This is a genomic window from Streptomyces sp. STAM6 (assembly GCF_054963715.1).
The window spans coordinates 1-57671 of record NZ_JBUEFZ010000026.1 but is presented as its reverse complement, the minus strand read 5'-3'; the positions used below and the strand labels follow the sequence as shown (position 1 = coordinate 57671).

Sequence of the window (57671 nt, the reverse complement as noted above, 5' to 3'; positions counted from 1 at the left end):
CAGGGGCGGATCAGCGCCAAGAAGGCCGAACGGGACCGCCAGGAGGCCATCAAGCCCCTGTCCGTCCACCGTGCCGAGGAACTGGCGCGCATGCGTGCCACGTTCTTCGATCCGGAAGCGCCCTACCACGCGCTGCGCCGCGCCTTCGTCCACAAGCAGCGCCCCCTGTGCACGCCGCCCCATGCGGCGGCCGCGGTACCCCCGGTCCGGACGCACGCCGAGGCCCCCTCGGATCCCGGCGTCACCCCGATGGCCGTCCATCAGGTCTCACCGGAGCCGTCCCACTGCTACGAAGAGTAGTGAAGGCGACATTTCGCCTGCCCCATCGCCGCTCGCCAGGAGGCACCTCCATGGATGCAGCAACGCCGACAGCCGACGACCGTGTGGACACATCCGGTGCCACCGACGGGGAGTCGCCCACGATCCACATCCTCTGGATCAACGCGGGACTGAGTTGCGACGGCGACTCGGTGGCCCTCACCGCGGCGATGCAGCCGAGCATCGAGCAGATCGCGCTCGGCGTGCTGCCCGGCCTGCCCAAGATCGCCGTGCACTGGCCGCTGATCGACTTCGAGTGCGGGCCCGTGGGCGGGTCCGACACGTTCATCGAGTGGTTCTTCAAGGGTGAACGGGGCGAGATCGACCCGTTCGTGCTGGTGATCGAGGGCTCGGTGCCCAACGAGTCGATCAAGCAGGAGGGGTACTGGTGCGGATTCGGCGACAACCCGGAGACCGGCCAGCCCATCACCACCAGTGAGTGGATCGACCGGCTGGCGCCGAAGGCGCTCGCCGTGGTGGCCATCGGAACGTGCGCCACCTACGGCGGCATCCACGCGATGGCCGGCAACCCCACCGGCGCGATGGGCGTCCCCGACTACCTCGGCTGGGACTGGAAGTCGAAGGCCGGCATTCCCATCGTGTGCGTACCGGGCTGCCCCATCCAGCCCGACAACTTCGCGGAGACCCTGACCTACCTGCTCTACCAGGCGGCCGGCTCCGCGCCCATGATCCCCCTGGACGACAAGCTGCGGCCGGCCTGGCTGTTCGGCGCCACGGTGCACGAGGGGTGCGACCGGGCCGGCTACTACGAGCAGGGCCAGTTCGCCTACACGTACGACTCGCCCAAGTGCCTGGTGAAGATCGGCTGCTGGGGCCCCGTCGTCAAGTGCAACGTACCGAAACGCGGCTGGATGAACGGCATCGGAGGCTGCCCCAACGTCGGCGGCATCTGCATCGCCTGCACCATGCCCGGTTTCCCCGACAAGTTCATGCCGTTCATGGACGAACCGCCGGGCGCCAAGGTGTCCAGCACCACCAGCAGGACCTACGGAGCCGTCGTCCGCAGACTGCGCACGATCACCGCCCGCACGGTGGACAAGGAGCCCAAGTGGCGCCACACCGGCGAGAAGATCACCACCGGCTACCGGCCCCCGTGGTGAACGGCCCCGCTCCCGACACCCGCACCCATTCCCGCTCGAAGACCTGAAGAAGGGCACGGCGACACAGATGGCACCGACGACCAAGGCGGCCGGAGACGGCAGCGGTCTCGTGGAAATGGCCTGGGACCCGATCACCCGGATCGTGGGAAGCCTCGGCATCCACACGAAGATCGACTTCAAGCAGAAGCGGGTCGCGGAGTGCTACAGCACATCCTCCGTCTTCCGTGGCTACAGCGTCTTCATGAAGGGCAAGGACCCCCGGGACGCACACTTCATCACCAGCCGCATCTGCGGCATCTGCGGCGACAACCACGCCACCTGCTCGGTGTACACGCAGAACATGGCGTACGGCGTGAAGCCGCCGCACCTCGGCGAGTGGATCATCAACCTCGGCGAGTCCGCCGAGTACATGTTCGACCACAACATCTTCCAGGAGAACCTCGTCGGGGTCGACTACTGCGAGAAGATGGTCCGCGAGACCAACCCCGGCGTCCTCGAACTCGCCGAGCGGACCGAGGCACCGCACGCCGCCGACCACGGCTACCGCACCATCGCCGACATCATGCGCTCGCTGAACCCCCTGGAAGGCGAGTTCTACCGGGAAGCGCTCCAGGTCAGCCGCTACACCCGGGAGATGTTCTGCCTGATGGAGGGCCGCCATGTGCACCCCTCCACGCTCTACCCGGGCGGTGTCGGCACCATCGCCTCCGTACAGCTCTTCACGGACTACATGAGCCGCCTCATGCGCTACGTGGAGTTCATGAAGCGCGTCGTGCCACTGCACGACGACCTGTTCGACTTCTTCTACGAGGCCCTGCCCGGCTACGAGGAGGTCGGCCGGCGGCGGGTGCTGCTCGGCTGCTGGGGCGCGCTCAACGACCCCGAGTACTGCGACTTCACCTACGCCAACATGACGGACTGGGGACGCAAGATGTTCGTCACCCCCGGTGTCGTCGTGGACGGCAAGCTCGTCACCAACGACCTCACCGAGATCAACCTCGGCATCCGCATCCTGCTGGGCAGCTCGTACTACGAGGACTGGGAGGGCCAGGAGCAGTTCGTCACCCACGACCCGCTCGGCAACCCCGTCGACCCCCGCCACCCGTGGAACCAGCACACCATCCCGGCGCCCCAGAAACGGAACTTCGACGACAAGTACAGCTGGGTGATGTCCCCGCGCTGGTACGACGGCAAGGACTACCTCCCGCTGGACACCGGCGGCGGCCCCATCGCACGCCTGTGGTCCACCGCCCTGTCCGGGCTCGTCGACATCGGCTACGTCAAGGCCACCGGCCACAGCGTCGTCATCAACCTCCCGCGCACCATGACCAAGCCCGAGACCACCTTCGAGTGGAAGATCCCGCAGTGGAGCAACGCACTGGAGCGCAACCGGGCGCGCACCTACTTCCAGGCGTACGCGGCAGCCGTCGCCCTGCACTGCGCGGAGATGGGCCTCGCCGAAGTGCGTGCCGGACGCACCCAGACCTGGGAGAAGTTCGAGGTGCCGGACGAGTCCATCGGCGTCGGCTTCACCGAGGCCGTCCGCGGCGTCCTCTCGCACCACATGGTGATCCGCGACGGCAAGATCGCCAACTACCACCCGTACCCGCCGACGCCCTGGAACGCCAGCACCCGGGACACCTACGGCACCCCCGGCCCCTACGAGGACGCGGTCCAGAACACCCCGATCTTCGAGGAGAACCCGCCCGAGAACTTCAAGGGCATCGACATCATGCGCGCCGTCCGCAGCTTCGACCCCTGCCTGCCGTGCGGCGTCCACATGTACGTCGGAAAGGGGAAGACCGTGCAGACGATGCACGTGCCCACCGGCCTGAGCGGGCTCGCCGGATGACCGCCCCGGCACCCGCACCGGACCGCACCGAGGTGCGCCCGGCCGACGCGGAGGCGGCGGGACGGCGCGTGGAGGAGATCCTCGACCGTCTCGCCGCCTCCGGCGACCCGCGGGCCGCAGAGGCGGCCGAGGAACTGGTGAGGGTCCTCATGGACTTCTACGGCGCCGGCCTCGCCCGGATCGTCACGCTCCTCGACGGGTCCGGCGGTCTGCCGGCGGCGCTGCTCGGGGACGAACTCGTCGCGAGCCTGCTGGTCCTGCACGACCTCCACCCCGAGGACGGCACCGCCCGGATCGCCCGGGCCCTCGCGGCCCTCCCCGGGGAGCCCCCCGAGGTCCTGGCGTTCGACCCGGCGACCGGCGCCCTGCGCCTGCGCCCCGCCGCGGGCGACGGCGGGGGAGCGGGCTGCGGCTGCGGCGGCGCCACCGCCCCGGACCGGCAGACGGCCGAGGGCCTCCTCGCCTGTTTCGCCCCGGAGGTCACCTCCGTGGAATGGGAGCGCACGGAGAGCCCCCGGGAACCGGTCCTGCTCCAGATCGGCACCACGCCGACGACCGGCAGGGACAGGGCAGGCGCCCCCGGGCCGGACGCGGGCGTGCCCGGCACGTCCGCGTGCCGGGGCGCGACGGCAAGCGGTGGGCCTGCGCCGGGCGCGACCGTGCACGGCCCGCCTGCGACCGGTGCGCCCATGACGGGCACGTCCGCGAGCGGCGCCCCTGCCCGGGGCGCGTCGGTGAACGGCGCGTCGGCCGGGGCCGCGCCTGCCGGTGGTGCGACTGCCGGCGGGGCGTCCGCCGGGGGAGCCGCCGACGGTGCCTCTGGCGGTGGCGCGCCGGCCGGGAGAGCCGCCCGGCGCGGTACGACCGCCGGTCCGAGTGCGCCCGGGAGCGGCGCCCACGCGCCGGAGAGCGCCGTCCCCGGCGGCTCCGGGTCGGCGCCGGCACCGGCGACGGCCCCGTGACCGCCTCCCCGGCGCGGCAGCGGGACGCCGCCGCGCCACCGCCCCGCTCCTCCGGGCTGCGCAGGTTCCTGGCGCCCCGGCCGCCCGAGCCCGAACGGTGCGAACTGTGCGCCGTCGCCGTCCCCGCCGACCACCGCCACCTGGTCGACACCGAACGCCGCACGCTCAGTTGCGCGTGCACGCCCTGCGCGCTGCTCTTCGAACGGCCCGGCGCGGCCGGCGGCCGCTACCGCGCCCTGCCGGAGCGCATCCTCGCCGACCCCGACCACCGCTTCGACGACGCCACCTGGGAGCGGCTCCAGATCCCGGTGTCGGTCGCCTTCTTCTTCCGCAACGCGGCCCTCGACCGTCTGGTCGCGCTCTACCCGAGTCCGGCCGGTGCGACCGAGAGCGAACTCGACCCGGCCGTCTGGCAGGACGCCGTCGCAGGCGCCACCCGCCTCGCCGCGGTGCTGCGGCCGGACACGGAAGCGCTGCTGCTGCGCCGCACGGCGGGCCGCACCACCTGTCACCTCGTGCCCGTCGACCTCTGCTACGCGCTGGTCGGCCGTATGCGGCTGCTGTGGCAGGGCTTCGACGGCGGCGCGGAGGCACGTGCCGAACTGGAGTCGTTCTTCGCCGGCCTCGACGAACGCGCCCGGCCGCCCCAGGAACAGGACCTGCCATGACCGAGCTGTCGTTCGTCTGCACCGGCGTGCGCGCCGACCCGTACGCCGCGGGGCCCACCCTGGTGTTCCGGCTGCGTATCACCGCGGCCGGCGACGCCCGTGTCCACGCCCTCGTGCTCCAGTGCCAGATCAGGATCGAGCCCGCGGGACGCGGCTACGACACCGCCGAGGCACGCGGTCTGACGGACCTGTTCGGTGAGCGCTCCCGCTGGGGCAGCACGCTCCATCCCCTCCAGTTCGCCCAGGTGCCCCTCATGGTCCCGGCCTTCACCGGCGAGACGGAGGCCGACCTGGTCGTGCCCTGCACCTACGACACGGACATCGCCGCCACCCGTTACTTCAGTGCCCTGGAGAGCGGTGAGGTGCCGCTTCTGCTGCTCTTCTCCGGCACCGCGTTCACCGGCGCGGGCGGATTCCGTGTGGAACCGGTCCCGTGGGACCGGGAAGCCGCCTTCCGTATGCCGGTGGCCACCTGGCGGGACATGCTCGACCAGCACTTCCCCGGATGCGGCTGGATCCGGCTCGACCGCGACACGATGGCGGCGCTCCTGGAGTACCGCTCCCGCCACGCCCTCGCGTCCTGGGAGGCCACGCTCACCGCCCTGCTGGCGGATTCCGCCGGCCACGAGCCCCCACGGCCGCGCCGCCTGCCGCGCACGGCAACGCCGTACGCGGCCGAAAGGACCGCGCCATGACGACGACCGCCTTCCCGCCGGCGACCGAATCACGGTTCGCCCACGCCCGGCAGGTCGCCGACGCCGTCCTCTTCGAGGGATACGTGCTCTACCCGTACCGGGCCTCCGCGGCCAAGAACCGGCTGCGCTGGCAGTTCGGGGTTCTCGTCCCGCCCGCCTGGGGCGCGGAGCACGACGAGCACGAATTCCAGCACACGGAGTGCCTGATCGAGCCCAAGGGCGACCCGTCGCTCTCCGTCGAACTGCGCTTCCTGCGGGCCCGCAGACGGACCGTGGAGCGCCTCACCGACGACGGATCGTACGAGGACGTGCCCGAACTGCGCCTGGAGGACCGCGTCCTCGTGCCGTGGGACGAGGGCGTGGCGGAACGTGTCGAAGTGGTCGCCACCGTCGGCGAGCTGACCGGCGAGGGCGTGACCGTCCCCTTCGCCCGTCCCGCCGACGACGACACCGAACCCGTCCTCGACGCCGCCGGCCACCCGGTCGGCCGTCTCCTGCGCCGTGGTGAAGCCCTGGAGGGCCGGCTACGGCTCACCGCGGTGGAACTGCCCGGCCCCTACCGGGTCCTGCGGCTCACCGCCGTGGTGGAGAACACCAGCACCTGGACCCCGGACGCGGCGGCCCCCGCCGCCCGCGACGCCGCCCTCGCGCGGTCCCTCGTCGGAGCACACCTGCTGATGCACCTGGGTGCCGGGGCCTTCCTGTCCATGACCGACCCGCCCGAATGGGCCGCGCCCGCGGTCGCCCGCTGCCGCAACCTCCACACCTGGCCCGTGCTCGCCGGCGAGCCCGGACGCACCGACCTGCTGCTCTCCGCGCCGATCATCCTGGACGACCACCCGGCCATCGCCCCGGAGAGCCCCGGAGCGCTGTACGACGCCACGGAGATCGACGAGATCCTCGCCCTGCGCACCGCCGCCCTCACCGACGAGGAGAAGCGCGAGGCGCGGGGGACCGACGAACGGGCCGCCGCCGTCATCGACCTGGCCGACTCCCTGCCCGCCGAAGTGCTCGAACGCCTGCACGGCGCGGTGCGTTCGCTCCGCGAGGTCACCGCCCCCGGGCCCGTACCCGCCGGCACCGGCGGACCGCAGCCGCCGCCCGGCGAACGGGACGTGCGGCCCCCCGACACACCCTGGTGGGACCCCGCCGCCGACGCGGGATTCGACCCCTCGACCGACCGGGTGGCGGTCGGCGAGCGGTGGATCGGCGCGGGCTCCCGCGTCACCCTGCGGCCCGGACTGCGACGCACCGACGCCCAGGACCTCTTCCTCAAAGGCCGCCGGGCCACCGTCGAAGCCGTGCTCCACGACGTCGACGGCCAGGTGCACCTGGCGGTCACCGTCGACGGCGACCCGGGTGCCGACATCCGCCGGGAACAGGGCCGCTTCCTGTACTTCCAGCCCGACGAGGTCACCCCCCTGGAGGACGCGTGAACCCCTCCGCGGCCGACCGCCCCCGCACCCTCGTCGCCGGTGTGGGCAACGTCCTGCTCGGCGACGACGGCTTCGGCGTCGAGACCGTCCGCGCCCTCGCGGCGGAAGGACCTCCCCCGCACGTCGAGGTCGCCGACATCGGAGTGCGCGGCATCCACCTGGCGTACCGGCTGCTCGACGGTTACGACACGTGCGTCCTCGTCGACGCGACCGCACGCGGTGGTACGCCCGGGACGGTGTACCTGATCGAACCCGAGGCCCAGGACGAGCCTGTCGAGCCCGAGCAGGCGCTGCTCGACGGCCACCGGATGTCGCCCGACGCGGTCCTGACCCTGCTGCGGGGCCTGAGCGAGGGCACCGGCACGGCTCCGCCCCGGCGGATCGTCGTCGTGGGCTGCGAGCCCGAGGACGTCGGCGAGGGCATCGGACTCAGCCCACGGGTCGCCGCCGCGGTGCCGCGGGCCGTGCAGCTCATCAACGACCTCCTGCGGGAGCAACAGCCCTCGGGGCCCCTGACGGACACGGTCGCAGACCGGGCCGGGACATGAGGAGAAACGCATGACGAAGCACAAGCGCGCCAAGACCAACGAGCGTGTGCAGAAGAACGTCATCGGCGGCGCGGCCGCCATGGGCATCGCCGCCCTCGTCTGGCAGACCCTGCCCGACGTCCGGCGCTACCTGCGCATCCGCCGCATGTGACGCCGGGGCGGCACGGCACGGGCACCGGCACTGCACCGAACGGGGCAACCTGGACCCGCCCCACCGGCGAGCCCTTCGCCCACCCGCCCGCCCCGGCCTCTAATGAAGGCCGAGCCGAGCGTCGGCGGGACGGAGGCCCATGCACGAGATGTCCATCGCGCTGGCCGTCGTCGACCAGGTGGAACAGGCGGCCGGCCGGGCCGGCGGCGTCCGCGCGGTCCAGCGGGTCCGGCTGCTCGTCGGTGAACTGGCGGGCGTGGTCCCCGACGCCCTGTCCTTCTGCTTCGACCTGGCCTGCGCCGGCACCCTCCTGGAGGGCGCCGAACTGGTCGTGGACCCTGTCCCCGGCCGCGCCCGCTGCGAACCGTGCGCCCATGAGTGGCCCGTCGGGATGCCGCCCGATCTGAGCTGCCCGCGCTGCGCGGGGGCGACCTCCGCACTCGTGGCGGGCCGGGAACTCCGGATCGGCGAAGTCCACTGGGAGGACGACCCCTCCCGCGCTCACGCCCGTGAACCCGTACCCGAGGAGCGCTGAACCATGTGCCGTGCCGTAGACCTGCAGCAGGCGGTGCTCGCCCGCAACGCCGGCGCCGCGCAAACCCTCCGCACGCGGCTCGCCGACCGGGGGACCACGGTCGTCAACCTGCTCTCCAGCCCCGGCAGCGGCAAGACCGCCCTCCTGGAACGCGTCCTGGTACGGGCGCGCTCGCGCGGTGTCCCGGTGGCCGCCCTGACCGCGGACCTCGCCACCGAGAACGACGCCGTGCGCCTGGGCCGTTCCGGCGCACCGGTCAAGCAGGTCCTCACCGACGGGCTGTGCCACCTCGAGGCGGACATGCTCGCGCGACACCTCGACGGCTGGCTGCCGGAAGGCACCCGGCTGCTCTTCGTCGAGAACGTCGGCAACCTGGTCTGCCCGGCCTCCTACGACCTCGGCGAGTCCCTGCGGGTGGTCCTCGCGTCGGTCACCGAGGGCGAGGACAAGCCCCTGAAGTACCCGACCGCCTTCGGCCTGGCCAACCTGGTCGTGGTGACCAAGACCGACATCGCCGAGGCCGTCGGCTTCGACGAAGCGGCCTTCCTGACCAGCATCGCGCGGGTCAACCCGGGTGTGGAGGTGCTGATGAGCTCCGCCCGCCGCGGTGACGGCGAGGAAGCCCTCCTCGACAGGGCCCTGGCCGTGGCCGACGGCGCCGCCGTCCACACCCCGGTCATGGCACGCCAGCACACCGCCGGCGACGACCACGCGCCCGGACACACCCACACCCGTGCGCACGCGCATCCACACCCGCATCCGCGCCCGGACGAGCCGGGCGCGGCGGCCTCGCACACCTCCGCCGACGGCGCCATGGCGCAGACCGGCCGGTGACCGCCGACCCGCTCCCCGGCGAGCAGCCCGGCACTGCCGTACGGCGACGCGTCACCGTACGGGGCGTGGTGCAGGGCGTCGGCTTCCGCCCCTTCCTCCACCACCTCGCGACCGGACTCAGCCTCAGCGGCCACGCGACCAACACCGGGGAGGGAGTCGTCGCCGAGGTCGAAGGCGCGCCCAAGGAGGTCGCCCTGTTCTGCGACCGGATCGCGACCCACGCCCCGCCGCTGGCCGTCGTGGAGTCCGTCGAGCACCACCAGGTCCCCACCGAGGGCGGTACGGGCTTCGCCATCCTCGCCTCCCGGTCCGGCGGGCCCGTGCGCACACTCGTGCCGCCCGACACCGCCACCTGCGCGGACTGCCTCGCCGAACTGAACGCCCCGGGTGACCGGCGCCACCGGCACGCCTTCATCACCTGCACCCACTGCGGCCCGCGCTTCACGATCGTCACCGGTCTGCCCTACGACCGGGCCCACACCACGATGGCCGACTTCGCGATGTGCCAGGACTGCGCGCGCGAGTACGCCGACCCGGCCGACCGTCGCTTCCACGCCCAGCCCGTGGCGTGCCCCGACTGCGGCCCGACGCTCCGGCTGTTCATGGCCACACCCGCCGGGACGCCCGGGGCATCCGGGACGTCCGGGGAGCCGGTGGGCGGCACCTGCGGCCCGCCCCGCCATGTCCCCACGGACGACCCGGTCGCCGAGACCAGGAGACTGCTCGCCGCGGGCGCCGTCGTCGCGGTGAAGGGCCTGGGCGGCTACCACCTGGCCTGCGACGCCACCGACCCCCGTGCCGTCGCGACCCTGCGCCGGCGCAAGGGCCGGGGGAACAAGCCCTTCGCGCTGATGGCCCGTGACCTCACCGACCTCGACCACCTCGTGCACATCTCCCCCGAGGAACGCGCGCTGCTCACCGGCGCCGTCCGGCCCATCGTGCTGCTGCGCCGCCGCACCGGTGCCACGGCACCGCCCGGCGCCCCGGCACCCTGCCACGAGGTCGCTCCCGGCAGCCCCGACCTCGGTGTGATGCTGCCGTACACGCCGCTGCACCACCTGCTCCTGGGGCTGCCCGGCGACCCGGAAGGCCCCCGGCTGCTCGTCATGACCAGCGGCAATGTCTCGGGCGAGCCCATCGTCACCGACGACACCGAGGCCGTCGACCGCCTGGGCCCCCTCGTGGACGCCTGGCTCACCCACGACCGGCGCGTCCACGTTCCGTGCGACGACTCCGTCGTACGGATCTGCGACGGTGAACCGCTCGTCATGAGGCGCGCGAGGGGCTACGCCCCGGCACCCCTCACTCTGCCGGTCCCGGTACGCCCGGCGCTCGCGGTGGGCGGCGACCTGAAGAACGCGCTCTGCCTGGGCGAGGGACACCGCGCCTGGCTGTCCGCCCACATCGGCGACATGGACGACCTCGCCACCCAGCGGGCCTTCGAACGCGCCCGGTCGCACCTGGAGTCCCTCACGGGCGTGGCCCCGGGGCTCCTCGCCGCCGACCGCCACCCCGGCTATCGCTCCGCGCGAGCGGCGGACCGCCTGGCAGCAGGGCGCCCGGTCGTGCGGGTGCAGCACCACCACGCCCATGTCGCCGCCGCGATGGCGGAGCACGGCCTCGACGGGGGCCGGCGCGTGATCGGGGTGGCCTTCGACGGCACGGGCTACGGCGAGGACGGCGCCGTGTGGGGCGGCGAGTTCCTGCTCGCCGACTACGGCGGCTTCTTCCGCTTCGCCCATCTGGCCTACGCGCCCCTGCCGGGCGGCGACGCAGCCGTCCGCCGTCCCTACCGCATGGCGCTCGCCCACCTCCGCGCCGCCGGACTGGCCTGGCCGGACGACCTGCCGTGCGTCCGGGCCTGCCCCGCCGAGGAACGGCGCGTGCTGGAAGGGCAGTTGCGACGGAACCTCAATTGCGTTCCGACGTCCAGCATGGGCCGGCTCTTCGACGCGGTCTCCTCCCTCGCCGGCGTGTGCCATCTCTCGGACTACGAGGCCCGGGCGGCCGTCGAACTGGAGGCGGCCGCCCTCTCGGCCGGTGGCGCCGCGGCCGCCGCCCCGCCGGCCGGTGGCGTCGGCCGGGGACCCGGCTACGCCTTCACCCTCGTGCCCGGGCCGCCGGGCGGTCCCGCGGTGACGGCGGACCCCGCACCGGTGCTGGCGGCGGCCACCGACGACGTCCTGTCCGGCGCGGCCCCGGGCGTGGTGGCCGCCCGCTTCCACCATGCGGTCGCGGATCTCGTACGGCGGGTCTGCTCCCTGGCGCGCGAGCGGCACGCCATGGACGTCGTGGCCCTGACGGGCGGGGTGTTCGCCAACACCCTGCTCTCCTCGGCCTGCGCGGCGGCGCTGCGGCAGGACGGCTTCACCGTCCTGCGCCACCACCGCGTGCCGCCGGGTGACGGCGGCCTCGCGCTCGGCCAGCTCATGGTGGCCGCCCGCGCGACCCGACAGTGACGCATCCCGAGTGAGGAGAGGCCCATGTGCCTGGCGGTACCCGGCAGAGTGCTCGACATCGAGGAACGGGACGGAACACGCATGGCCACCGTCGACTTCGGCGGCGTGGTCAAGGAGGTGTGCCTCGAATACGTCCCCGACCTCCGGGTCGGCGAGTACGCCATCGTCCACGTCGGATTCGCGCTCCAGCGCCTCGACGAGGAGTCGGCCCGGCGCACCCTGGAGCTGTTCGCCGAACTGGGCCTGCTCCAGGAGGAGTTCGGCGACCCGTGGCAGGCGGCGGCCGCCGAGGCGGGTGGGGCCACGGCACCCGGTGCGTCCGACACGACACAGGAGGTACCGCGGTGAAGTACATCGACGAGTTCCAGGACCCGGAGCTGGCGCGCCGGCTGCTGGACGACATCCGCGCCACCGTGACCCGGCCGTGGGCGCTGATGGAGGTGTGCGGAGGCCAGACGCACAGCATCATCCGGCACGGCGTCGACCAGCTCCTGCCGGACGAGGTCGAACTCATCCACGGCCCGGGCTGCCCGGTCTGCGTCACCCCGCTGGAGGTCATCGACAAGGCGCTCGCGATCGCGTCCCGGCCCGAGGTGATCTTCTGCTCGTTCGGCGACATGCTCCGCGTGCCCGGGACCGACCGAGACCTGTTCCAGGTCCGCGGCGAAGGCGGGGACGTACGCGTCGTCTACTCGCCGCTCGACGCCCTGCGCATCGCCCAGCAGAACCCGGACCGCGAGGTGGTGTTCTTCGGGATCGGCTTCGAGACGACCGCCCCGCCGAACGCCATGACGGTGCATCAGGCGCACCGCTCGGGCATCCGCAACTTCAGCCTGCTCGTCTCCCACGTCCGCGTCCCACCGGCGATCGAGGCCATCATGCGCTCGCCGGAGTGCCGGGTCCAGGCGTTCCTCGCGGCCGGACACGTGTGCAGTGTCATGGGCACCGGTGAGTACCCGGAGCTGGCCGAACGCCACCGCGTCCCGATCGTGGTCACCGGATTCGAACCCCTCGACATCCTCGAAGGGATCCGCCGCGCCGTCCGGCAGCTGGAGCGGGGCGAGCACACCGTCGACAACGCCTACCCGCGCGCGGTCAGGCCCGAGGGCAACCCGGCCGCCCGGGCCATGCTGGACGACGTCTTCGAGGTCACCGACCGGGCCTGGCGCGGCATCGGCGTGATCCCCGACAGCGGCTGGCGGCTGGCGGAGCGCTACCGGCAGTACGACGCCGAGCGCCGTTTCCAGGTGACCGGCATCAACACCCGTGAACCGGCCGCGTGCCGCAGCGGGGAGGTCCTGCAGGGCCTGCTGAAGCCCCACGAGTGCGAGGCGTTCGGCACCGTCTGCACCCCGCGCACGCCGCTCGGGGCCACCATGGTCTCCAGCGAGGGCGCGTGCGCCGCCTACTACCTGTACCGGCGGCTCGATCTCCCGGCCGCACCGAGGGAGGCGACCCCCGTTGTCACACACGGCTGACACCGCCGGCACCGTTCCGGCCGGCCCCGCGTCCGGCGCCGCGCCGGCACCCGGGGAGCACGCCGACATGCTGGCGTGGACCTGCCCCGCCCCCCTGCGCGACCAGGGCCGCGTCGTCATGGGCCACGGCGGCGGGGGAGCCCTCTCCGCCGAACTGGTCCGGGACGTCTTCGCCCCCGCCTACGGCGGCGAGGTGCTCGCGCAGATGGGCGATGCCGCCACCGTCACGCTGGCCGGCGTCCGGCTCGCCTTCTCCACCGATTCCTACGTCGTCCGGCCGCTCTTCTTCCCCGGCGGCAGCATCGGGGACCTCGCGGTCAACGGAACCGTGAACGATCTCGCCATGAGCGGCGCCCGGCCCGCGTACCTCTCCTGCGGGTTCATCCTGGAGGAGGGCGTCGAGACCCGGACGGTCGGCCGGGTGGCCGAGGCGCTGGGCGCCGCGGCACGTGCCGCCGGGGTCGAGATCGCGACGGGGGACACCAAGGTCGTCGAGGCCGGTCATGGCGACGGCGTCTACATCAACACCGCCGGGATCGGCATCGTCCCGGAGGGCGTCGATCTCCGGCCGCAGCGCGTCGTGCCCGGCGACGCCGTGCTCGTCAGCGGAGCCGTCGGACTGCACGGTGTCGCGATCATGAGCGTGCGGGAGGGCCTGGAGTTCGAGGTGGAGGTCGAGAGCGACTGCGCCCCGCTGAACGGCCTCGTCGGAGCCATGCTGGGCGTCACTCCCGATCTGCACGCCCTGCGCGACCCCACACGCGGTGGCCTCGCGGCCGCCCTCAACGAGATCGCGGCCGCGTCGGGCACCGGAATCGTCCTTGACGAGCGGACGATTCCGGTCCCGCCCGCGGTCGCCAACGCGTGCGCGATCCTGGGCCTGGACCCGTTGTACGTCGCCAACGAGGGCAAGCTGGTCGCCTTCGTGCCGCGCGAGCACGCCGACGCGGTCCTGGAGGCGATGCGCGCGCACCCGCTGGGCGCCGGCGCGGCCATGATCGGGGAGGTGGTGGACCGCCACCCCGGCATGGTGGTGGCGAGGACCGCGCTCGGCGGAACCCGAGTCGTCGACCTGCCGATGGGGGAACAGCTGCCGCGGATCTGCTGACGCTCAGCCCGGGCGGCGCTTGGAGGACGGATCCTGCGGATCGACACCGGAGAAGGCGGAGGCGTCCTTCGTCCCGCTGGGCCGCTGCGAGCGGCCCTTGCGGCCGGTGTCGCGCATGCCCTCCTGGGACTGCCGCCCGTACTCCTCGCCCCGCTTGCCGCTGCTCTCGGCCTCCTCGCCGGTCACGGGCGTCGTCTCCTCCGCGGAGGGTTTCCTGCCCTTTCCCGGGCGCGGCGCGTGGTCCTTCGCCCGGAAGGAGCGCGGTGCGCTCGGGTTGTCCTGCTGGCGTGTGTCGTCGACGTCGGGCGCCCAGCCATGCTGTTCGGTGCCCCGATGACGACTCGGGCCCTGGCCGTGCGACGGCTCTGACGGCTGAGGTTTCTTCGGCATGAGGGACCACCTGTCGGTCGAGGCCGGGCACGCGAAGCGCACACCGCTGTGCATAAATCATCCCATTTATGCACGATCTGTGCACATGGGTGCGTGGTGCGAGGGTGCCCGGCCGCTGCCGGGGCGGCCGTCTCGCCCTCAGGGGCGGGCGCAGTCGGGGCACAGGCCCCAGTAGGTCATCTCCACGCCCGAGACGGTGAAGCCGAAACGCTCGGAGGCTGGCAGTCCGGCCAGGGGGTCACCGACCGGATGGACGTCCCGGATAGTGCCGCAGCCCGAGCACACCAGGTGGTGGTGGGGGCGGTGGGCATTCGGGTCGTAGCGCTTGGCCCGGCCGTCGGTGGACACCTCGGTCACCTCGCCGAGCGCGACGAGCTCGCCGAGGGTGTTGTAGACCGTCGCCCGGGAGACCTCCGGCAGCCGGGCCGTCGCCCGCGCGAGCACCTCGTCCGCCGTGAGATGGACATGCTCGCCGGCGAGGACCTCGGCGACCACCCGCCGCTGGGCGGTCATGCGCCAGCCGCGCCCTCGGAGCCGTTCCAGCAGATCGCTCATGCGCACCACCCCAACCGTGACGTTCGCCGAAAGGATCAGGTCGATTTCGACATCCCATTGACTTGGACTTTGTCCATTGTAGGATCAGTTCTTGCGACAACCAAGGGACAGGACGACAGCAGGGAAGCGCACGTGACGACGGTCCCCGACCGGAACCGGCGTCCTGACTGCTCCGTGGCCCCTGGTTCCCGAGCACAGAGATCCGCCTGATCCGGAGGGATTCCCATGCCTGAGAACCACGACGCGATCGTCACTGACCCGAAGCCGGAGGGCGGAGGCGGCTGCCCGGTGACCCACCAGCGCGCCCCGCACCCGACCCAGGGCGGCGGCAACCGCCAGTGGTGGCCCGAGCGGCTCAACCTGAAGATCCTCGCCAAGAACCCGGCCGTGGCCAACCCCCTCGGCGAGGACTTCGACTACGCCGAGGCGTTCAAGAGCCTCGACCTCCCCGCCGTGAAGCGGGACATCGCGGAGGTGCTGACCACCTCGCAGGACTGGTGGCCCGCCGACTTCGGCCACTACGGCCCCTTCATCATCCGCATGGCCTGGCACAGCGCCGGCACCTACCGGATCAGCGACGGCCGCGGCGGCGCCGGCGCCGGACAGCAGCGCTTCGCACCGCTCAACAGCTGGCCGGACAACGCCAACCTCGACAAGGCGCGCCGCCTGCTGTGGCCGGTCAAGAAGAAGTACGGACAGAACCTGTCCTGGGCCGACCTCATGATCCTCGCGGGCAATGTCGCCCTGGAGACGATGGGCTTCGAGACCTTCGGCTTCGCCGGCGGCCGCGCGGACGTGTGGGAGCCCGACGAGGACGTCTACTGGGGCCCCGAGACCACCTGGCTCGACGACCGGCGCTACACCGGCGACCGCGAGCTGGAGAACCCCCTCGGCGCCGTCCAGATGGGCCTCATCTACGTCAACCCCGAAGGCCCCAACGGCAATCCGGACCCGATCGCCGCGGCCCGCGACATCCGTGAGACGTTCCGCCGGATGGCCATGAACGACGAGGAGACGGTCGCCCTGATCGCCGGCGGCCACACCTTCGGCAAGACCCACGGCGCGGGCCCCTCCGACCACGTCGGCGACGACCCCGAAGCCGCCTCCCTGGAGGAGCAGGGCCTCGGCTGGAAGAGCACCTACGGCACGGGCAAGGGCGCGGACACGATCACCTCCGGCCTGGAGGTCACCTGGACCACCACGCCGACCCGGTGGAGCAACAACTTCTTCGAGAACCTCTTCGCCTACGAGTACGAGCTCTCCCAGAGCCCGGCAGGCGCCCACCAGTGGGTCGCCAAGAACGCCGAGGCGATCATCCCCGACGCCTATGACTCGTCGAGGAAGCACCTCCCGACGATGCTCACCACCGACCTGGCGCTGCGCTTCGACCCGGTCTACGAGCAGATCTCCCGCCGCTTCCTGGAGAACCCCGACCAGTTCGCGGACGCCTTCGCCCGCGCCTGGTTCAAGCTCACCCACCGCGACATGGGCCCGGTCGCCCGCTACCTCGGCCCGGAGGTACCCTCCGAGGTGCTGCTGTGGCAGGACCCCCTGCCGGAGCGGACGTACGAGCTGATCGACGCCGCCGACATCGCCTCCCTCAAGGAGCAGATCCTCGCCACGGACCTGTCCGTGCCGCAGCTCGTGTCCGCCGCCTGGGCGTCGGCCTCGTCCTTCCGCGGCAGCGACAAGCGCGGCGGCGCCAACGGCGCGCGCGTCCGCCTCCAGCCGCAGAGCGGCTGGGAGGTCAACGACCCGGACCGGCTCGCCGGCGTCCTGCGCACCCTGGAGGGCATCCAGGAGTCCTTCAACACCGCCCAGTCCGGCGGCAAGCAGGTCTCCCTGGCCGACCTCATCGTGCTGGCCGGCGGCGCGGCTGTCGAACAGGCCGCCAGGGACGCGGGCTTCGACATCCAGGTCCCGTTCACACCGGGCCGCGTGGACGCCTCGCAGGAGCAGACGGACGTCGAGTCCTTCGCCGCCCTGGAGCCGACCGCCGACGGCTTCCGCAACTACACCGGCAAGGGCAACCGCCTCCCGGCCGAGTACCTGCTGCTCGACAAGGCCAACCTGCTCACCCTGAGCGCTCCCGAGCTGACGGTCCTCGTCGGCGGCCTCCGCGTCCTGGGCGCCAACCAGGGCCAGTCGAAGCACGGCGTCCTCACCGACAAGCCGGGCACCCTGACCAATGACTTCTTCGTCAACCTGCTCGACCTGGGCACCACATGGAAGTCCACCTCCGAGGCGCAGGACGAGTTCGAGGGCCGCGACGCCGCCACGGGTGACCTCAAGTGGACCGGCACCCGTGCCGACCTCGTCTTCGGCTCGAACTCCGAACTGCGGGCCCTGGCGGAGGTGTACGCCTCCGACGACGCGAAGGAGAAGTTCGTCAGGGACTTCGTCGCCGCGTGGGACAAGGTCATGAACCTGGACCGGTTCGACCTCGTCTGACCCGAGCCCGGGCCGGCCCCCTCGGGCCGGCCCGGAGCGGACGGCGCCCGTGCGGACGGGCGTCAGCGCAGCACCAGCAGCACCGCCAGCGCGATCAGCAGGGAGTCGATCCGGTCCAGCAGCCCGCCGGAGCCGGGCAGCCACCGCCCGGCGTCCTTGGCCTTGGCACCCCTTTTGATCATCGATTCGAGCAGGTCCCCGAGAGGACCGCCGACCGCCACGGCGATCGCGGTGGGCCAGGTCAGTGCCGACAGTACGGCGAGCGTGCCGAGACCGGCCGCGGCTCCCGCGAGGGTTCCGCTCCACCGCTTGGCGGGTGACAGCGGCGACAGCCGGGGCCCGCCCAGTCGCGGGCCGGCGAAGTACGCCACGATGTCGGCGATCGAGACGGCCACGAACAGGACCAGCGCGAGAGCCCCGAGCGGTACCAGCGCGGCCAGCACACCGAGCCAGGCCAGCCCGAGCAGGCCGGCACCGAGCCGGCGCAGGCCGTGCTCCGAGTCGCCGGCGAGCAGCGGCACACCGGCCACCGCGAGCGCGCCGGCCGCCGCGACCCTGGGCAACTCACCGGGCGCGAGCCAGGCCGCCAGCACGAGAGCGACGATCGCCGCGGCCAGCACCGCCCGATCCCATCGGCCCAGCCGCAGCAGCCCGCCGAACTCCATCGCCCCGACGACCCCGACCACAGCGGCGACGGCCGCGGTCCCCGGGCCGCCGAGCCAGAACGCCCCGGTCACCAGAGGGACTCCGAGCGCCCAGACACACCACCGGACCATGAGCTCGCGCCGCCGGGACGCCGCCACCGCGACGCCCGCCACCACCAGCGCACCGCCGAGATGGGGCACCAGGCCGGCCACGGTGATCAACGAACCGCCCGGCCGGCCGGCCCAACCGACGGCACCCCGTGCGACCGCAGCGCATCCAGGGCGTCCGCGCACGCGGCCACGATGCGCGCGTTCTCGTCCGTGTCCCGGACCGCGACCCGGACGGTGCGGCCCTCGTACTGCGGAGACATCGGCGACAGATCCCGCAGGTAGACGTCGTGGCGCCGGCACTCGCGGACCAGTTGGGCCGCGCTCGGCCCTCCGGCAGGCAGCGTCACCGTGAGGAAATTGGCCACCGCCTCCTCGACCGCCGAGAACGCCTCCAGGCCCGTCAGAGCCGCGGCGAGCTCACGGCGCAGCCCATGCGTCCGGGCCCAGCGGCCGGCGTAGTACACGGGATTGCGCAGAGCCGCCACGGCGGCCAGCTGAGCCGGCAGGCCGACGGGCCACGGGGGCGTCCACCGGCGAAGCTCTCCCGCCGTGCCCGGATCGGCGACCAGGTACGCCGCTCGCACGCCGGACAGCGCGTACATCTTGGACAGCGAGGTGCACACGGTGACCCGCGGGTCGACCGCGGCGAACTCCGCCAGCGAGTCCGCCGGATCGACGTACCCCAGGTACGCCTCGTCGATCCACCACCGGGTACGAGCCGGCGAGGCCTCGATCACCGAGCGCAGTTCCGCAGCGGGCGCGTGGCGGCCGGTCGGATTGTTGGGATTGACCACCACCACGAGGTCGTACCGGCCGGTCCGCGTCGCGGCGGCCAGCCGGGCCGGATCGACGCGCCAGCCGTCCTCGCGGTGCAGCCGGAGCCGGTCCACCCGGCAGCCGATCACCCGCTCCGTGACATGGGCGTACTCGCCGTAGCTCGGGTCGAGCAGCAGCACGCGGCTGTCCGGGGTCAGCCACCGGCCGAACGCCCGGAAGATCAAGTCGGACGAGCCGGCCCCGACCGCGATTGACTCCTGGGGGAGCGCACGCACCTGGGCGATCTCGGCGAGCAGGCCCTCCGCGCCCGTCGGCGGTGAAGTCCGGGCAACCCAGTCCGGATCCTCCGCGAGGACCGCACTCACCTCGGGGGCCGGCGGGAACCAGGCGTCCAGCACATCGGCCGTGACGACCCGATGACGCCGGTGCACACTGCGGAAGTCGGCGCCGATGGCGGTGAACGAGGCGCCGCCGTGTTCGCAGCCGTCGGAGCGGGGAGCGAACGGCACGTCCAGCTGCCAGTCCAGACCGGACCGCAGGCGTTCCACCGCGCGGCCGTACCGGTCCATCGTCGTCCTCGTCAGCTCGCCCACGGAACCGGTCAGCACCTCGAACGTCGCGGCACCGCGGCGGACGGTGCGCCCGACCGGGCGCAGGCCGGTGGCGACGTACATGTCGAGCAGCTCCGTGCGGCCCATCGCCACCACCCGGCGGCCGCCCCGGGACGCGATCCAGCGCAGCGCCGCGTACATCAGCAGCGCCGCGGCGGCGGTGCTCCGCCAGCGCGGCTCGACGGTGAGGACGCGCACCTCGAACGGCGCGTCCTCCGTCAGCAGCGGCAACTCCTCGCGGGTCACGTACCTGTCCAGCCCGTAGCGGCCCGCCCACGGCGGTGTGAGGCTGACGAAGCCGATCCGCGTCGTTCCGCGCGCCACGACGAGACACACATGGTCGTCGTCCAACCCGTCTGTCAGCCGCCCCGACGGATCCGCCGGATACTGACCCAGCTCCTCGGCATAGACCCGATGACGCAGCTCGTGGATCCAGTCGAGGTCGAGAGCGGTGGCAGCACGCAGCTGCAGGGCATGGTTCAAGGATGTCCCCCTGGCACGGATTGCAGTCCGCGACCCAGCATGGGAGAGACGGGTGGTGCGCGCGTGAGTACGCGTACTCAGTCTGTTCATGGGTGACTTGAGCAACGCCGCCGACCGGGCACATGCTTGTCGCGCTCCGCCCGCCTCCACACCCCCGACGCACCGAGGACCCCATGAACCACTCGCCCGACTCCTTCCGGCTCGTTCCGGGCGCCGGAACGTCGCCTGCCATCCTGCACGTACCGCACTCCTCGCGCGTCGTACCGGAGTCCGTCCGCGCCGGAATCGTGCTGGACGACCCCGCGCTCGAACGGGAACTCGACCACATCACCGACTCCCACACCGCCGCCGTCGCCGCGGCGGCCGCGGCGCGGGCCGCCGTCACACCGTGGCAGTTCGTCAACCGGCTCTCGCGCCTCGTCATCGACCCCGAGCGCTTTCCCGACGAGCGCGAGGAGATGCTCGCCGTGGGCATGGGAGCGGTCTACACCCACACCACGCACCGGGAGCGACTGCGCCCGGACGGCTTCGACGGCCGGCCGCTCGTCGACCGCTACTTCCACCCGTACGCGGACGCGATGACGCGGGCCGTGGAGGACCGGCTGGAGGCCGTCGGACGGGCCGTGATCATCGACGTGCACTCGTACCCGACGGCGCCCCTCCCGTACGAACTGCACGGCGACGGCCACCGGCCGCCGATCTGCCTGGGCACGGACCCCTTCCACACCCCGCCCGGCCTCCTCGCCGCGGCCGGGAAGGCCTTCGCGGACTTCGGGGGCACGGGACTCGACAGCCCCTTCGCCGGCACCTATGTGCCGCTGAAGCACTACCGCAAGGACGAGCGGGTCGGTGCGCTGATGATCGAGATCCGCCGGGACGTCTACATGTCCGAACCGGGCGGCCCCGCCGGACCCGGCCTGGTCGCCCTGGCGGCGGCCCTGGCGGAACTCGTGGACAGCCTGCTTCCGTAGCGTGCCGTCGGCCGCGGCCGACGCCGCCGGGTCAGACCGGCTCGCCCCAGGCGGTCAGCAGCCCCGCCAGCCACGCGGGCGGCAGTTCGGCGGCGTCCCACTCCTCCCTCAGCTCCGACGGCGCCGCGGCGAGCCGCTCCAGGACCGCGACGCTGGTGGGGGAGTGGACCAGGGAGTATCGGCCGTGTACGGCGATGGAGCTGCCCGGGCCGTACTGCCCGTAAAGTCGCTCCAGACGTGCCCGGTTGGCCGAGGCGAACCGCGCCAGCAGCCCCGCGTACGCCGCCCGCCGCCTGGCGCCCATCGTGCCGAGAACGGCCGTGAGCACCTGCTCGGAAACCTCGGGATCGAGGTCGGAGGCGGTAGTGAACGACAGGTAGAGAGGCACGACCGCCGCCTTCGCGCCCTCCACCTGCGTCCTGCTGACCGGAGGGCGAGCGTCCTCCTCGAGGGCCGGCCCGTCCGGCTCGACGGCCTGCCGCAGCGCCCGTTCGGCGAGCTCACCGAGTTCATCGGCGACGGCCCGGGCACCGTCCGTCCAGCCGGACTCGTACAGCTCGCCCTTCCCGGGGGCGCTCCGCCCCGACCCGCCGATCTCCCGGTGCGCCCGGGCGAGGGCGCCGGCCTCGACGAGCCCGATCAGCTCCTCCGCGTCACCGGAGAACACCCCCGCCCGGCCGAGGAGCTGGAGGAGCGTCCTCTTCGCGTTGCGCACGCTGACCTCGTCCAGCTCCTGCCGTCCTTCTTCGGCGGCGTTCATCGGGTCCTCCTCATCCCATGGGTCGTGCGGTGCGCGTACGCGGAACGCGCCGTTCGGGTGTTCAACGCGCGACGGTCGTGCGGAGACACTGCCGCACACGGCGCATGCCGTGCCCCGTCACACCATCAGCGACCCCATCATGCGCATGGGACGCCCGGCAAGCAGTGACGATCGAAAGACCGGCGGATCGCGGGCGACCGCGCTCAGGCGGAGACGAAGAGATCCTCGTCTGCCCCGTCGAGGACGAATCCGTTGTCGAAGCGGACGCGGACCGTCACGCGGAGCCTCTGCTGCTCGTGGGCCGCCCACGCGGGTTCCAGGGAGGCGACCTGCTCCTCCAGCCGCGCCCTGCTTCCCGGCGGCATCTGGTGGCCGAAGTCGTCGAGGAGCGACGTGAGCCGTACGTACTCCCGGACCTCCTGGCTCTGCTCCTCGTGCCGGTGGCCGTTCGTCCGTTCGACGGTGCCCTCGGTGCCCGCGGCCAGCGACAGACACCCTGCGACGACACCCGGCTCCGTCGGGGCACCGTCGGCCACGGTGACCGACCCCAGCGCGAGGTCCCTCGCCAGCTTCACCCGCCGGCCCTCCTGCAGTGTCATGCGATCCTTCGTCTCAGCTCGGTTGACGCCATTATCCGCGGCCCAACCCCGGACCCGCGTCCGGCGTCCTTCCCCCCACAGGGGCCGCCACCGGCCCCCTGGTGACCCGGAGGGGCGTATTCATGAAACAGAGGGCTGCATCCGCCTTACTCGCGCTGGCGCTGGCCGCGGCCGTGGGAGGCGCCACGGTCGCCCCGGCCGCACACGCGGCGCGGAACCAGCGCGGACACGAGGCGACCCGGGCCGCACTGCGTGACCTGGTCGTCAAGGGCGGACTGCCCGGAGTGGCCGCCGCAACCCGCAACGGCGACGAGAGGTGGGCCGGCACGGCGGGTCACGCGGACACCGCCACGGGCCGGAAGCGTTCCGCCCGCGACCACTTCCGCGGCGCCAGCATCACCAAGACGTTCATCGCGACGGTCCTGCTCCAGCTGGAGGCGGAAGGCGAACTGAGCCTCGACGACACGGTCGGGCAGTGGCTGCCCGGCCTGGTGCGCGGGAACGGTTACGACGGCGACGAGATCACCCTGCGCCGGCTCCTCAACCACACCAGCGGCATCGCCGACTACACGGACGACCCCGACTTCCTGCACGACGCCGCCGGTCCCGGCTTCCCGCAGCACCGGTACGACACCCATACGCCCGAGGAACTCGTCACGGTCGCGCTGAAGCGCCCACCGCTCCCCGACCCGGAGAGGACTCCGGTGTACTCCAACACCAACTTCGTCATCGCCGGCATGGTCATCGAGAGGGCGACGGGCCGTACCTACGCCCAGGAGACCACCCGCCGCATCATCAAGCCGCTGAAACTGCGCGGGACGTCCTTCCCCGGCACGTCGCCGCGGATGCCCGACCCGCACCCCGTCGGCTACTCCCGCCTCCACCGGACCGACCCCGGCGCCACCGTCCACGACGCCACCGAGCAGAACATGACCTGGCTGGGCGCCGCCGGCGACATCATCTCCACCAGCGGCGACCTCAACCGCTTCCACCGTGCCCTGATGCGCGGTGAGCTGCTGCCCGCCGCACAGCTGAAGGATATGCTCGAGGAGACCCCGGCGGGCGAAGGGACCGGCTACGGACTCGGGGTCGAGTTCGCCGAGCTGTCCTGCGGCGTGCGGGTGGTGGGCAAAAGCGGCCGTACGAACGGCTCCCTCTCCGCGATGGTCGGCACGAAGGACGGAAAGCACCAGCTGACCTTCAACGCCAACGGCGACTGGCTACGGGACCCGTCGCTCTACATCAACGTCATCGAGGCCGAGTTCTGCGGCAGGATCCCGGCCCCGACCGGCACGTCGTCGTCCCCGGCGAGCCGGCTCCCCGACTCCCTCGCCGCCTCCTCCCGGTGAACTCATGACCGGACACCGTCCGCCGCCGGCCCTCGCCCGGCTGCATGTGCTCGCCGACGACATGGGGGACGCCCCTCACCCCTTCCGGCCGCGAGGTGCCGAGCTGGTCGAGGCAGCCGTCGACGCCCTTCTCGCCGGCGTCGACTCCCTCTCGCTGCGGCTGCTGGCAGGACTCGCACGGGCTGCCGACGCCGAAGCCGCCGAGCTGTTCGCCGCCACCACGCACGAACTCGGCATCACACCCCTCGACCGCGGTGAGGTCGACGCCGCCCGGTGGACCCTGATCCGGTGGACGTCGGAACGCGTCGCCCGCGGGGAACTCGACCCGATCCGCGGCGCCCGGTCCGTCTGGGAGACCGGCTGCGAGCTGGTCGACCCCGCCGAGGTGCAGCTCCTCGGACGGATGCTGCTCGATCTCTTCGACGAGTGGGGGGAGCCGGTCCCGGTAGAACCCCGCCACCGGCACGTCTTCGAGGCCGAGCTCCACCGGCTGCTCACCCGATAGCGGCCACCGCTCCTCGTGGACCGCCTGCGGATGCGGCACCGGGTGTCTTGCCCAAGGCTGGAGGCATTCCAGAGAGCCCGCCGAGCCAAGGAGCGGATCGTGTCGAAGAAGGACGGCCTGAACAAGGGCGACCGGGTGTCGTGGAAGAGCCATGGGCAGACCGTGGCGGGGAAGGTCAAGAAGAAGATCACGGACCGGACCAGGGCCGCGGGCCGGACGGTCGACGCGTCGAAGGACGAGCCGCAGTACGAGGTGGAGAGCGACAAGTCCGGCCGCTCGGCCGTGCACAAACCGGGTGCCCTGCGCAGGAGGGGCAAGAACGCGTGACGGCCGCGAAGCCGGGGGACGGTGATCGGGAAGAGACACGGAAGGCGTTCACGGACGCGGTCAACATGACGGCCGCCGAACTGGAGAAGTGGCTGGCGACGGACGAGTCGAAGAGCGTGGGACAGAGCGACGGCGGCGAGAGCGTCGGACACGCCTCCGGGCGGCGCATCGTCGACCTCCTGCACACGAAGAAGGCGGAGCTCAGCGACGACGACCTCGCGCACATGCGCAAGGTCGTCGGATACGTCCACCGGCACATCAAGCAGCGGCCCGGCGGTGACGTCACGGAGACCCGGTGGCGCTATTCGCTCATGAACTGGGGGCACGACCCCCTGAAGTGATGAGCGGCAGTGCGAAACCCGAACGGTGCAGCCGTTGAGACCCAGGTCGTTGCCGGCTCCGCGGCGTCGTAGTTCTATGGGGGGCGGCCGGTTGTGGCCAGGTTGCGGAGGCGCGACCACTGGGGAATGATCACGCGGGCTGGGTGGGGAACGGAGACGCGCTGGTGCCGCGTTGGACGGGGCGGCGACGATGCTGGTCGGCAGGGCTGACGAACTGAAGCGGCTCATCTCGGTGGTCGGCGGTCTGGGGCAGGACGGCGGTCCCGCTGTCGTGGACATCTGCGGAGACGCCGGCATGGGGAAGAGCCGGCTGCTGAGCGAGCTCTGCGCGCGGGCACGGCAGGGTGGGCTGACCGTGCTGCGCGGCCGGGCCACGGAGTACGAGTGGCACACTCCGTTCCAGCCGTTCACGGACGCGTTCGCCGACACCGATCGTGCCCTTCTCCACTCGGATGCCCTGCCCGAGGCGGCCGCGCCGGTACTCCGCGGAGCCGACCGTCTCCACGGCACGGCGTCGGGGCCGGGCAACCGTGACCGTTTCGGCCTCTATCGCGCGGTCGCGGACGTGCTGACCGGGCTGGGGGAACGCGGCGGGCTGGTGATGGCCCTGGACGACCTGCACTGGGCGGACCCGGCGTCGCTGGAGCTGCTGGACCACCTGATCCGGCACCCGGTGGCCGGCCGGGTGCTTCTGGTCGTGGCCCGACGAGAACGGCAGACGCCGCACTCCCTTGCCGCGGCCCTGACACGCGGCGCCGACAGCGGGGCCGTACTGCCGATGGCGCTCCGGCCGCTGCCCGAGCAGGCGTCGATCGAGGCGCTCGCCTCCGACCTGTCACCGGGCGACGCGAAGAGGATCTACGCATCCAGCGAGGGCAACCCGCTCTACCTCCACTGCCTGCTGCACGCCTACCGGAACGGCGCGCCGGCGCCCGGCACCTCCGTCCGGGCCCACGACGACACCGCGTCCGGAGTGCCGAGCGGACTGGCATCCCTGCTCCTGGACGAACTGACCCCGCTGACCCCGACGCAGCGCCGTACGGTCGAAGCGGTGGCGGTCCTCGGCGACCATGCGACGCCGGCGATGCTGAGCCGGACGACCGGCCCCACCACGCCGGAGGAACTCGACGGCTGCATCGGCGCACTGACCCGGCGCGATCTGCTGCGCATGGGCCCCGACGGCCGCTGGACCCTGCGCCATCCGCTGCTGCGGGCCGTGGTCTACCAGAACACCGCCGCACCACGCCGCGCCGAGATCCACCGCGGCGCGGCGGACGAACTGGCCCGGGCAGGCGCCTCCGCCGCCGAGCGCGCTCACCATGTCGAGCGGTCCCTGGTCGGCTGGGATCCCGTGTCGGCGGCCGTGCTGCGCGAGGCGGCCGCCCAGTTCGCCCACACGGCGCCGGCGACGGCCGCTCATCTGCTGGACGTCGTCCTCCGGATCACGCCGGACACGCCCGCCCGCGCCCAGCAGCGAGGAGAGCTCCAGCTGGCGCGCGCCAGAGCCCTCGGTGTGGGCGGCAGCCTGCGGGAGAGCCGTGACCTGCTGCACACGCTGATCAGCGCGTCCGGGCAGGACGGCACGGCGCTGCGCAGGGACGCGATCGCGCTGTGCGCCATGATGGAACGGCATCTCGGCCATTCCCCGGAAGCGACAGCTCTGCTGCGGCGGGAACTGACCCGCAGTCCGGGTCCCGAGCCCCGCCAGGCGGTCTCCATGGGACTCGCCCTCGGCATGGCCGCCCTGAACACGGTCTCCTACCCCGAGGTACGGGACGAGATCGCGCGGACCCTCGCCGTCGCCCGCTCCCACGGCGACCTCATGGGAGAGCTGGGGGCCCTGGCGCTGGGGGCGTTGGGAGAGGCGTACGAAGGGCAGACGGCGGCGGCCCGCCGGTTCGCCGATGCCGCGGCCGGACTCGCGGACGGCCTCACCGATCCCAACCTCACCGAACTGTGCGAGTCGCTGGTCTGGCTGGCCTGGGCGGAAGCCCTGCTCGAGCGTTACGACGCCGCGGAACGCCACGCCGACCGGGGCCTGGACATCGCCCGCCGCAGCGGCCAGGTCCACGTCCTGCCGCACCTGCTGAGCAGCAAGGCGTTCGTGCACCTCAGCACCTGCCGGCTGCCGTCCGCCCTGCAGGCGGCGGACGAGGCGGAAGCCGTCGCACGAGCCATCGGCAGCGGCGACCTCCTGGCCTTCACCCTGTGCTTCAAGGCGCTGATCCTGCTCGTGCGGTGCCCCCTGGGTGACACCAGGGCCCTGACGACCGCCGAGGAGGCCGTGGCCGCCGCCGGTGGAAGCAGACACTGGTGGGCGTCGCTGGCCAAGTGCATGCTCGGTCACACGGCGCTCGTCAGCGGCGACCCGCACCGGGCGCAGGAGGCCATCCTGAGCGCAGGCGGTCCCGAACTGCTGGGACTGCAGCCCTCCATACGCCCCGGCCAGCTCGACACCCTCGTCAGCACCGCCATCGCCGTCGGCGACACCGAGCGGGCCGGGCGCTGGGCCGCACGAGCCGCCGAGGAAGCCGACCGGATGGGCCTGCACGGTCAGCGCGGGGCGGCACTGCGCGCCGAGGCGGCGCTCGCCCAGCACCGCGGCGACAGCCGCACGGCCGCCCGCCTCTTCGAGCGCGCCGCGCAGCAGTACGCGCCGTCCGGTGCCACGCTCTGGGAGGCGTACTCCCTGCTCCTGGCGACGGTCCAGGCGCAGGCCGCCGGCGACGGCCCGCGCGCCGTCGCGATGTGGGAGCGGGCCCGCCGTCTCGCCGACGGCGGCGGCGCGCGCCTGCTGTCCGACCTGGCCTCGCTCGTGCGCCCCCCGGCCGGGGAACCCTCGCCCGCACCCACGGAGCTCGACGGGCTGACCTCCCGTGAACGGGAGATCGCCGAACTCGTCGCCGAGGGGCTGAGCAACCAGGCCATCGCGACGAAGCTGCACCTCAGCCCCCGCACGATCGAGACACACCTGTCGGCGGTCTACCGGAAGACGTCCGTGCCGTCCCGCTCGGCACTGGCCGGCCTGGTGGTGCGTGCGGCCCGGGACCGTCGCGTGTGAACGACCCGCCGGACGGCACACCGGACGGGGCACGAGGCGTGGCTCAGGCCGTGACGTCCCGGTAGTCCCCGAGGCAGCGGAAGGCGCCCCCGGTCGCCCGGAACAGGTACATGGCGTCCGTGTAGCGATAGGTGGCGGAGTCGTAGCGCAGCCGTTTGGTGATCCCCTGATGGTCGGTCTCGCGCAACTGGCCCACGATCGCGCCCCGCTTCGCGCGCGACGCGCCCAGGGCCGTCATGGCACGGGCCACGAAGAGTGTCGCGTCGTAGGCCTCGGCGGAGTACCAGGGCGCGGCGGTGCCGAAGCGTGCACGATAGGCGGTGACGAACGGCTTCGCGGCCGTCACCCCGGCCGGATCGAGGAAGGCCGTCGCGAACACCCAGCCCTCGGCGGCATCGCCCGCCGAGGCGAGGAAACGCGAGTCGAGGGCGCGCTGAGTGGCCAGCCGCGCACCGGAGAAGCCGGCCGAACGCAACGCGCGGGCCAGCCGCGCGGCCCGCGCGTACCCGCCGGCGAACACCACCGCGTCCGCTCCCGCGTGCGTCACCGACTCGGCGAGGGCACGGAAGTCGCCGTCCGAGTCGTCCGCTGCGGCGAGGGTGCGCCGGACCGTGGTGTGCTGCCCGGACCGCACGGCCTCGTCGACGGCCGCGCACAGACGCCAGCTGAAGTCGCCCTCGGCGGCATCCTCGATCAGCACCGTCCTGCGGGCCCCGGCGGTGCGGACGAGGTGGGTGGCGACTGGCGAAACCAGGGTCGTGTCACCGGGGCGGGTGGCCGCGTACACCCGGTAGGTGGTGGTGGACTCCTCATCGAGGCCGACCGACACCGTGACCATGGGGAGCCCCGCCTGCTGGTAGAGGCCGAGGGTCTCCTTCGCGCAGGCGTCGATGGTCGGCCCGATCACGGCGCTGACCCGGTCGTCCGCCGCCAGCCGCCGCGCGACCTGGCGTGCCCGGGCCGTGCTGCCCGCGTCGTCGTGCACCTGCAGCGCCAGGTCGAAGCCGCGGCCGGCTCGGGAGTTGAGGTGGTCGACGGCGAGCCGGACACCGTTCTCCTGCGCGCGGCCCGTCGCACGGCCGCCGCCGCTCAGATCGGCGTGCAGGGCGACCACCAGACGCGGAAGCGGCGCCTTCGCGCCGCCCGCCGCCGAGCCGAGGACGGGGCGGTTCGCCGTCCACCAGGCCGCCGTTCCGCCGGCCGCCAGGACCCCGGCGGCCGAGCCGAGTACCAGGAAGCGACGACGCGTAGTGCCCCGGCCGACGACCGTCTCGTCGCCGGGCGGTGCCTCGGGCACCGCGGCAGAGCCGGCCGCCGTCGCCACGGAGACCTCGGTCGCCTCGACGGCCGGCAGGGCGAGCACGGCGGTCGAACGACGCGCGATCAGCCGGATCAGGGACTCCGGCAACCAGCCCCCGGTCCCGCCCGCACCGTCCAGGGCCCGCCGTACCTCGGGCACGTCCGGCCGGGAGCCGGGCTCCTTCGCCAGACACGCCCTCAGCAGTGGCAGCAACGGCTCCGGCACGCCGTCCAGGTCCGGCTCGTCGTGGACCGTGCGCATCAACGTCCCGGCCGCGGACCCCCGGCCGAAGGGACGTTCGCCCGTCACGACGTAGGCCAGCAGACAGCCGAGTGAGAAGACGTCACTGGCCGGCCCGATCTCGCGGCCCCTGCCCTGCGCCTGTTCGGGGGAGAGGAACCCGGGGGAGCCGACCACCATCCCGCTGGCGGTGAGCGCGGTGTCCTCCGGCATCCGGGCGATACCGAAGTCGATCACCCGGGGCCCGTCGACCGCGAGCAGCACATTGCCGGGCTTGACGTCCCGGTGCACCAGGCCCGCACCGTGCACCGCGTCCAGGGCCTCGGCCAGCCGCGCCCCCAGGACGCGGACGGTCCCGTACGGCAACGGGCCGTACGCCTCCACCGCCTCCGCCAGCGACGGCCCCGGCACGAACGCCGTGGCCAGCCACGGGGACTCGGCGTCCGGGTCCGCGGCGAGCAGCGGCACCACCCAGGGGTTGACGACCCTGCCCGCCGTCTCGACCTCCCGGCGGAAACGGGCCCGGAAGCCCGCGTCGTCCGCGTGCGCCGCGCGGATCACCTTCACCGCGGCGAGCGCGCCTCCGGGCGAGCGGGCCAGGTACACCACGCCCATGCCGCCCGCGCCCAGCCGGCGCACCAGCCGGTAGCCCGCGATCCTCGACGGGTCCGCGCCGCGCAACGGCTCCATCAGCGTCCCCTCAGCCGGACACCTGGAAAGGTGCCGCGCCCTGGTACGCGAACCGGCCGCCGCCGGCCTTCCACAGGTAGACCCCGCCGCCGTCGACGACCAGGGCGCCGGTCGCCTTGTCGAACGCGAAGTTCTTGGAGATCCCCTTGTACGTGGCCGAGCGCAGGGCCGTCCTCAGGTTCTGCCGGGTGCGGCGCGCGGCGGAGAGCGCGCCCAGAGCGCGCACGGCAAGCTGTGCCACGTCGTACGCCTCCACGGCGTAGCGCTCCGGATCGGCGTCGAAACGCCTGCGGTAGGCGGCCGTGAACGCCTTGGCCTCGGGTGCCGCGGTGGCGTCCATGACCGGGGCGACGATCACCCAGCCGTCGGCGGCGTCCCCCGCGGCGGACAGGAACCGGTCGTCGAGCACTCCCTGTGCGGCGGCTCTGGCCCCCCTGAAGCCGCGGCTGGTCAGTTCCCGAGCCAGCAGCGCGGCACGGTCGTGATGGCCGGCGAAGACCACCGAATCGGCTCCGCCGGCCAGCAGGGCGTCCAGGGTCGGCCCGAAATCGGTGCGCAACGCGCTGACCACCTTCGGCACGGCCGGCAGACGTTCCTTTTGCAGGATCCTGCTGAGGGAGCTGCTGATCTCCCAGGCGTGGGCGTCCGCCGCCCGGTCGTCGACGATCCCGACGGTGCGCGACTTCGCGACACCGCGCAGGTACGCGTCGAGGTAGAGCGGCAGGACCGTGTCGGTCGCCCGGGCGTGCAGGAGGGACCGGCTGCCCAGCACCCCCAGCACGGTGGCGCCGGGGGAGACCGCGATCAGCGGCAGCGAGGCGGCGTCGTAGGCCGCCAGTGAGGCCATGGCGGTGGCGTCCGTGGTGGGACCGACCACGGCCAGCACCGAACGGTCGGCGGCGAGCTTCTTGGCCGCTTCGGCCGCCCGGGCCGGATCGCCACCGTCGTCCACCGTCTTCACGGCGAGCGTGAAGGGCCTGGTCGCACGGGAGTTGAACGCGTCGACCGCGAGCCGCAGCCCTCGTTCCTGCGCCCGGCCGACCGCCTTCTGATCGCCGGTCAGGTCGGCGTGCAGGCCGAGGGTGTGCACCGGACCGGTGGCCTTCGGAGCGGGGCCGTCGTTCCCGCCGTCACCGGAGCGCGCCCACCACGTGGCCAGCCCGCCCCCGGCCGCGACGGCCGCCGCGCCCCCGGCCATGAGCAGGAAGCGGCGCCTGCCGACGGTACGGGCGGACGGCTGAGCGGCCGCGGTGTCCGCCGCCGCGGTACCGGCGGACGCGGGGTCGAACTCGGTGTCGTCGACGGCGGGAAGCGTGAGCCCGGCGGCCGACCGTTCCGCGATCAGCCGGACCAACGGCTCCGGGAGCCAGGCCTCGGCGCCGGGAGCCGGCTCCTCCTCGCCGCCCGCAGCATCGTCGGGTGCCCGGGGAGGTACCGCACGCAGGGCCTCCCGCGGGTCGGGAGGCGAGGCGGGCGACGAGGGCGTCGTGGCCGTGAGGGCCTCGGACAGTGCCCCGGCCGTGGGCCGCAGCTCCGGGTCCTTCTCGAGACAGGCGCCCACCACCGCGGCGAGCTCCGCCGGAACACCCTCCACGTCCGCCGTGTCGTGCACGGTGCGGTACAGCAGCGCGTCGATCGAGCCCGTACCGAACGGCGGGCGGCCGGTCGCCGCGAAGGCCAGCACACAGCCCAGCGAGAAGACGTCTCCGGCCGGTCCCGGATCCTGTCCGCCCCGCGCCTGTTCCGGTGGCAGGAACCCGGGTGTGCCGACCACGACGCCGGTCGACGTGAGCGCCGTGTCCTCGGAATCGCGGGCCACACCGAAGTCGATCAGCCGGGGCCCGTCGAGTGCGAGGAGCACATTGCCGGGCTTGACGTCCCGGTGCACGAGACCCGCCGCGTGGAGTTCCCGCAGCGCCTCGGCGAGCCGCGCGCCCAGCACCCGCAGGCTCCGCACCGGCAGCGGCCCGTGTGCGGCGACCGCCTCGCCGAGCGAGGGGCCGGGAACGAACGCGGTCGCCAGCCAGGGCTGCGCCGCCTCGGGGTCCGCGTCCACGAGGGACGCCACCCACGGGCTGGTCATCCGGCGCGCGGTCTCCGCCTCGCGACGGAACCGCTCGCGGAAATCGGTGTCCTCGGCGTACTCGACCTGGATCACCTTCAGGGCGACCAGGGATCCGCCGGCCGAGCGGGCCAGGTACACGACACCCATGCCACCCGCACCGAGACGTCCGAGCAGCCGGTGCCCCGCCAGCTTGGCGGGGTCGGAATCACGCAGCGGCTCCATCACTTCTCCTTCAGCCACTGCTCGACGCGCGTCAGCATCCGAGCCAGGGCCTCGCTGCCCAACTGGTGGAGTTCCCGCTCGGTGTTCCCCCTCGCGCCCGTCACGGAGACGGCCACGACGACCGTGCCCAGCCGGGCGACCATCCACCGGTACGGCTGTGCGGCACCGCCGTTGCCGACGTACTCGCCGGCCTCGAGGACGGAGTCGTCGGCGTACTCCTGCTCGCGGGCGCCGAAGGCGGTGCCGAGCGACATCAGACCCGTGATCCGCTCGTCGGACCGGGGCAGCTGCTCCGGGCAGCGCAACACCTCTTCGAGGGTGGTGCTCAGCTGTTCGTCGGCGCCCAGGACGGAGGAGTGCACCGTGGTGACGGCCGTCACCTCGACCGCGCCCTTGCCCCCGCCGGCAGGCAGCCTGCTGTAGCGGGACGCGCTCGCCAGCACCCCCCGCGGCAGGTTCTCACGCCCCCAGCGGCAGCTCTCGTCCAGCACGGCCCAGGTGCCCGGTGTGCCGGCGCCCGGCTCCCGGGCGACGAACCCCCGTCCCCAGTCGCGCGGGACGAGTACGACGGATTCGGCCAGGCGTCGCCCGTCCTTCGAGGTCCGGGGGACGAGGGAGGCATCCGGTGTGAAGACGGAAGGGGCGGCGGAAGAACCGCCCGACGGGGTCGCCCCGGCGCTGGGTGACGCAACGGCCGACGCGCCCGGCGACACCCCGGCGGGGGGAGAACCGCTCTGCCGGGAACCCCTGTCCTCCGGCGGGGCCGAACAACCGGCCAGCACACTGCCCGCCATCAGCAAGGTCAGCCACCGATTGCGCCCCCCACGGGTGCCCAGCACCTCACGGACGCGGTCACGCATCCGGGCCGTCGAGCCGAGCGACGTCATCTGTCGGTCTCCTTCGTCGCGTTGCGTGACGCCGTGGCGGCGCTCAGAGGGTCGGGAAGAGCACAGCGAAGAAGAGCCACAGCAGCACGGCCCAGAAGACCGCCGCCGCCAGCGACACCAGCAGAGAGCTGCGCCACCTCAGCACCAGGAAAGGGAAGAGCACCAGGGCCGCCCAGGCACCGGCGACATCGATCGACAGGCGGGCCGCCTCGCCGAGGGTTCCCGCGCGTCCCGCGGCGATTCGGCGCAGCAGCCGCTGGGAGACGAAACCGTACAGGCCGAAGACGATCGGGAAGAACCACAGCGGCGTGACCGTCACCAGCTCGGACTCGGACAGCTCATCGAACATGACCAGGTAGACGAGGGCGGCGCCCAGCGCACCGGCCACCAGGGCGGTCACGTACACGGCGGTCAGGGCGGTCGGCTCCGCCGCCCCGGCGGGCGCGGGACGGACGGCCTGCTGGCGGCCGTCCGGCGGCGCAGCAGGAGCACCAGGCGCGAACACGGGTGAGGCGTAGGGCACATCGGCCGACGGGGCCCGGACCACCTGGTGGCAGTGGGGGCAACGCACGTCCAGTTCGGCGCGGTCGGCCGGAGCCGAGATCAGGTGCCCGCACGAGGCGTGGAACTCCACTCGCTGACGCTGGTTCACGCGTTGCCTTCCCTGTACTGCCCGCACATTGCCCGACGCCGGTGACGTGTCGGCCGGCCGAGACAACTCCGACCCAAGGGAGAAGAACGCCGGAGCATCCGGCCGCCCGCCCCGCCTCACGGCTCTGGAGCGATCCTCACAGAGCCGGGCCCCACGGGCATCCGGGAAACCACGTATGTCCACACGTAGCCGCACCGGTCCGCCACCCGCACGCATGGGCGGAGAGCTCGCTGCCGCGGCTCCGGGACGGGCTGTCCGTGCGGCTCGTCGGACGGCGCCGGCCCCGGGGGTCCGGATCCTCGGTGCGGGTGGTGCCTGGAAGGGACAGAGAAGTGACGACGGCCGGACGTCACATCGCGCGCCGGTGTGCGGCGGACGGTCACGCTGGTCCGCGTCCGGTGCGGAAAGGCGGCATGAAAGGCAGTCGGTGGCCCAGGGACGATGCATGAATGCCCGGAGCCCCCGGGCGGACGCTTGTCGGGCGAGGGCAACGCGCCGCCCGACAACGGACCCTGACGGGCGGCACCCTGCCGTCGAACGACCGTCGTCCGGAGGAGGCGCTGCGGCGTCACTCCGGAACTCGTCGCCGCCGCTGGGGCCGTGGCTCCACGTGTCACCGTCCGTCCGCTCCAGGCATTCGCGGACCTGCCCGCCGGGCGGCCCGTGGCCCAGCCGGTCTCCCCCGTCACCGCCCGCGAGGAGCAGGTGCTCCTCGCGGGCGCTCGCGGGCTGACCAACGGTGTCGGCCTGGGCGTTGGCGAACAGCTGGGGAACCGGCCCGCAGAACACCGACGGAGCACCAAGGAGCCCAGGTCGCGCGTGTCACTCCGGATCGTTCCGGATGCCTTGCCCGGCGCTCCCCCCTCTACCTTGTCGTCGGCGCCCGCCAGACCGACAGTCCGGAGTACGGGGAGCAGCGATGCCGACGACCGTCACCACCGAACGCCCGACTGCCACCGTGCTCGGGCAGCAGGAGCGCAAGGTGCTCGCCGCCGTGGGCTGCGGCCTGCGGGACGACGAGATCGGCGCCGCCCTCGGAGTTTCCGAGGGTGCCGTCGCCGAACACCTCGCGCGGATTCTGGTGAAGCTCGGTCTGCGTGACCGGGCCGCCGCCATCGTCCACGCCTTCGACTGCGGGCTGGTCGTGCCAGGGCGTGGGCCGCGTACGCAGTCGGTGAGCCAGGTGTCGCGGACCGCCGCCGGCCGGGCGGGCGGGGCCAAGGTGCGGATTTCCTTGCTCGGGCCGCTGCAGGCTTGGCAGGACGGGCGGCCCCTGGACCTGGGGCATCCCCGCCAGCAGGCCGTACTGGCGGCGCTGGCACTGGGCACGGGACGGAGCCTCAGCCAGCAGGAACTGCTCGATGACGTGTGGGGGATGGAGCCGCCGGCAGGGAACGTGGTGCCGGTGTACGTCTATCGGTTACGCAAGGCCCTGCGGGGCGGGGAGTCTCCGGGCGCGGTCATTGAGTTCGCCCGGCGTGGGTACCAGCTGGTGCCCGGGGCGGTCGACGTGGACGTGGCACGTATGGAGGAACTGGTCACCGTCATCGGGGCGGCCGAGCGGGCGGGGGAACCGGCCGAGGCGGTCCGCCTGTGTGCCCAGGCGCTGGAGCTGTTTCGCGGGCAGCCTCTGGCCGGTCTGCCCGGGCCGCTCGCGGAACTGGAGCGGCTGCGGCTCACCGAGCGCAGGATCGCCATCGTACAGCGGAAGTTGGAGTGGCAGCTGCGGCTGGGCCAGGACTCGGAAGCGCTCGCCGAGCTGTTCGCCCTGTCCGCGGCGCACCCCCTGAACGAGCCGTTGGCCGCGATGCTGATGCGGGCTCTGTACCGTAACGGCCGGCAGGCCGACGCGTTGACTGTGTTCGACCGCGCCCGCCGCCGTCTCGCCGACGACCTGGGGGTTCCTCCGAGCAGGATGCTGCGGCGGACGCACCAGATGATTCTGTGCGGCGACGAAGCCGGCCTCGGCCTCTCCCCCTCGGCCGGGCGGCCGCGGGCGCATCGTCATGGTGCGACGAAACGTCGGTGACGCGGTCCCGAACAGCGCGGGCGCTTCACCACCTGCCAGCGGCACCGGTTTTCCGGGGCCGATGACAGATGGCGAAGCATTCGGCTTTTGCGCCCTCTCCGGTTACCAGGAAGCGGGATACCAGGCGCCGTTGTACCATTCCTCGTTGGCGCTGTCGTTGTGGTGATCCATGTTGAAGTCGTGCGGGTAGTTGTTGACGTGGTTGCCCGGGTAGGTCCAAATGCCGGCGGACTCGTCACAGACGTAGTCCCAGTGGCAGATGGTCTTGACCGGCACGTTTCCGAAGAACCTGTCGGCACCGGCGAGCGGGGCACCGACGAAACCGCCGAACGGCACGGCTCCACCATTGGCTCCGGGCGGGCCCTGGCGCTTGGGGTCCGCGATGAGAATGGCGTTGACGTTGCCGAACGTCATCCAGTTCTCGGTGACCCAGATGTGCACCACCGCGGCGCCCAGAGAATAGCCACCCATCTTGACGTGCTGGTCCGGACACGCGGCGCGCTGGTTACGTACCAGCCGGTTCAGCTCGTTGACGCCTGCGCGGGCGCTCGCGCCGTTGGGAATCTGGGTGGGATACCCGACGTGCTGCTGGATGTTGCCGGTGAAGCCGTCGTTGTTCCACGAACTTCCCGTGCCGCCGACAACGATCGTGTACGTGCCCTCGCAGGAAGCCGCTGTCTGTGCTTGCGCCGCGGATCCCTGCGCCACTGAAAGCCCGGCTGTCAGCACGAGTCCGGCCAGCGCGGCCGCGAACTTTCTTGCCCGCATTCGATACTCCCCATCTAGTCGGCCAAGGTCACCGGACGACAGTGACAGCAGCCAATGACATCCCGATGAAACCCAAACCCTGAGGCCGGGGTGGAGGCCCGTTCCATCGGGATTTCATCGGCGCCCTCTACCGTCGGCCGCCGATCCCCGGAATCAGCTGAATTCCGCCGACTTCACTCCACAACGGAGGGGTACACACAGTGGCAAGAACCGGCTTACACCGCGTGTTCACCAGACTGGCCGTCGTGGCCGGCGTCTGGGCGTTGGTCATCGGGATGACCGCCTCGGTCGCCGTCGCGCAACCCGGGCCCGTTCCGGGCCGGGGCGACGACCGCTCGGGCGTGTCCCGGTATTTCAGTGGCCCCCAGGGGTTCGCCATTCCGACCGTGCCATGTGATCCGGCCGGCCCGTCACCCACCGACGCCATCATGGCCGACCAGCTCAACCCGCAGCTGCACGCGAAGATGGCCGGCTACCTCAGCGCGTACAAGATCTCCTGCGCGAGGATGGTCACGCAGGCGGTGAAGGACCGGGGACTCAACCCGCGAGCCGCGACGATCGCCATCGCCACGATCATCGTGGAGAGCAGCATGAACAACTACTCCCAGCCCGTCGACCACACCAGCGTGGGGCTGTTCCAGCAGCAGGACTGGTGGGGCAGCCGGGAACAGCGTCTGAACCCGACCTACGCCACCAACGCCTTCCTCGACGCGATGGAACGAGTGTATGAGGGCGGGTCGTGGAACAACGCGCCGATCGGCGAGGTGTGCTGGCGTGTCCAGCAACCGCGGGAGGATCTGCGCCACCTGTACGGGATCGAGGCGGGCGACGCCGCACTCATAGCCAACGCGCTGTGGGCCGGCACGGGCGGCGGCCCGAAGCACCCGTACGCCTCGGGCCGTGTGGTGTCGGGCCGGTCCGCGGACGGGCGGCTGGAGGCCTTCGCCGCCGGCGCGGACGGCGTGTACCACTCGTGGCAGACCGCGGTGAACGGCGCCTGGTCGCAGTGGCGGTTCGCGGGCGGTCCGCGCAACGCGCAGCTGGCGGTGGCGTCCAACGCGGACGGCCGGCTGGAGGTGTTCGCGCTGTCGGACACCACGTTCGACCACATGTGGCAGACCGCGCCGAGTGCGGGTTGGTCCGGTTGGCAGAACTTCGGCACCGGTGGACACCGGCTGGCGGCGGGCAACAACGCCGACGGCCGTATCGAGGTGTTCGCCTCCAACGCCAACGGCGTCTTCCACCGCTGGCAGACCGCGCCCAGCGGTGGCTGGGCCGGGTGGGAAGACGTCGTCGGCGGCCCGGCCAAATCGCGCCTCGCCGTGGAGAACGCACCCGATGGACGACTCGAGGTGTTCGCGCTGTCCGACTCGACGTTCAAGCACCTGTACCAGACGGGTGTGAACGGCGGTTGGTCGGCCTGGGAGGACTTCGGCGGCGGCGGCCACGACGTCACGGCCAGCTACAACCAGGACGGCCGTATCGAGGTGTTCGCCTCCAACGCCAACGGTGTGTTCCACCGCTGGCAGACCAGCCCGACCACGTGGTCGGAGTGGACGGGCACCGGCGGCGTCTCCAACGCCGAGCTGACCACGTCACGGTCGGTCGACGGCCGGGTCGAGGTGTTCGCGATCAACGCCACCACCGCGAGCCACTCCTGGCAGACCGGCCCGAACGCGGCGTACTCGCAGTGGGAGACCTTCGGTGGCGGCGGCACCGAGATCGGTGCGAGCAACAACGCCGACGGTCGCATTGAGGTGTTCGGCACCAGCCATGCCGGTGTCTACCACCGGTGGCAGACCGGGTTCGCCACATGGTCGGAATGGGGCTGGCTGAACGATTCGGGCCCCGCGATCAACTAGGGGGTGCTCGCTTCGCGGCGTGGCCAGACGGGGTCATGGAGGGGTTCAGGGGCGCTGCAGCCATGTCGTGTACCAAGCGCGGAAACCGGGGCTCGCGGGGGTGAAGCCGCCCCAGTCCGGGTCGATCCGCCAGATCTCGCCCGCGTGCGGGCCGGTCAGGATCAGACGGATGTACATGCCGCAGCCCTCTTCGGCCAGCATGAGCGTGCCCGGGGTCACGTCACCGGTGGGTACGTTGATCCGGCCGGCCAGGGGTTCGGTGAGAGGAAACGGCGCGGCGAGCCGCCCGGGCAGCCGGTCTTCGGCCCACTCGTCGTCCACGGCCCAGTCGTCCTCAGCCTCCGCGCGCGGACGGGTCAACGGCATCAACCCGTGGGCGGGGCCTGCGGGGCCGTTGCCCACCCGCCCGACGAAGGAGCGGTAATCGGCCGGCAGATCGATGCCGTGGGCGTCTTCGAACACCCTGATCTCCGCCTCCGGCAGCGGGGGCTCCAACATGTACCGATGCGTGGCCGCCCCAAAGCGCGCCTGCTCCGGGTCCCGCGCCGCCAGCTCCCGTATCCGGGCGCGCACGCCTCCCTCGTCCCAGCGCTCCATCCGGCGACCCTAACAACCCGGAGGGGTCGACCGAATCACCGATGGCGTGCTGTGCTCCGGCGGTTCTCTCCGGTGCGCACCGGAAGCCTCTCCTGACGCCGCCTCCAGCCCGGCCCGTACGTGACGAAGGCGCCCGCCGTCGGCCCCCGGACCGCACGAGCGGTGGACGGGGGCCGACGGCGGGCGCTTGAACGTGCGGGAGCGTCAGGCGGCGAAGGACCTCTCCAAGCGCGGGATCAGGTCCCGGAGGTCCTGTTCCCAGCAGCCGGCGTTGTGGCCGCCGTTGCACTGGGTGCCCCAGCCGGAGCCGTCGCCGTAGTTGACGTAGTAGTAGGACATGCCCAGGGCGTCCATGCCGGCCTTGACGTTCTTGGCCGCGCCGGCGACCCAGAACTCCGGCTCCAAGGGTGAGCCGCCTCCGTCGCCCACGTAGATGGAGACCCCTACTCCGCCCTTGGCGAGCCTGTCCATGTGCTGCGACGGGTCGACCTCGTTCCAGCGCCAGTCGGCGTTGAACACCGGGTACGGCGAACCGAACGCCGCGTCACTGTCCACCGCGGGCTTGTACGGGGATTCGTTGGGGTCGCAGGATCCGGACGAGGAGCCGCAGATCGCGCCGGTCGCGTCGATGAGGGAGGCGACGACGGCGAACCGCAGGTCCATGGACCGGGCCGAGAAGTCGATGTCTCCCGACAGGGACGCGGTCTGGCTGAACAGGTCGGGACGGGCCTGGGCGTAGTGGAAGGCTCCGAAGCCGCCCATGGAGACGCCGGCGATGGCCCTCGCCTTCTTGGTGGCGATGGTGCGAAGGTTCGCGTCGATGAACGGGATCACCTGCTTGAGGTGGAAGTTCTCCCAGTTCTGGGCACCGGCCGCGGTCTTCTGGTTGAGCCAGTTGGCGTACCAGCCCCGTGCGCCGCCGTCCGGGATGACCGTGATCATCTGGTCCGAGATGGTCAGGGCAGGGTAGTTCTGCTGGATCGGGTCATCGGGCGATCCATGCAGGAAGTACAGCACGGGGTAGCGCCTGCCCGGGTCGTCGTAGTAGCCCCTCGGCAGAATGATCTTGATGTGCTGCTCACCCGCGACCTCGGGCGTGGTTACGGTGAGGTAGAAGTTGGTGGCGGTTCCTTGCGCCGTGCCGACCTGGGTCAGGCCGAAGCCGTTCGTCATCGGCGGCGGCGTGGTGCCGCCGTCGGTCGCCTGCGCCGACGCCGCCGGCGCGACCATGGCCACGGTGGCGATCATCCACGCCACCGCCAGTCGCCACCAGTTCGATCTCCCTGTCACAGCGTGCCTCCTGGTGAATCTCGTGAGTGTTATCGGCATGCTCAGTCCAGAACCTTGATCCGCAACTCCGGTGAGGCCGCGATCTGCTCCTCGGTGAACCGCTCGGTCACCCATTGGCCCGCCGAGAAGAGCTTGGTCTGATCGGCGTAGTGCGGTGAGTTCGGGTTGGCCGACTGGGAGTAGGCCATGACGGAGTACGCCTCGGGCGGTCCCTCGGTGGTGAACCGCACCTGCTGGATGAAGCTGGAGCCGAAGACGATGTCCAGCTTTCCGTCGACCTGGCCGGGAGTGATCACGTTCAGTACGCCCAGTTCGCCGATCGAGCCGTGGATCGGGATCTGCTCTTGGCCGCGCGTGACCTTCTGGATGTCCGACAGGGGCGCGTTCAGCGGCACGCCCGCCTTGCGCAGCGCGTGGACCGCCCGGGCCAGCGCGTCGCGGACGGCGGAGTTGCCGGAATCGAGCGAGTTGGGCGTGTGGACCGGGTCCTTGGGGTCGAATGCGACCCGCCACGGCAGTTTGTCGATCGACTGGCCGCCTTGCAGGCGGACCCAGAAGTTCGCGAACAGCCAGGATCCCCGGCTGTCCGCCGTGTAGTTGTGGTCCTTCCAGGCGGCCAGGACCGGGCATGCCTCGCTCACGTTGACGAGGTTGCCGTCCACCAGGACGAGCCCGAAGGGGGCGCCTTGGCAGGCCGCCACCGTCGCGTTGAGGGTCAGGTCGGCCGCCCTGCTGTTGTCGGCGAACAGCAACGTGCCCATGGTCTCCGGTGTGAAGCCCTTGCCCGGCAGGCCGTCGGTGCCGTTGATCCGGTTCCGCGCGGTCAGGATCAGCTCCTGGGTCCGCAGCGACCTGGGCGTCGCGGCGTCGCCCATCACCTGGGGGAAGGAAAGCGGCTGGTCGGGGTGGGCCAGCCAGGCGCTGTCGTTGGCGTTGCCCGCGAAGTCGGACCGGATGAGGCGCGGCTGCTTGTGCGGGGCCAGCAGCCCTGGCGCGACCGCGTTCGGGTCGTTGGGCCAGTCGCACGCGCTGCGCTTGCCGTCGAAGATCGAGACGGGCGGCACGTTCGACGGCCGCAGCCCCGGGTTGAACAGCAGCTGACCGGTCATGGTGAGGCACGACGTGGCGTGCTCGTCGGTGATGTTCGGGGTGGCCTGGATGTCCGCGTACAGGGCGTTGCCCTTGCGGTCGGAGGCGACGGTGTTGAAGAAGGGGACGCCCTGCGTGGCCTCCAGGGTGTTCACGACGTCGTGGACGTCCTTGGCCTGGTCCAGGCGGAACCAGGTGTTCATCGCCCGCAGGTTGTCCATGTTCACGTCGCGCACCGCGTGCGCGCTAACGACCCAGGGCAGGGGGATGCCCTGGATCGAGGTGGTGATCGGTCCGTAGCGGGTGGACCACAGGGTCCTGGTGACCCTGCCCATGGAGCCGTCGGCGTTCCGCACGTCGACACCGACCTGCTGCGAGGTCATCTGCTCCCATTTACCGTCGACGAGGTACTTGGTCGGATTCAGCGGATCCACCTGCACGTCGAACAGTCCGAAGGGAGCGACGGTGGCGACAGTGTGGCTCCAGGCGACGTTGTCGTTGTAGCCGATGTTCACCGCGGGGAGTCCGAGCAGGCTGGCCCCGGAGACGTTGAGCTTTCCCGGGATCGTCAGGTGGCTCTGCCACATCCGGTTCTTGCCCTGCCACGGGAAGTGCGGGTTGGCCAGCAGCATGCCGGTGCCGCCGGACACGCCCTGCGACCCCACCGCCAGGGCGTTGCTGCCCATGCTCTGCCGGTGGCTCGCCGCCAGCGCGTCGCTGATCTTCCTGGCGGTCTCGGCGGCCTTCGCCCTCGCGGCCTTCGGGGTCTTCGAGGTCTTCGGGGCCTTCGCGGCCGCCTCGGGTGAGGAGGCCGGCGGCGCGGCGGCCGACGCGCCCGGGGGTGTGGCGTTCACCATGCCGTCCAGCAGCGCGTCGGCGGTGCCCATGATGATCTCGGCGTGCGCGTGCCGGTAGACGTCCAGCTCCGTGATCGGCCGCACCCAGGCGGCACCACGGCAGACCGGGTCGGTGATGTTGTTCACGCCCGTCTCGGACAGGTACCGGTTGTATCCCCGGACGTAGCCGCGGATGGCTTCTTTCACCTCCGGCTCCGGCCCGTTGGGGGCGGGGAGGGCGAGCAGCCGCTCCACCACCCCGTTGTCCTTGATCCGCTGGAAGTACAGGTCACTGTTGAGATTGGTGGTGGTGTTCTGGTCCTTGCCGGGGCTCGTCTTGCCATCGGGCCCCAGGTGGCGTGAGCGCTGGGCGTTGACCATCAGATAGGTGTCGGCCAGGGTGCAGATGTTGTCCTTGGCCGCCGCGTATCCGTAGCCCGTCCCGAGGCCCTCCCAGTCGGAGGCGGTGATGTGCGGGATTCCGTACTCCGTGTAACGGATCGTCGGCTTGTCCGGCCCCGGTTCGGCGGCGGCCGCTCCGGTGGCCGCGGGCCCGGTGACCGCCGTCGTGCTCATCACCGCCACCGCCACCGCGGCCGCGACCGCCATCGGCAGCCTCGCTCTGTGTCTCCTCCGCGTCATCGAGCCGTCCTTCCCCTGTTCACAGGCCGTCGTCTGAACGCGGCCACGCTAGGGAGGACCGATGAAATCTCGATGATGCGCCGCATCCCAGGGGCGCCGGCGCCGTCCGCCGCTCCGCCCGGCCCTGCGAGGCCGGGGCGAACGGCATAGCCGACGCGCCGACGTCTGTCAGTCCGTCATCTTCCGGGGTCTCCCGCGGCTGTCCCGTTGCTACCTTCCAGACCGCCCGCTCCTCGGCCACGCGGGTATCCCGCACGTCCATCCCATTCACCCCGAGATTGCGAGGGGGGAGGAGCGTCTCGTGCTTGCTGGACTTTCCCGACGCGCACTGGCCTGTGTCCTCGCCGTGGCGGCGGCCCTTCTGCTGCCGGCGCTGGTGCCCGCCGCTCCGGCCGCGGCGCGGACCGCCGCGGCCGCAACCGCGGCGTGCCCGGCCGCCGGTTTCGTGTCCCAGCACTTCCACAGCGGCCACAACGGCGTCGACATCGCCAACAATGTCGGGACGCCGATCCACGCCGTGGGCGACGGTGAGGTGACCATCTCCGGGCGCGAGCCCGGCTACGGCCAGTGGATCCGGGTCCAGCACCCCGACGGGAGGATCTCCGAGTACGGGCACATGTCCCGGCGGGACGTCTCCGTCGGTGACCGTGTCGCGGCAGGTCAGCAGATCGCCCTGATGGGCTCTGAGGGGCAGTCCACCGGCCCCCACCTCCATCTGCGGATCTGGGGCGACCGGTCCGCCTCCTACGGCATCGACCCCGAGGTCTACCTCGCCGAGCGCGGCGTCGTGCTGCCCTGCACTCCGGGCAACGGCCCGCGGCCCCGGCCGCTTGTGTATCCGGCGGAGTCGGGCCGGGTGGTGTCCGCGCGGTCGGCGGACGGGCGTCTCGAGGTGTTCGCCGCCGGAGCCGACGGCATCCACCACGCCTGGCAGCAGGAGGTCAACGGCAACTGGTCGGCCTGGGAGGCCCTCGGGGGCCCCGGCAACGCGGAGCTCGCGATCGCGCCCAACGCCGACGGCCGCCTGGAGCTGTTCGCCCTCAACGGCAGCACCTTCCAGCACCGCTGGCAGCTGAGCCCGTCCGGTGGCTGGTCGAACTGGGAATCCTTCGGCGGTGGCGGCCGGGACACCGCGGCAGGTGTCAACGCCGACGGCCGTATCGAGGTCTACGCGTCCGGCCCGGTCGGGCTCTTCCACCGTTATCAGCTGGCCCCGAACGGCGGCTGGTCGGAGTGGGAGCCCACCGGCGGCGGCCCCACCGACAGCCGCGTGGAGATGGAGAAGTCGCCCGACGGGCGTCTGGAGGTCTTCGCCCTCAACGGCGACACCTTCCAGCACCGGTACCAGACGGCCCCCAACGGCGGCTGGTCCCCGTGGGGCGCCTTCGGCGTGGGAGGCCGCGACCTGACCGTCGACCACAATGCCGACGGCCGCCTGGAGGTCTTCGCCTCCGGACCGGTCGGCGTCTTCCACAAATACCAGACCAGCCCCGCCAGTTGGTCCGAATGGGAGCCGACCGGCGGCCCCGCCGACTCCCAGCTCACCAGCGAGCGTACCCCCGACGGGCGCGTGGAGGTCTTCGCCATGAACGGCAGCACCGCCATGCACATGTGGCAGAGCGCCGTCAACGCGCCCTACAGCGACTGGGCCGCCTTCGGAACCGGCGGGACCGAAGTCACCGCCGCCACCAACGCCGACGGCCGGATCGAGATCTTCGGCACGAGCCACGCCGGCACCTTCCACAAATGGCAGACCGGCTTCACCACCTGGTCCGAATGGAGCTGGGTCAACGACACCCCCGGCCCCACCCACAACTGACCCTCTCCCCCCACCCCTCGATCTGTCCCGTGGTCGGCTGTGCCCCGTACGGCGCGCGGCCGACCAGGCGATCCCTCTGGAGTGACTCGTGCTACCGATCAGCAGACGGAGCCTGTTGCGCGGTGTCGCGGGGGCGGGCGTCCTCCCGTTCCTGGGCGCCGGCCCGGCCGGCGCCGCGGCCTCCGAGGCGGCCCTGGCCCCGCACTGGGCCGGTGCGGGACCCTTCACGTACGTCTACGATCCGTCCACCCCGGCCGGCCCGCGCTACCTCAACGACCACACGCTGATCAAGGCTCAGGGCCGCTGGCACCTGTTCGGCATCGTCGGGGACAGCGCGCCGCGCGGCGAGGCCCCGGACAGCTCGGCGGAGATCACCTTCGCCCACGCCTCCGCGGCGAGCCCGCACGGGCCGTGGACCACTCACGCCGACGCGCTCACCGTCGACCCGTCCTATTTCGGCGAGGAACACCTGTGGGCGCCGCACGTCGTCGAGGCCGACGGCACGTACTGGATGTTCTACGCCGCGGGCGGCGGGAGCGGCGCCGCGATCAACCTCGCCACCTCGACCGACCTGTTCACCTGGACCCGGGAGCCGTCCGGCCCGCTGTTCCGGGGGCTCGCCGCGCGTGACCCCATGGTGCTGCGGGTCGGCGGCGAGTGGGTCATGTACTACACAGAACTCTCGGGCGAGGGTGGCCACCATGTCGTGGCCTACCGGCGTTCCGCCGATCTGCTGCACTGGAGCGAGCCGGGCGTGGCGTTCACCGACGCGAGCACGGACGCGACCGTCTCGGTCACCGAGTCGCCGTGCGTCGTCGAACGGGACGGCTGGTACTACCTGTTCATCGGACCCCGCAACGGCTACGAGGGCACCGACGTACTGGCGTCGCGGGACCCCTTTCACTTCGAACTGGCCGGGTACGCGGGACATGTGGCCGGTCACGCCGTCGAGGTCGTGCGCGACGGGGAGGCGTGGTACGCCGGCGCCGCGGGCTGGTTCCGCCACGGGCTGTACGTGGCTCCCCTCTACTGGCGGGACACGCCACCGCCGTGGCAGAGCCCCGACAACCCGGTGGCCGGCCTGGATGTGCACGGCCGGCTGACGGTCTTCGCGCTCGACGCCACCGACCGCTCGATGCTGCGGCGCGTCCAGACCGATCCGTACGCCGACACCTGGTCGGAGTGGGAGTCCTTCGGGGGGCCGGCCGGCGCGGTACCCACCCTCGGCCGCAACGTCAGCGGCAGGCTCGAGGTGTTCTCCCTCGCCCCGGGCGGCGTCAACCTGCACCACCGGGTGCAGCGGCCGGACGGTGGCTGGCACGCCTGGGAGGAGTTCGGCGGCCCGGCCGGGGCAGCCCCTGCCGTCGCCCGGGACGCCGACGGCCGGCTGGAGGTGTTCGCCCTGAGCCCCGGCGGCGCCTCCGTCGCGCGGCGCCGGCAGAGTGCGCCCGGATCCCTGAGCTGGGATCCGTGGGAGCCCGGCTTCGGCGGGTCGGCGGGCGCGCCACCGGTGGTCGCGGCGAACGCGGACGGCCGGCTGGAGGTGTTCGCCCTCTCCCCCGGCGGCTCCGGGATCTACCACCGCTGGCAGCAGGCGCCCGGCGGCCCGTGGACCGCGGGGTGGCACCGGTTCGGCACCGCGGCCGGCGCCGCGCCTCGGGTTGCCAGGGACGGCAGCGGCCGGCTCGCCGTCGCCGCGATCGGTCCGTCGGGCGTGGGGGCCTTCGCCCGGCGTCAGGCCGTGCCGAGCGGTGGCTGGGACGACTGGCTGGGGCTGTTCGGCTGGAGCGCCGCCGCCCCGGCGTTCGCCGCCAACGCCGACGGCCGGCTGGAGGCGTTCTCCGTCACGCCCGGGGGCGCCCGGCTGGGCCACCGCTGGCAGGTCGCTCCGGGCGGGGACTGGCATCCCGGCGGCGAGTTCGGTGAGCCCGGCATCAGGCTCGTCGCCACACCCACTGCCACGCTCGACTCCACCGGGCGGCTGCACGTCTTCGCCGTCACGGTCGCGGGCGGGATACGGACCCGCGTCCAGGACCGGCCGAGCGGCGGGTGGCAACCATGGACGGCCTTCGGCGACCGCAGGGTCGCGCCTCTCGTGCCGGGCAGTCCCGCTCTGTGAGCGACAGGGTGCGGATCTCGCCAAGTGAACGGGGACATCAGTGTTTCGTGGGCACCGGGAAGTCGCCCGGCACGCCGGTTCCTTCCCTGCCCGCACGGTGACTTTCCCCACCTTGCGCGACACGGAACGAGGCATGCGCACCCGGCACGGGAGGACACCTCCCGCCCCGGGCCGTCCGCGGCGGCAGGCCGTTGCCCCGGTGCCTCGGCCGGACCCCCGGGCCGAACACCGGGCAGAGACCCGGAAACAGCCTCAAATCGGTGCCCCTGGCACGGAACCGTGGTGACCTGAGGCACAGCGAACGGCGCGCCCCGCCCAGCACGTCTCAGACGCCCGGGTGAGAGCGGTCCGTGAACCTCCTCGGCCCCATGCGACGGGCCGGCCCCGCCCCGTCGGCGGTCCCGGTGAAGTGGCCGAAGTACGCCGGTGAACTCTGGTGACCCGTGAGTATCGTTCCGCTCGTCCGGCAAGTGCGACGTGGAGAACGGGGGGTGCGGTGAGCGGCGTAGTGGTCCATCTGCCGCAGGGAGGCGGTGGCGCCGACGGCGGCGAACCGCACGGTGACGCGGTGACGTTACGGCTCGGCCCCGGCGAGGTCGCCCGCTTCGGACGGGGCTCCGCGACGGTTCCCGTGGAGCTCCGTCTCGCCGACCCCGCGATCTCCCGGCTCGCCGGGGAGATCCGCGTGACCGACGACCACTGGCAGCTGACGAACCACAGCACCACCCACAGCTATCTCGTGGAGAATCCGGAGGGAGCGGGGGAATACCTGAGGGTTCCGCCGCGACGGGTCGGGGCGCCCATCCCGTTCGAGTTCTCCCGCGTCGTGCTGCCGACCCGCGGTGACGCCCCCGTCTCCTTCCAGGTGTTCGCCCCCGACCACCTCTACCTCGACCCGGAGGCGGGCGTGCCATGGGGAACCAGCACGGTAACCGCGTACTCCCTGGACGAGACGGCCACGTACTTCCTGGTCCTGGTCGCACTCTGCGAACCGCGCCTGCGTGACCAGTCCCGCGTGGCGGTCCCCACCACTCCCCAGATCGTCGAGCGGCTCAGCGGCCACGTCACCAGCGGCACGCTGACCGCGCGGGCGGTCAGCTCGCACATCGACTACCTCGCCGAGGAGAAGCTGCGCATCGGCGTCGCGGACGCCCACGAACCCGGCAAGGGCGACCGCCGCAACGGCAAGCGGGAAGAGATCGTCGGGCTCGCGCTGCGGTTCGGGCTCGTACGGGAAGAGCACCTCGCGCTGCTGCCGCCTCTGACCGGGGCCGGCGGGCGGGAGCGGCCGGCAGCACGATGACACCGCCGCACGGCCATGGGGACACCGCGGAACACGACCGCGCCGACCTGCTCCCACCCGGCTGTCAGGTGGGCGACTGGGTGGTCACCGAGCTGATCGGGGCCGGAGGCTGGTCCACCGTCTACGCGGCGCGGCCTGCCGACGGGGACCGGGGCGGAACCGGTGACGCCCGCGCGGGCCGGTCCTCGCGACCCGCCGACGTCGCGCTCAAGATCATGCCGACCGCGGGGCTCGCGCCGCGACAGGCGCGCAGGATCGTGGAGTCCGCCCGCCGCGAGGTCGAGCTCGGGCGCAGGGCCGGACATCCCCGGCTGATCGGTCTCCTGGAGTCGTTCGTTCTCGCCGCACCCGACCGTCCCTCCCTGGAGGGCGCGATCGTCCTGGTCATGGAGCGGGCCGCGGGCAGTCTGCGGGAACTCGTCGACGCGGGCGTGCCCGAGGCCGATCGCGCACGGCTGATCGCCGGAATCTGCGAGGGACTCTCACATCTCCACCGGTCGGGCTGGGTCCACGCGGATCTCAAGCCGGAGAACATTCTCCTGGGCCGGGACCGGTCCGTGAAGCTGTCGGACTTCGGCCTCGCCACCGAGCTGACGGGGACCCACGGCTACGCGCCGCCCATGGGCACGTTGGACTACCTGCCGCCCGAGCGCTGGAAGGCGCCCCTCGGCGAACTGGGCGTGCGGGTCCGGCCGACCGCCGACATCTGGGCCCTGGGCATCCTCATTCACGAGGTCTTCGCCTCGGGAGCCTCGCCGTTCCCGGGCGCCACACCGATGGCGCGGGGCGCCGCGGTCCAGGAGTACGGCGAGGGGCGTGCCCCGCTGCGCATGGACCATGCCGTGCCGCCGTTCTGGCGCGCGCTGATCGCCGACTGCCTCGCCCCGACCCACGCGGCGCGCGCCCCGCACACCGCCGAGAGCCTGCTCGCTCGTATCACCGCCCAGCGGGAGACGCCCGGGGCGGGGCGGCTGCGGGGCCGGGCCCGCGCCGCCGTCCTCGCCACCGCGCTGTGCGGGGTTGCCGGCGCGGCCCTGTGTTCGGACGCGGTACGGGCGGGCTCGTCCGCACAGTCCGGCCGTACGGGCGCCGCGGTCGGCACCGTCCGGGTGTTCAACGCGGAGCGGGGCTGTCAGGAGCGGGTCGACCGGGACCGGCAGTGCAGTCTGGGCCTGGCGATCGACCCCGCGCAGCCCTACACCGCGGAGAACGTCGTACCGACCAGGGTGTGGCACGGCGACGTCCTCACCGTGGACTGCGAGCTGCCCGACGGCCAGCCCATCATCGACGAGGAGGACCAGCGGTCCACCCACTGGTACCGCGTCCACCTCCCGCCCGGCTCCGCGCCCCCCGCGGCCTGGCTCCCTGCCGTACGGACCAGGGAACGGCCGGCGCTGCCTGAGTGCCCGCACCCCCCGGCCGTGCGCTGACGCACCTCGACGCGCATCGACGAACGTCGCGCATCATCGAAGGTGGGGGGTGGGTGAGGAGCGTCGATGAGGAGTGGCGATGAGGCTGTCGTTCCTTGAGCCCCTCTACGCGGAGCCGGGCCCGTTCGCCTCCGTGTACCTGGACACCTCCCGGGACGTCGAGCATCCCGAGCGGGCGATCGCGCTGCGCTGGGGGCGGCTGCGCGAGAGTCTGTCCCGCCAGGGCGCGGACGGGGCGCTGCTGAACGTCCTGGAGGAGGTGGTCGGTGCCGACGCGGAGGTACCGGGCATGCACGGTCAGGCGATATTCGCCGCCCACGGCACGCTCGTCCTGGACGACGAGCTGCCCAGGCCGCCCGAGCGCGACTCCGCGCGCTACAGCACCCTGCCGGAGGCGATGCCCCTCGTCGCCCAGCACGTTCCGGAGATCCCCTATCTGGCCGTGGTCGTCCACTACAGGGGCCTTCCGACGGCTGAGACTCACGGCTGGGTGACCCTGGAGGCGGAGACAGGTACCTGGCCCGCGTCGAATGTCACCCCGGGTGAGCGGCTGCACCACAGGGTCGCGGTGGCGACCTGGCACCGCGCCTGCCTCCGGCTCGGCCACCTGCTGGACGAACGGGCGCGGCGCGCCCATGCCGACGCCGTCGTCGTGGGCGGGGACGAGTGGGCGTGCAACGTCCTGGTCCGCCGCCTGCCGCACACCCTGCGGGACAAGGCCGTCCGCGTCGCAGGCCGGAGCCCCACCGACACCGGGCGCGCCCTGCTGGAGCCGCAGCTGGACGCCGTGCTGCGCGGCCACATCGCCGCCCACGATCGGGACCTGGTGGACCTGTTCATCAGCCGGCGCGCCCTGGACGGTCCCGTCACGGAGGGGCTTGCCGCCACCGTCGCCGCACTCCAGCGCGGCCAGGTCGCGGCACTGCTGCTGAACCGAGCGCCCCGGTCCTCGCTGCGGCTCTGGACGGGCTCCCGGCCCACTCAGCTCGCCCTGACGGAGGCGGAGCTGATCTCCTTCGGCGTGCGGGCCCCGCGTGAGGAACCCGCCGACGAGGTCCTCGTCCGGGCCCTCGTCGGCACCGGCGCCGAGCTGGTCGTCGTACCGGAGAGCGGGCTGAGGCTGTACGAGGGCGTGGGCGCCGTGCTGCGGTACGCCGACCCGGGGACCTCGGCGGGGGTCCGGTGACCGATCACCCTGTTCGGCCGAGCCGCCCACCCGGCAGGGCGGCTCGTGCGTGGAACGGCCCGCCGGGAGGCTGCTCAGCACGGCCCGGTGGGTCTGCGGGGCGGCGGGACGGCCCGGAGCAGCTCCCACCGGCAGGTCCAACTCCAGCCATTCGGCGAGCTGTCCGCCGCCTTCACCGGTGCCCGCGTGCCGCACGGCACCGGACGGACGCAGGCCGACTGTGCACGACGATGTCGGCGTCGCCGCGCACCTTGCCGGTCGCGTCGAGCAGCAGGGCGGGGCGCTGACGGCCGGCACGCCCGGGACCCGCTGCCGGCCCACGACGCTCCGCAACGGGGCGGTCGGGACAGGGGCGTTGGCGCCCTCGGCGATGTGCGTCCTACGGCACATGGTGACAGTGAAGGCGGTGTGAACAAAAGATCTTCGGCGTGGAGTCGGTACCTTGGAGCGCGACCCCCGCGTGGTACGTTCGACGCCGCCGTGCGCTGCTTCGAACTGAGGAGGTGAGACCGATCAACGCTGTGACGTGTCGGGCCTCCCTCCTTCGCATGGCCCAGGGAGTGCCCGAAGGCATCCCGAAAGGCTTCCAACGCTATGCGCTTCACCTCTGAGACGTCCTCCGACGGCGTCCGCGAACAGCTCTTCACCCTCGGCGAGATCCCCGGCGTGCTGTGGACGCCGGAAGGTGCTCCCGGTACGCGCCCCCTGATCGTGATGGGACACGGCGGCGGTCAGCACAAGAAGGCCCCCGGCATCCTTGCCCGTGCGCGCCGCTTCGTGGCCGAGTGCGGTTTCGCGGTGGTGGCGGTCGACGTGCCCGGCCATGGTGACCGGCCGATGGACGAGAAGTACAACCGGATCGCGACCGAGAACCAGGCTCGTGTGGAGGCCGGGGAAGAGCTGGCTCCGCTGATCGCCCGCTTCCAGGCGCTCGTGGCCGGCCAGACCGTCCCGGAATGGCAGGCGGTGCTCGGCGCGGTTCAGGAGCTCGATCATGTCGGCGCCGGGCCGGTGGGTTACTGGGGCGTCTCGCTGGGGTGCGGACTGGGGGTTCCGTTCGTTGCCGCCGAACCCCGGGTCCGTGCCGCGGTGCTGGGGCTGGGCGGGGCCTTGGCCTCGGCCGAGGATGCCGCGCGGATCACCGTCCCGGTGGAGTTCCTGGTGCAGTGGGACGACGAGCGGGTGCCGCGCGAGCAGAGCCTGGCGCTGTTCGACGCGTTGGCCTCGGCGGAGAAGACGCTGCATGCCAACCCCGGCAAGCACGGGGAGATCCCGGTGTTCGAGATGGACAGCGCGCTGAGGTTCTTCTCCCGGCACCTCGGCTGATCCCACCGCCGCCTGCGGTCTGCGACACGCCGATCGGACCTCGTGTCCGATCGGCGCGCCTCTCATGCCGTGGGCGGCGCGGGGGTGGTCAGCGCCGTGTGGAGCAGTGCGCCCAGCTGCTGGGGTAGCGTCTCCGGCGTGCGGTTCTGCATGTAGACAACGGCGAAGACCGGCCCGGACACCAGGGCGTGCACCAGGGCCACATCCGGTGCGACGGTCAACTCCCCCCGCGCGACGGCCCGGTCGAGGAGCCGGCCGATCCCCAGCTTCTGGCGCGTGACCATGGTGTCCTCGAAGCGCGCGGCCAGCTCCGGAGAGCCGGCGATGTCGCCCATCAGCCCGGGGATCGCGGCGGCCGCGGCCGGGTTGGTCATATGGTCCACGATCTCCTGCACCAGCGCGGTCAGATCCCCGAGCAGCGTGCCGGTGTCGGGCGGCGCCGGCAGGTCGGCGCCGTGCACGGCCGCCGCGAAGACCATCTCCTGCTTGGTGGCGTGGCGCCGGTAGATCGCGGCCTTGCCGATCCCGGCACGCTCGGCCACGGCGTCCATGGTGAGTCCGGCGTATCCGCTCTCGGCCAGCAGTTCGCGCGTGGCGGTCAGAATCGCCTCGTCCACGCGGGAGTCTCGGGGTCGTGCCATGCGGTCCATGTTACGGTACCGATAGTTTCGGAACTATTGGTTTCGTAAAGGGGAGGTCCGTCATGACGCGCTGGGCTGGGTGGGCCCTGCAGGCGTTGGGAGCGCTGCACATGGTGGTGCTGGGGGTGCAGAACACGCAGTACTTCGGCGACTGGTTGACCGGCGCGCTGTGGAACCTGCCGCGTGAGGAGTTCGTACACCCCGCCGGTGCCGCCGGCGCTTTCTGGGTCTCGATCGGCAGTTTCGCGCTGCCGCTGATCCTGCTCGGCGCACTCGTCCTGAGCCTGGCGCGCCGCGAGGTGCGGGTTCCGCCGTCCATCGGATGGGCCCTCGCCGCCTGGGCGTCCGTGGGAGCGGCCATCATGGAGCCGACGCCGATGATCCTGGTTCTGGTGCCGGCCGTCCTGCTGATCAGGGCCGGTCAGGATCGGCCGGCGGCCTCCCGCCAGGTGTGGTCGGACGGCAGCTGACGCACCGCCACCGCCACGGCCTCCTGCGCTGTGGCGCAGCGCCGTGGTCTTGGCCGCCGATGCCCCTGCCCACTCCGTACGTGCCGTCGCTGTTCGCGCTCACGCACGGTCCGACGACGGTCAGGTCCGGGCGGGTGGTGGTCGAGAAGCGCAATGCCCAGTGGCTGGTGAACGGATAGAGGGCGCGCAGGACCGGCTCGGCGTATGCCGCCTCGATGAGGGCTTGGTCTTGGTACGTCGGCTGCCAGGCGGCTCCAGGTCGGCCGCCTCCTGGCGCATGCCCCGCCCTTCGGACTCGGGCAAGCGGGCGGGATCGTTGTCGGGCACCTCGAACCGGCCCGTCAGACGGACGAAGGGTGCCGCCTGCCGGATGTCCTCGAGGGCCGCTCCGTCGTGCCACGCACGGGCGGCCCTTGCGGCCTGCAGGTGGTTCTTCACCGTCTTGCCCTCCGGGACCTTCTGGAAGAACACCCTTGGCTCCTTGCCGTCCGGGTCTGCTGATGGGCGGTGCCGCGGCGGTCGCTCGCGGCGACGGGGCAGGAACCGGCGCGGCCCGGCCCGCGGTTCGGTGCCGGCGGGCCGCATGCGGTGGAGTCGAGGGCATGCGGCTGCTCCGGCCGTCACCCATTCGTCCTGGCGTCGCTGCCCGTGACCGCAGGTCAGGCCGCGCGCGCCTCACGCCGGTAACCGCCCGGGGCCTGCCCGTACTCGCGCTTGAAGGCCTTGGCGAAGGCGTACTCGGAGCCGTAACCGGTGCGCGCGGCGACCGCGGACAGCGGGTCCTCGGACTCTCGAAGGAGCCGTGCGGCGGTCGTCATGCGCCAGCGGGTCAGATACGTCATGGGTGGCTCGCCGACCAGGTCGTTGAACCGGCGGGCGAAAGCCGCACGGGAGAGGCCCGCGCGGGCGGCCAGCGACTCCACGGTCCACTGGGCGCCCGGCTTCGCGTGAATGGCAGCCAGGGCCGGCGCGACCGCCGTGTCACCGAGCGCGGCCGCCCAGCCCCTGGCCTGCGCGGCCGGACCCTGCTCCAGCCAGGCGCGCAGGATGTACAGGAGCAGCGAGTCGATCAGCGCGGGCACGATGCCGGCCGAGCCCGGCCGCGGCTGCTCCAGCTCCGCGCGCAACAGCTGTATCGCGGAGGCGAGTTCGGGATGACGGACAGGGTTCGCGGGCAGATGGATGATCTCCGGTAGCTGTCGTACGAGGGGGTGCGGACGGGCCTGGTCGAGGTGGTAGTTCCCGCACAGCAGGTTGGTACGGGCACCGTCGCCGCCGACGGTGACCGTGCCGAGCGGGGAGCCCGGACTGAACTGGGACTCCCGCTCGACCTCGGCCGGGGTGTCGGGGTGGTCGGCCAGGATGTGCCCGCGCCCGTCCCGCAGGAAGACCACGTCGCCCGGTCCCAGCGGGAGGGACGGCTGCGGCGCCGCGTCCTCCAGTGGGACGAGCCAGCACGTACCCGACAACACCACGTGGAACCCCGCCCCGGCCACGGGGGGCAGCCGCAGTCCAAAGGGTGCCCGTCCGGTGGTCCGCACGGAGACCGGTCGGCCGGTACGCATCGAGGCCAGCACCTCGGTGAGGATGTCCAACTCCCGCCCCTCTCCGCAGATCTCCCGGTTCTCCTCCGCACTCTAACCCGCCCTGCTCAGGCCACTGTCAGGACGACCTTGCCGCGGGTGCGGCCCGAACCGACCAGTTCATGGGCCTTCGCCGTCTGTTCGAGCGGAAGCGTCGCGGAGACGTGCGGGCGGATGCGGCCTGCGTCGATCAGGGCCGCGATCGCCTCCAGAGAGGCGTAGTCCGGTTCGACCGAGATCCCGGCGAAGTGGCGGCCCTCGTCCTCGACGCGGGCGGCGAGTTCGGTGTTCCAGTGCTCCATGATGCTGACCAGGGTGCCGCCGGGCTTCAAAACGCTCAGCGCACGCTCGCCCTCGGAGCTGGAGTCGAAGACGACGTCGACGTCCTTGACCGCTTCGGTGTAGTCGGTGGTGCGGTAGTCGATGATCTCGTCCGCCCCGAGTTCGCGGACGAAATCGTGGTTGGCGGCGCTCGCCAGGGCTGTGACGTGGGCGCCGCGCGCCTTGGCGATCTGCACCGCGAAGTGGCCGACGCCACCGGCCGCCCGGTGGATCAACACCCGCTGCCCTTCGGCGACCCGGGCGGCGTCGACCAGGCCCTGCCAGGCGGTGAGGGCGGCCAGCGGCACGGCGGCGGCCTGCACGTGGTCGAGCGTCGCGGGCTTGCGGGCCACCTGGCGCGAGGGCACGGCCACGTAGTCGGCGTAGCCGGTGGCGGCTCGCGGGAAGAACGGCATGCCGAAGACCTCGTCGCCGACCTTGAAGCGAGCACCCGGTCCGGCTTCCTCGACGACACCGGAGATGTCCCAGCCCACACCGAACGGCGGCTCGCCGAGCAGCGGGTAGGCACCGGAGCGCACCGCCACATCAACCGGGTTGACGCCGCTCGCGTGCACGCGGACCAGGACCTCGCCGCCGAGCGGGGCGGGCTTGTCCCTCTCGGCGAGCTCCAGGACCTCGGGGCCGCCGAAGGACTTCTGGATGACAGCACGCATGCTGAACTCCCTTGCACAGTCGTGGAATCGGGGCGAGCGCCCCTCGTCTGCCTCCACATTAGGAAGATCGAACGAGCCACTGAATATCCTCCAGTCTTAGAAAGATGTCCGAGCGTCCACAGCGCCAAGAGGGAGGAGACAGTCTGATCGCAACGCTCGCCGCGTGCAGCGGGTGCGCGCTCACCGCCGAGACCGCTCTTCCGGCGCACTTCGCCGCTCCCTGCCCCGGCCGTCAACACCTCCACGGCGGTCGATGGCGTGCATCGTCACGTCACGGGCCTGCGTGAAGCAGTACCTGACGTTTTCACCTTCGCGTCCGGACCCCGCCCTCACCGACTGGAGGGACCAACCACGGTGGGGTGATCATGCTGTGGCGCCGGCGCCCTGCGAGACCACGGCCCGGCCACGGAAGCGAAACGGCGCGCCTGAGGCCATCGCCGCGGGCGACTGGGGCGCCACCGAGCCTGGCTGTCCTTGCTGCAGGCGGCTGGTCCGCGTATGGCCCGGATCTTGGTCGGCACGGAGTGGGCCCTCTGACCGATGGCCCGTGGCGGCGGCGAGTCGGCACACGAACGGGCGGCGGGTACGACGCACTGCTCCACTACTTTTGAGTCAGATCCCTGGCTGCGTCGGGGCATCTGCCAGAGCAGGACCGAGTCCTTGGCTTCATTGGTGATCGCCATGTTGAGGCCGATCGCCACGGTCTTGCCGTCCGGGCTGACGGTCACCGCCTCGACCTGGTTGGGGCACTCGTAGCTGCCGACTTCTTTCCCAGCGACCGTGTCCCACACGCTGAGGGTCGAGCCGGCGCCGCTGACCAGGAGGCGTCCCTGCGGATGGAACGCGAGGGACGTGGCCGAGCCCTTGAACCGGATGACTTCCGAGCGGGATTCGGTGTTCCATAGCGCGATATGACCGCCGACGTCGTAGGCGAGGAGGCTCCCGTCCGGGCTGAACACGGCGACCTTGGCGTTTCTGCTGCCCTTGACCGGGCCGGTGGACTTGCCCACGGGAGTCAGGGTCTCCAGGGAGTGCCAGCCGCTGACCAGCATTTCACCGTCGCCGCGGAACGCCACGGGGCCGCCGAGTTCGTTCGTGGGGACGCTCGTGTGCTTGCCGGACGGCAGGTCCCAGAGGTGCAGGCCCTCCCCGGTGCTCGCGGCCAGCCTCTTACCGTCCGCTGATCGCCAGGCCGTGGGCCAGCCCTTCTGAGTCGTGCCACTCTCGGTGGACAGCGTGAACGTGTGCACGATCTTGCCGGTGGTCGTGTCCCAGATGCGGACCCTGCCTTCCTCCGCTCTGACCAGGAAGCTGAGATCCCGGCTGAACACCACGTCCTGCAGGTACCTCTGGGCGCCGATGTGGACCGGGCCGCCTGCCCCGGTGCTCGGATTCCAGCGCCAGGTGGTGTTCTTGTCGGCGCCGTACAGCTGCTGGCCATCCTTGCTGAAGGCGAGCGTCCGCCCGTCTTCGAGGCCCTTGAGGAGAATGACCTCTTCGGTTCCGTCCGGCATCGAAGCGCCCGGCAGG

At 72.2% G+C, this 57671-nt stretch carries 50 protein-coding genes (1 of these 50 running past the window's edge); 31 read left to right on the top strand and 19 right to left on the bottom strand.

Annotated elements, in window-relative coordinates; all coding sequences use genetic code 11:
* From ACY34K_RS25445 to hypE, 15 genes are all read left to right on the top strand, one after another.
* A protein-coding gene (locus ACY34K_RS25445; RefSeq protein ID WP_462751049.1) for an enoyl-CoA hydratase-related protein crosses the window boundary here: on the top strand, positions 1-300 show its 3' portion. 1491 nt of this gene lie to the left of the window's left edge; the window shows 300 of its 1791 coding nt (coding positions 1492-1791); its start codon lies beyond the left edge, outside the window; its stop codon occupies positions 298-300.
* A 50-nt stretch (positions 301-350) separates the two neighbouring features.
* Positions 351-1439, top strand: coding sequence for an NADH-quinone oxidoreductase subunit B family protein (locus ACY34K_RS25440; RefSeq protein WP_462751047.1), 1089 nt, complete (start codon positions 351-353; stop codon positions 1437-1439).
* A gap of 67 nt (positions 1440-1506) precedes the next feature.
* On the top strand, positions 1507-3291 hold the full coding sequence (locus ACY34K_RS25435; protein ID WP_462751045.1) for a nickel-dependent hydrogenase large subunit: 1785 nt from the start codon (positions 1507-1509) through the stop codon (positions 3289-3291).
* The gene (locus ACY34K_RS25430; protein ID WP_462751043.1) at positions 3288-4253 is read left to right on the top strand and encodes a hypothetical protein; all 966 of its coding nucleotides are present in this window, start codon (positions 3288-3290) and stop codon (positions 4251-4253) included. The genes ACY34K_RS25435 and ACY34K_RS25430 overlap by 4 nt, the downstream gene beginning before the upstream one ends.
* The gene (locus tag ACY34K_RS25425) at positions 4250-4921 is read left to right on the top strand and encodes a DUF5947 family protein (protein WP_462751041.1); all 672 of its coding nucleotides are present in this window, start codon (positions 4250-4252) and stop codon (positions 4919-4921) included. The genes ACY34K_RS25430 and ACY34K_RS25425 overlap by 4 nt, the downstream gene beginning before the upstream one ends.
* Complete coding sequence (locus ACY34K_RS25420) at positions 4918-5616, top strand: DUF6084 family protein (protein WP_462751039.1); 699 nt, start codon at positions 4918-4920, stop codon at positions 5614-5616. Before ACY34K_RS25425 ends, ACY34K_RS25420 begins: the two co-directional genes overlap by 4 nt.
* Positions 5613-7052 carry a hypothetical protein gene (locus ACY34K_RS25415; RefSeq protein ID WP_462751037.1) on the top strand — a complete coding sequence of 480 codons (1440 nt, stop codon included), beginning with the start codon at positions 5613-5615 and terminating at the stop codon, positions 7050-7052. Before ACY34K_RS25420 ends, ACY34K_RS25415 begins: the two co-directional genes overlap by 4 nt.
* Entirely contained in the window at positions 7049-7600 is a 552-nt protein-coding gene (locus ACY34K_RS25410) for a hydrogenase maturation protease (RefSeq protein ID WP_462751035.1), read from the top strand. The genes ACY34K_RS25415 and ACY34K_RS25410 overlap by 4 nt, the downstream gene beginning before the upstream one ends.
* Positions 7601-7610: 10 nt before the next feature.
* On the top strand, positions 7611-7751 hold the full coding sequence (locus tag ACY34K_RS25405) for a DUF6893 family small protein (protein WP_462751033.1): 141 nt from the start codon (positions 7611-7613) through the stop codon (positions 7749-7751).
* A gap of 139 nt (positions 7752-7890) precedes the next feature.
* Positions 7891-8286: a hydrogenase maturation nickel metallochaperone HypA/HybF gene (locus tag ACY34K_RS25400; protein ID WP_462751031.1), complete on the top strand. Its 396-nt coding sequence runs from the start codon at positions 7891-7893 to the stop codon at positions 8284-8286.
* 3 nt (positions 8287-8289) lie between these two features.
* Positions 8290-9120: a hydrogenase nickel incorporation protein HypB gene (gene hypB, locus ACY34K_RS25395; protein ID WP_462751029.1), complete on the top strand. Its 831-nt coding sequence runs from the start codon at positions 8290-8292 to the stop codon at positions 9118-9120.
* Positions 9117-11579 (top strand): carbamoyltransferase HypF, encoded by a 2463-nt coding sequence (gene hypF, locus ACY34K_RS25390; protein ID WP_462751027.1) that lies wholly within the window; start codon positions 9117-9119, stop codon positions 11577-11579. Before hypB ends, hypF begins: the two co-directional genes overlap by 4 nt.
* Before the next feature lie 24 nt (positions 11580-11603).
* Complete coding sequence (locus ACY34K_RS25385) at positions 11604-11927, top strand: HypC/HybG/HupF family hydrogenase formation chaperone (RefSeq protein WP_462751025.1); 324 nt, start codon at positions 11604-11606, stop codon at positions 11925-11927.
* Entirely contained in the window at positions 11924-13057 is a 1134-nt protein-coding gene (hypD, locus tag ACY34K_RS25380) for a hydrogenase formation protein HypD (protein WP_462751023.1), read from the top strand. Before ACY34K_RS25385 ends, hypD begins: the two co-directional genes overlap by 4 nt.
* 67 nt (positions 13058-13124) lie before the next feature.
* Entirely contained in the window at positions 13125-14165 is a 1041-nt protein-coding gene (gene hypE / locus ACY34K_RS25375; RefSeq protein WP_462751087.1) for a hydrogenase expression/formation protein HypE, read from the top strand.
* 3 nt (positions 14166-14168) lie between these two features.
* Here the strand turns inward: hypE and ACY34K_RS25370 are convergent, their stop codons facing one another.
* Both ACY34K_RS25370 and ACY34K_RS25365 read right to left on the bottom strand, forming a co-directional pair.
* Positions 14169-14555 carry a hypothetical protein gene (locus tag ACY34K_RS25370; protein WP_462751021.1) on the bottom strand — a complete coding sequence of 129 codons (387 nt, stop codon included), beginning with the start codon at positions 14553-14555 and terminating at the stop codon, positions 14169-14171.
* A gap of 138 nt (positions 14556-14693) precedes the next feature.
* Positions 14694-15110 carry a Fur family transcriptional regulator gene (locus ACY34K_RS25365; RefSeq protein ID WP_462751019.1) on the bottom strand — a complete coding sequence of 139 codons (417 nt, stop codon included), beginning with the start codon at positions 15108-15110 and terminating at the stop codon, positions 14694-14696.
* Positions 15111-15335: 225 nt separating this feature from the next.
* On the opposite strand from ACY34K_RS25365, the gene katG reads away from it, so the two are divergent.
* Complete coding sequence (gene katG / locus ACY34K_RS25360) at positions 15336-17561, top strand: catalase/peroxidase HPI (protein ID WP_462751017.1); 2226 nt, start codon at positions 15336-15338, stop codon at positions 17559-17561.
* Between the two features lie 62 nt (positions 17562-17623).
* On the opposite strand, the gene ACY34K_RS25355 is transcribed toward katG, so the two are convergent.
* Both ACY34K_RS25355 and ACY34K_RS25350 read right to left on the bottom strand, forming a co-directional pair.
* Positions 17624-18427, bottom strand: a complete 804-nt coding sequence (locus ACY34K_RS25355) for a phosphatidate cytidylyltransferase (RefSeq protein ID WP_462751015.1) — start codon at positions 18425-18427, stop codon at positions 17624-17626.
* On the bottom strand, positions 18424-20187 hold the full coding sequence (locus tag ACY34K_RS25350; protein ID WP_462751013.1) for a pyridoxal phosphate-dependent aminotransferase: 1764 nt from the start codon (positions 20185-20187) through the stop codon (positions 18424-18426). Before ACY34K_RS25350 ends, ACY34K_RS25355 begins: the two co-directional genes overlap by 4 nt.
* A gap of 173 nt (positions 20188-20360) precedes the next feature.
* Here ACY34K_RS25350 and ACY34K_RS25345 point away from each other — a divergent pair, with 173 nt between their 5' ends.
* Positions 20361-21158 carry an N-formylglutamate amidohydrolase gene (locus ACY34K_RS25345; RefSeq protein ID WP_462751011.1) on the top strand — a complete coding sequence of 266 codons (798 nt, stop codon included), beginning with the start codon at positions 20361-20363 and terminating at the stop codon, positions 21156-21158.
* 31 nt (positions 21159-21189) lie between these two features.
* On the opposite strand, the gene ACY34K_RS25340 is transcribed toward ACY34K_RS25345, so the two are convergent.
* Both ACY34K_RS25340 and ACY34K_RS25335 read right to left on the bottom strand, forming a co-directional pair.
* On the bottom strand, positions 21190-21918 hold the full coding sequence (locus ACY34K_RS25340; RefSeq protein ID WP_462751009.1) for a hypothetical protein: 729 nt from the start codon (positions 21916-21918) through the stop codon (positions 21190-21192).
* 203 nt (positions 21919-22121) lie between these two features.
* Positions 22122-22517 carry a hypothetical protein gene (locus ACY34K_RS25335; protein ID WP_462751007.1) on the bottom strand — a complete coding sequence of 132 codons (396 nt, stop codon included), beginning with the start codon at positions 22515-22517 and terminating at the stop codon, positions 22122-22124.
* 122 nt (positions 22518-22639) lie between these two features.
* Here ACY34K_RS25335 and ACY34K_RS25330 point away from each other — a divergent pair, with 122 nt between their 5' ends.
* The 5 genes from ACY34K_RS25330 (at position 22640) to ACY34K_RS25310 (ending at position 28100) form a co-directional block, all read left to right on the top strand.
* Positions 22640-23866, top strand: a complete 1227-nt coding sequence (locus ACY34K_RS25330; RefSeq protein WP_462751005.1) for a serine hydrolase domain-containing protein — start codon at positions 22640-22642, stop codon at positions 23864-23866.
* Between the two features lie 4 nt (positions 23867-23870).
* The gene (locus tag ACY34K_RS25325) at positions 23871-24371 is read left to right on the top strand and encodes a hypothetical protein (RefSeq protein WP_462751003.1); all 501 of its coding nucleotides are present in this window, start codon (positions 23871-23873) and stop codon (positions 24369-24371) included.
* Positions 24372-24470: 99 nt separating this feature from the next.
* On the top strand, positions 24471-24698 hold the full coding sequence (locus tag ACY34K_RS25320) for a hypervirulence associated TUDOR domain-containing protein (protein WP_462751001.1): 228 nt from the start codon (positions 24471-24473) through the stop codon (positions 24696-24698).
* Positions 24695-25039: a DUF3140 domain-containing protein gene (locus ACY34K_RS25315; protein ID WP_462750999.1), complete on the top strand. Its 345-nt coding sequence runs from the start codon at positions 24695-24697 to the stop codon at positions 25037-25039. The genes ACY34K_RS25320 and ACY34K_RS25315 overlap by 4 nt, the downstream gene beginning before the upstream one ends.
* 190 nt (positions 25040-25229) lie before the next feature.
* Positions 25230-28100, top strand: coding sequence for a helix-turn-helix transcriptional regulator (locus ACY34K_RS25310; RefSeq protein ID WP_462750997.1), 2871 nt, complete (start codon positions 25230-25232; stop codon positions 28098-28100).
* Positions 28101-28143: 43 nt separating this feature from the next.
* On the opposite strand, the gene ACY34K_RS25305 is transcribed toward ACY34K_RS25310, so the two are convergent.
* From ACY34K_RS25305 to ACY34K_RS25290, 4 genes are read right to left on the bottom strand one after another with little or no spacing between them, the layout of a single operon-like run.
* Positions 28144-30330 carry a bifunctional serine/threonine-protein kinase/ABC transporter substrate-binding protein gene (locus ACY34K_RS25305; protein WP_462750995.1) on the bottom strand — a complete coding sequence of 729 codons (2187 nt, stop codon included), beginning with the start codon at positions 30328-30330 and terminating at the stop codon, positions 28144-28146.
* A 10-nt stretch (positions 30331-30340) separates the two neighbouring features.
* On the bottom strand, positions 30341-32617 hold the full coding sequence (locus ACY34K_RS25300) for a bifunctional serine/threonine-protein kinase/ABC transporter substrate-binding protein (RefSeq protein ID WP_462750993.1): 2277 nt from the start codon (positions 32615-32617) through the stop codon (positions 30341-30343).
* The gene (locus tag ACY34K_RS25295) at positions 32617-33504 is read right to left on the bottom strand and encodes a hypothetical protein (RefSeq protein WP_462750991.1); all 888 of its coding nucleotides are present in this window, start codon (positions 33502-33504) and stop codon (positions 32617-32619) included. The genes ACY34K_RS25300 and ACY34K_RS25295 overlap by 1 nt, the downstream gene beginning before the upstream one ends.
* 43 nt (positions 33505-33547) lie before the next feature.
* On the bottom strand, positions 33548-34156 hold the full coding sequence (locus tag ACY34K_RS25290; RefSeq protein ID WP_462750989.1) for a hypothetical protein: 609 nt from the start codon (positions 34154-34156) through the stop codon (positions 33548-33550).
* Between the two features lie 919 nt (positions 34157-35075).
* On the opposite strand from ACY34K_RS25290, the gene ACY34K_RS25285 reads away from it, so the two are divergent.
* Positions 35076-36185: a BTAD domain-containing putative transcriptional regulator gene (locus tag ACY34K_RS25285; RefSeq protein ID WP_462750987.1), complete on the top strand. Its 1110-nt coding sequence runs from the start codon at positions 35076-35078 to the stop codon at positions 36183-36185.
* 102 nt (positions 36186-36287) lie between these two features.
* Here ACY34K_RS25285 and ACY34K_RS25280 read toward each other — a convergent pair whose 3' ends face one another.
* The gene (locus ACY34K_RS25280) at positions 36288-36953 is read right to left on the bottom strand and encodes a cutinase family protein (RefSeq protein ID WP_462750985.1); all 666 of its coding nucleotides are present in this window, start codon (positions 36951-36953) and stop codon (positions 36288-36290) included.
* A gap of 200 nt (positions 36954-37153) precedes the next feature.
* On the opposite strand from ACY34K_RS25280, the gene ACY34K_RS25275 reads away from it, so the two are divergent.
* Positions 37154-38815: a PLL family lectin gene (locus ACY34K_RS25275; protein ID WP_462750983.1), complete on the top strand. Its 1662-nt coding sequence runs from the start codon at positions 37154-37156 to the stop codon at positions 38813-38815.
* Positions 38816-38860: 45 nt separating this feature from the next.
* Here ACY34K_RS25275 and ACY34K_RS25270 read toward each other — a convergent pair whose 3' ends face one another.
* The 3 genes from ACY34K_RS25270 to ACY34K_RS25260 all read right to left on the bottom strand — a co-directional run bounded on the left by ACY34K_RS25270 (position 38861) and on the right by ACY34K_RS25260 (position 43269).
* Positions 38861-39412, bottom strand: coding sequence for an SMI1/KNR4 family protein (locus ACY34K_RS25270; protein WP_462750981.1), 552 nt, complete (start codon positions 39410-39412; stop codon positions 38861-38863).
* 204 nt (positions 39413-39616) lie between these two features.
* The gene (locus ACY34K_RS25265; RefSeq protein WP_462751086.1) at positions 39617-40660 is read right to left on the bottom strand and encodes an alpha/beta hydrolase; all 1044 of its coding nucleotides are present in this window, start codon (positions 40658-40660) and stop codon (positions 39617-39619) included.
* Between the two features lie 83 nt (positions 40661-40743).
* Complete coding sequence (locus tag ACY34K_RS25260; RefSeq protein WP_462750979.1) at positions 40744-43269, bottom strand: penicillin acylase family protein; 2526 nt, start codon at positions 43267-43269, stop codon at positions 40744-40746.
* Positions 43270-43570: 301 nt separating this feature from the next.
* Here ACY34K_RS25260 and ACY34K_RS25255 point away from each other — a divergent pair, with 301 nt between their 5' ends.
* The 6 genes from ACY34K_RS25255 to ACY34K_RS25230 all read left to right on the top strand — a co-directional run bounded on the left by ACY34K_RS25255 (position 43571) and on the right by ACY34K_RS25230 (position 52452).
* On the top strand, positions 43571-45088 hold the full coding sequence (locus ACY34K_RS25255) for a peptidoglycan DD-metalloendopeptidase family protein (RefSeq protein WP_462750977.1): 1518 nt from the start codon (positions 43571-43573) through the stop codon (positions 45086-45088).
* Positions 45089-45176: 88 nt separating this feature from the next.
* Positions 45177-47207 carry a family 43 glycosylhydrolase gene (locus tag ACY34K_RS25250; protein WP_462750975.1) on the top strand — a complete coding sequence of 677 codons (2031 nt, stop codon included), beginning with the start codon at positions 45177-45179 and terminating at the stop codon, positions 47205-47207.
* A gap of 496 nt (positions 47208-47703) precedes the next feature.
* Entirely contained in the window at positions 47704-48510 is an 807-nt protein-coding gene (locus ACY34K_RS25245; RefSeq protein WP_462750973.1) for an FHA domain-containing protein, read from the top strand.
* A complete protein-coding gene (locus ACY34K_RS25240; RefSeq protein WP_462750971.1) occupies positions 48507-49940 on the top strand; it encodes a serine/threonine-protein kinase in 1434 nt (477 codons plus the stop codon). Before ACY34K_RS25245 ends, ACY34K_RS25240 begins: the two co-directional genes overlap by 4 nt.
* 79 nt (positions 49941-50019) lie before the next feature.
* The gene (locus ACY34K_RS25235; protein WP_462750969.1) at positions 50020-51126 is read left to right on the top strand and encodes a baeRF2 domain-containing protein; all 1107 of its coding nucleotides are present in this window, start codon (positions 50020-50022) and stop codon (positions 51124-51126) included.
* Between the two features lie 594 nt (positions 51127-51720).
* Positions 51721-52452, top strand: coding sequence for a dienelactone hydrolase family protein (locus ACY34K_RS25230; RefSeq protein WP_462750967.1), 732 nt, complete (start codon positions 51721-51723; stop codon positions 52450-52452).
* A gap of 62 nt (positions 52453-52514) precedes the next feature.
* On the opposite strand, the gene ACY34K_RS25225 is transcribed toward ACY34K_RS25230, so the two are convergent.
* On the bottom strand, positions 52515-53093 hold the full coding sequence (locus ACY34K_RS25225) for a TetR/AcrR family transcriptional regulator (RefSeq protein ID WP_462750965.1): 579 nt from the start codon (positions 53091-53093) through the stop codon (positions 52515-52517).
* 62 nt (positions 53094-53155) lie between these two features.
* Between ACY34K_RS25225 and ACY34K_RS25220 the strand changes: the two genes are divergently transcribed.
* Complete coding sequence (locus ACY34K_RS25220; RefSeq protein ID WP_462750963.1) at positions 53156-53563, top strand: DUF6463 family protein; 408 nt, start codon at positions 53156-53158, stop codon at positions 53561-53563.
* Here ACY34K_RS25220 and ACY34K_RS25215 read toward each other — a convergent pair.
* The 4 genes from ACY34K_RS25215 to ACY34K_RS25200 form a co-directional block, all read right to left on the bottom strand.
* Positions 53505-54167: a DUF6193 family natural product biosynthesis protein gene (locus ACY34K_RS25215; protein ID WP_462750961.1), complete on the bottom strand. Its 663-nt coding sequence runs from the start codon at positions 54165-54167 to the stop codon at positions 53505-53507. The genes ACY34K_RS25220 and ACY34K_RS25215 overlap by 59 nt on opposite strands.
* Positions 54168-54222: 55 nt before the next feature.
* Complete coding sequence (locus ACY34K_RS25210) at positions 54223-55158, bottom strand: AraC family transcriptional regulator (RefSeq protein ID WP_462750959.1); 936 nt, start codon at positions 55156-55158, stop codon at positions 54223-54225.
* Positions 55159-55214: 56 nt separating this feature from the next.
* Complete coding sequence (locus ACY34K_RS25205) at positions 55215-56141, bottom strand: NADP-dependent oxidoreductase (RefSeq protein ID WP_462750957.1); 927 nt, start codon at positions 56139-56141, stop codon at positions 55215-55217.
* Positions 56142-56470: 329 nt separating this feature from the next.
* The coding region (locus ACY34K_RS25200) for a WD40 repeat domain-containing protein (protein WP_462750955.1) at positions 56471-57671 on the bottom strand (1201 nt) is incomplete at its 5' end.

Coding starts and splice junctions, on each gene's coding strand:
- ACY34K_RS25215 (WP_462750961.1), bottom strand. CDS start 54,167: ATGCCCTCGACTCCACCGCATGCGGCCCGCCGGCACCGAACCGCGGGC.
- ACY34K_RS25330 (WP_462751005.1), top strand. CDS start 22,640: ATGAAACAGAGGGCTGCATCCGCCTTACTCGCGCTGGCGCTGGCCGCG.
- ACY34K_RS25235 (WP_462750969.1), top strand. CDS start 50,020: ATGAGGCTGTCGTTCCTTGAGCCCCTCTACGCGGAGCCGGGCCCGTTC.
- ACY34K_RS25205 (WP_462750957.1), bottom strand. CDS start 56,141: ATGCGTGCTGTCATCCAGAAGTCCTTCGGCGGCCCCGAGGTCCTGGAG.
- ACY34K_RS25435 (WP_462751045.1), top strand. CDS start 1,507: ATGGCACCGACGACCAAGGCGGCCGGAGACGGCAGCGGTCTCGTGGAA.
- ACY34K_RS25265 (WP_462751086.1), bottom strand. CDS start 40,660: ATGATCGCCACCGTGGCCATGGTCGCGCCGGCGGCGTCGGCGCAGGCG.
- ACY34K_RS25240 (WP_462750971.1), top strand. CDS start 48,507: ATGACACCGCCGCACGGCCATGGGGACACCGCGGAACACGACCGCGCC.
- katG (WP_462751017.1), top strand. CDS start 15,336: ATGCCTGAGAACCACGACGCGATCGTCACTGACCCGAAGCCGGAGGGC.
- ACY34K_RS25335 (WP_462751007.1), bottom strand. CDS start 22,517: ATGACACTGCAGGAGGGCCGGCGGGTGAAGCTGGCGAGGGACCTCGCG.
- ACY34K_RS25415 (WP_462751037.1), top strand. CDS start 5,613: ATGACGACGACCGCCTTCCCGCCGGCGACCGAATCACGGTTCGCCCAC.
- ACY34K_RS25295 (WP_462750991.1), bottom strand. CDS start 33,504: ATGACGTCGCTCGGCTCGACGGCCCGGATGCGTGACCGCGTCCGTGAG.
- ACY34K_RS25385 (WP_462751025.1), top strand. CDS start 11,604: ATGTGCCTGGCGGTACCCGGCAGAGTGCTCGACATCGAGGAACGGGAC.
- ACY34K_RS25365 (WP_462751019.1), bottom strand. CDS start 15,110: ATGAGCGATCTGCTGGAACGGCTCCGAGGGCGCGGCTGGCGCATGACC.
- ACY34K_RS25325 (WP_462751003.1), top strand. CDS start 23,871: ATGACCGGACACCGTCCGCCGCCGGCCCTCGCCCGGCTGCATGTGCTC.
- ACY34K_RS25280 (WP_462750985.1), bottom strand. CDS start 36,953: ATGCGGGCAAGAAAGTTCGCGGCCGCGCTGGCCGGACTCGTGCTGACA.
- ACY34K_RS25230 (WP_462750967.1), top strand. CDS start 51,721: ATGCGCTTCACCTCTGAGACGTCCTCCGACGGCGTCCGCGAACAGCTC.
- ACY34K_RS25225 (WP_462750965.1), bottom strand. CDS start 53,093: ATGGCACGACCCCGAGACTCCCGCGTGGACGAGGCGATTCTGACCGCC.
- ACY34K_RS25345 (WP_462751011.1), top strand. CDS start 20,361: ATGAACCACTCGCCCGACTCCTTCCGGCTCGTTCCGGGCGCCGGAACG.
- ACY34K_RS25305 (WP_462750995.1), bottom strand. CDS start 30,330: ATGGAGCCGTTGCGCGGCGCGGACCCGTCGAGGATCGCGGGCTACCGG.
- ACY34K_RS25440 (WP_462751047.1), top strand. CDS start 351: ATGGATGCAGCAACGCCGACAGCCGACGACCGTGTGGACACATCCGGT.
- ACY34K_RS25430 (WP_462751043.1), top strand. CDS start 3,288: ATGACCGCCCCGGCACCCGCACCGGACCGCACCGAGGTGCGCCCGGCC.
- ACY34K_RS25400 (WP_462751031.1), top strand. CDS start 7,891: ATGCACGAGATGTCCATCGCGCTGGCCGTCGTCGACCAGGTGGAACAG.
- ACY34K_RS25405 (WP_462751033.1), top strand. CDS start 7,611: ATGACGAAGCACAAGCGCGCCAAGACCAACGAGCGTGTGCAGAAGAAC.
- ACY34K_RS25220 (WP_462750963.1), top strand. CDS start 53,156: ATGACGCGCTGGGCTGGGTGGGCCCTGCAGGCGTTGGGAGCGCTGCAC.
- ACY34K_RS25300 (WP_462750993.1), bottom strand. CDS start 32,617: ATGGAGCCGCTGCGTGATTCCGACCCCGCCAAGCTGGCGGGGCACCGG.
- hypB (WP_462751029.1), top strand. CDS start 8,290: ATGTGCCGTGCCGTAGACCTGCAGCAGGCGGTGCTCGCCCGCAACGCC.
- ACY34K_RS25370 (WP_462751021.1), bottom strand. CDS start 14,555: ATGCCGAAGAAACCTCAGCCGTCAGAGCCGTCGCACGGCCAGGGCCCG.
- ACY34K_RS25260 (WP_462750979.1), bottom strand. CDS start 43,269: ATGACGCGGAGGAGACACAGAGCGAGGCTGCCGATGGCGGTCGCGGCC.
- ACY34K_RS25340 (WP_462751009.1), bottom strand. CDS start 21,918: ATGAACGCCGCCGAAGAAGGACGGCAGGAGCTGGACGAGGTCAGCGTG.
- ACY34K_RS25270 (WP_462750981.1), bottom strand. CDS start 39,412: ATGGAGCGCTGGGACGAGGGAGGCGTGCGCGCCCGGATACGGGAGCTG.
- ACY34K_RS25420 (WP_462751039.1), top strand. CDS start 4,918: ATGACCGAGCTGTCGTTCGTCTGCACCGGCGTGCGCGCCGACCCGTAC.
- ACY34K_RS25285 (WP_462750987.1), top strand. CDS start 35,076: ATGCCGACGACCGTCACCACCGAACGCCCGACTGCCACCGTGCTCGGG.
- ACY34K_RS25310 (WP_462750997.1), top strand. CDS start 25,230: ATGCTGGTCGGCAGGGCTGACGAACTGAAGCGGCTCATCTCGGTGGTC.
- hypE (WP_462751087.1), top strand. CDS start 13,125: ATGCTGGCGTGGACCTGCCCCGCCCCCCTGCGCGACCAGGGCCGCGTC.